Source organism: Arenicella xantha, from assembly GCF_003315245.1.
Lineage (GTDB): Bacteria > Pseudomonadota > Gammaproteobacteria > Arenicellales > Arenicellaceae > Arenicella > Arenicella xantha.
The window spans coordinates 1-57,671 of the sequence record NZ_QNRT01000010.1; the positions used below are offsets into that span (position 1 = coordinate 1).

At 47.1% G+C, this 57,671-nt stretch carries 57 protein-coding genes (1 of these 57 running past the window's edge); 24 read left to right on the forward strand and 33 right to left on the reverse strand.

The genetic code is table 11. From position 1 onward, the window contains the following. Nucleotides 1-461: 461 nt before the first annotated feature. Together DFR28_RS18675 and DFR28_RS18685 are read right to left on the reverse strand one after the other, a co-directional pair. On the reverse strand, nucleotides 462-1,454 hold the full coding sequence (locus DFR28_RS18675) for an SEL1-like repeat protein (protein WP_113955924.1): 993 nt from the start codon (nucleotides 1,452-1,454) through the stop codon (nucleotides 462-464). Between the two features lie 788 nt (nucleotides 1,455-2,242). Further along, the gene (locus tag DFR28_RS18685; RefSeq protein ID WP_147251065.1) at nucleotides 2,243-2,632 is read right to left on the reverse strand and encodes a hypothetical protein; all 390 of its coding nucleotides are present in this window, start codon (nucleotides 2,630-2,632) and stop codon (nucleotides 2,243-2,245) included. A gap of 952 nt (nucleotides 2,633-3,584) precedes the next feature. On the opposite strand from DFR28_RS18685, the gene DFR28_RS18690 reads away from it, so the two are divergent. The 4 genes from DFR28_RS18690 to DFR28_RS19600 all read left to right on the forward strand — a co-directional run bounded on the left by DFR28_RS18690 (nucleotide 3,585) and on the right by DFR28_RS19600 (nucleotide 6,965). Next, nucleotides 3,585-4,061, forward strand: coding sequence for an FxsA family protein (locus DFR28_RS18690; protein WP_113955927.1), 477 nt, complete (start codon nucleotides 3,585-3,587; stop codon nucleotides 4,059-4,061). A 125-nt stretch (nucleotides 4,062-4,186) separates the two neighbouring features. Next, nucleotides 4,187-4,474: a co-chaperone GroES gene (gene groES / locus DFR28_RS18695; protein ID WP_113955928.1), complete on the forward strand. Its 288-nt coding sequence runs from the start codon at nucleotides 4,187-4,189 to the stop codon at nucleotides 4,472-4,474. Between the two features lie 167 nt (nucleotides 4,475-4,641). Next, the gene (gene groL, locus DFR28_RS18700) at nucleotides 4,642-6,285 is read left to right on the forward strand and encodes a chaperonin GroEL (RefSeq protein WP_113955929.1); all 1,644 of its coding nucleotides are present in this window, start codon (nucleotides 4,642-4,644) and stop codon (nucleotides 6,283-6,285) included. A 380-nt stretch (nucleotides 6,286-6,665) separates the two neighbouring features. Then, the gene (locus DFR28_RS19600; protein WP_147251066.1) at nucleotides 6,666-6,965 is read left to right on the forward strand and encodes a hypothetical protein; all 300 of its coding nucleotides are present in this window, start codon (nucleotides 6,666-6,668) and stop codon (nucleotides 6,963-6,965) included. Nucleotides 6,966-6,978: 13 nt separating this feature from the next. Here the strand turns inward: DFR28_RS19600 and DFR28_RS18705 are convergent, their stop codons facing one another. The 6 genes from DFR28_RS18705 to DFR28_RS18730 all read right to left on the reverse strand — a co-directional run bounded on the left by DFR28_RS18705 (nucleotide 6,979) and on the right by DFR28_RS18730 (nucleotide 12,228). Continuing rightward, a complete protein-coding gene (locus DFR28_RS18705; protein WP_113955930.1) occupies nucleotides 6,979-7,692 on the reverse strand; it encodes a hypothetical protein in 714 nt (237 codons plus the stop codon). A 48-nt stretch (nucleotides 7,693-7,740) separates the two neighbouring features. After that, nucleotides 7,741-7,995, reverse strand: coding sequence for a hypothetical protein (locus DFR28_RS18710; protein ID WP_113955931.1), 255 nt, complete (start codon nucleotides 7,993-7,995; stop codon nucleotides 7,741-7,743). Between the two features lie 104 nt (nucleotides 7,996-8,099). After that, on the reverse strand, nucleotides 8,100-8,540 hold the full coding sequence (locus DFR28_RS18715; RefSeq protein ID WP_113955932.1) for a hypothetical protein: 441 nt from the start codon (nucleotides 8,538-8,540) through the stop codon (nucleotides 8,100-8,102). Nucleotides 8,541-8,705: 165 nt separating this feature from the next. Beyond that, nucleotides 8,706-10,232, reverse strand: coding sequence for an amidohydrolase family protein (locus tag DFR28_RS18720; RefSeq protein WP_113955933.1), 1,527 nt, complete (start codon nucleotides 10,230-10,232; stop codon nucleotides 8,706-8,708). Between the two features lie 123 nt (nucleotides 10,233-10,355). Continuing rightward, entirely contained in the window at nucleotides 10,356-11,471 is a 1,116-nt protein-coding gene (locus DFR28_RS18725) for a helix-turn-helix domain-containing protein (RefSeq protein ID WP_113955934.1), read from the reverse strand. 25 nt (nucleotides 11,472-11,496) lie between these two features. After that, nucleotides 11,497-12,228: a helix-turn-helix domain-containing protein gene (locus DFR28_RS18730; protein ID WP_113955935.1), complete on the reverse strand. Its 732-nt coding sequence runs from the start codon at nucleotides 12,226-12,228 to the stop codon at nucleotides 11,497-11,499. A gap of 348 nt (nucleotides 12,229-12,576) precedes the next feature. Between DFR28_RS18730 and DFR28_RS18735 the strand changes: the two genes are divergently transcribed. After that, nucleotides 12,577-12,993, forward strand: a complete 417-nt coding sequence (locus tag DFR28_RS18735) for a hypothetical protein (protein ID WP_113955936.1) — start codon at nucleotides 12,577-12,579, stop codon at nucleotides 12,991-12,993. 67 nt (nucleotides 12,994-13,060) lie between these two features. On the opposite strand, the gene DFR28_RS18740 is transcribed toward DFR28_RS18735, so the two are convergent. The 10 genes from DFR28_RS18740 to DFR28_RS18785 all read right to left on the reverse strand — a co-directional run bounded on the left by DFR28_RS18740 (nucleotide 13,061) and on the right by DFR28_RS18785 (nucleotide 23,474). Beyond that, nucleotides 13,061-14,029, reverse strand: coding sequence for a DMT family transporter (locus tag DFR28_RS18740; RefSeq protein WP_113955937.1), 969 nt, complete (start codon nucleotides 14,027-14,029; stop codon nucleotides 13,061-13,063). A gap of 178 nt (nucleotides 14,030-14,207) precedes the next feature. Beyond that, complete coding sequence (gene bfr, locus DFR28_RS18745) at nucleotides 14,208-14,672, reverse strand: bacterioferritin (protein ID WP_113955938.1); 465 nt, start codon at nucleotides 14,670-14,672, stop codon at nucleotides 14,208-14,210. Between the two features lie 128 nt (nucleotides 14,673-14,800). Beyond that, nucleotides 14,801-15,019, reverse strand: a complete 219-nt coding sequence (locus tag DFR28_RS18750) for a (2Fe-2S)-binding protein (RefSeq protein ID WP_113955939.1) — start codon at nucleotides 15,017-15,019, stop codon at nucleotides 14,801-14,803. Nucleotides 15,020-15,115: 96 nt separating this feature from the next. After that, nucleotides 15,116-15,295 carry a hypothetical protein gene (locus DFR28_RS18755; RefSeq protein ID WP_113955940.1) on the reverse strand — a complete coding sequence of 60 codons (180 nt, stop codon included), beginning with the start codon at nucleotides 15,293-15,295 and terminating at the stop codon, nucleotides 15,116-15,118. 306 nt (nucleotides 15,296-15,601) lie between these two features. Beyond that, on the reverse strand, nucleotides 15,602-16,480 hold the full coding sequence (locus DFR28_RS18760; protein ID WP_113955941.1) for a DUF4097 family beta strand repeat-containing protein: 879 nt from the start codon (nucleotides 16,478-16,480) through the stop codon (nucleotides 15,602-15,604). Continuing rightward, entirely contained in the window at nucleotides 16,477-17,067 is a 591-nt protein-coding gene (locus DFR28_RS18765; protein WP_147251067.1) for a hypothetical protein, read from the reverse strand. The genes DFR28_RS18760 and DFR28_RS18765 overlap by 4 nt, the downstream gene beginning before the upstream one ends. Nucleotides 17,068-17,085: 18 nt before the next feature. Further along, nucleotides 17,086-17,616, reverse strand: a complete 531-nt coding sequence (locus tag DFR28_RS18770) for an RNA polymerase sigma factor (protein WP_113955943.1) — start codon at nucleotides 17,614-17,616, stop codon at nucleotides 17,086-17,088. A gap of 183 nt (nucleotides 17,617-17,799) precedes the next feature. Next, nucleotides 17,800-21,186, reverse strand: a complete 3,387-nt coding sequence (pulA, locus tag DFR28_RS18775; RefSeq protein WP_113955944.1) for a pullulanase-type alpha-1,6-glucosidase — start codon at nucleotides 21,184-21,186, stop codon at nucleotides 17,800-17,802. 301 nt (nucleotides 21,187-21,487) lie between these two features. Then, entirely contained in the window at nucleotides 21,488-22,816 is a 1,329-nt protein-coding gene (locus DFR28_RS18780) for a hypothetical protein (protein WP_113955945.1), read from the reverse strand. Next, nucleotides 22,809-23,474, reverse strand: a complete 666-nt coding sequence (locus DFR28_RS18785; RefSeq protein ID WP_113955946.1) for a PspA/IM30 family protein — start codon at nucleotides 23,472-23,474, stop codon at nucleotides 22,809-22,811. The genes DFR28_RS18780 and DFR28_RS18785 overlap by 8 nt, the downstream gene beginning before the upstream one ends. A 343-nt stretch (nucleotides 23,475-23,817) precedes the next feature. Between DFR28_RS18785 and DFR28_RS18790 the strand changes: the two genes are divergently transcribed. After that, entirely contained in the window at nucleotides 23,818-25,134 is a 1,317-nt protein-coding gene (locus tag DFR28_RS18790; RefSeq protein WP_170132185.1) for an acyltransferase family protein, read from the forward strand. Between the two features lie 138 nt (nucleotides 25,135-25,272). Here the strand turns inward: DFR28_RS18790 and DFR28_RS18795 are convergent, their stop codons facing one another. After that, nucleotides 25,273-25,752, reverse strand: a complete 480-nt coding sequence (locus DFR28_RS18795) for a P-loop NTPase family protein (protein WP_113955948.1) — start codon at nucleotides 25,750-25,752, stop codon at nucleotides 25,273-25,275. Nucleotides 25,753-25,862: 110 nt separating this feature from the next. Between DFR28_RS18795 and DFR28_RS18800 the strand changes: the two genes are divergently transcribed. Together DFR28_RS18800 and DFR28_RS18805 are read left to right on the forward strand one after the other, a co-directional pair. Further along, a complete protein-coding gene (locus DFR28_RS18800) occupies nucleotides 25,863-26,072 on the forward strand; it encodes a dodecin (protein WP_113955949.1) in 210 nt (69 codons plus the stop codon). 125 nt (nucleotides 26,073-26,197) lie between these two features. After that, nucleotides 26,198-26,623: a GFA family protein gene (locus DFR28_RS18805; protein WP_113955950.1), complete on the forward strand. Its 426-nt coding sequence runs from the start codon at nucleotides 26,198-26,200 to the stop codon at nucleotides 26,621-26,623. 471 nt (nucleotides 26,624-27,094) lie between these two features. On the opposite strand, the gene DFR28_RS18810 is transcribed toward DFR28_RS18805, so the two are convergent. The 5 genes from DFR28_RS18810 to plsY all read right to left on the reverse strand — a co-directional run bounded on the left by DFR28_RS18810 (nucleotide 27,095) and on the right by plsY (nucleotide 32,449). Continuing rightward, on the reverse strand, nucleotides 27,095-28,234 hold the full coding sequence (locus DFR28_RS18810; RefSeq protein WP_113955951.1) for a helix-turn-helix domain-containing protein: 1,140 nt from the start codon (nucleotides 28,232-28,234) through the stop codon (nucleotides 27,095-27,097). A 276-nt stretch (nucleotides 28,235-28,510) separates the two neighbouring features. Next, the gene (locus tag DFR28_RS18815; protein WP_147251069.1) at nucleotides 28,511-28,798 is read right to left on the reverse strand and encodes a DUF6916 family protein; all 288 of its coding nucleotides are present in this window, start codon (nucleotides 28,796-28,798) and stop codon (nucleotides 28,511-28,513) included. Between the two features lie 182 nt (nucleotides 28,799-28,980). Further along, nucleotides 28,981-29,433: an ester cyclase gene (locus DFR28_RS18820; RefSeq protein ID WP_113955953.1), complete on the reverse strand. Its 453-nt coding sequence runs from the start codon at nucleotides 29,431-29,433 to the stop codon at nucleotides 28,981-28,983. Between the two features lie 95 nt (nucleotides 29,434-29,528). Beyond that, nucleotides 29,529-31,235: a hypothetical protein gene (locus DFR28_RS18825; protein WP_113955954.1), complete on the reverse strand. Its 1,707-nt coding sequence runs from the start codon at nucleotides 31,233-31,235 to the stop codon at nucleotides 29,529-29,531. A 605-nt stretch (nucleotides 31,236-31,840) separates the two neighbouring features. Beyond that, the gene (gene plsY, locus DFR28_RS18830) at nucleotides 31,841-32,449 is read right to left on the reverse strand and encodes a glycerol-3-phosphate 1-O-acyltransferase PlsY (protein WP_113955955.1); all 609 of its coding nucleotides are present in this window, start codon (nucleotides 32,447-32,449) and stop codon (nucleotides 31,841-31,843) included. Nucleotides 32,450-32,533: 84 nt separating this feature from the next. Between plsY and folB the strand changes: the two genes are divergently transcribed. Further along, on the forward strand, nucleotides 32,534-32,887 hold the full coding sequence (folB, locus tag DFR28_RS18835; protein WP_113955956.1) for a dihydroneopterin aldolase: 354 nt from the start codon (nucleotides 32,534-32,536) through the stop codon (nucleotides 32,885-32,887). A gap of 83 nt (nucleotides 32,888-32,970) precedes the next feature. Here the strand turns inward: folB and DFR28_RS18840 are convergent, their stop codons facing one another. Beyond that, entirely contained in the window at nucleotides 32,971-33,639 is a 669-nt protein-coding gene (locus DFR28_RS18840) for a crotonase/enoyl-CoA hydratase family protein (RefSeq protein ID WP_113955957.1), read from the reverse strand. 318 nt (nucleotides 33,640-33,957) lie between these two features. On the opposite strand from DFR28_RS18840, the gene DFR28_RS18845 reads away from it, so the two are divergent. Next, complete coding sequence (locus tag DFR28_RS18845) at nucleotides 33,958-34,272, forward strand: hypothetical protein (protein ID WP_113955958.1); 315 nt, start codon at nucleotides 33,958-33,960, stop codon at nucleotides 34,270-34,272. Nucleotides 34,273-34,391: 119 nt separating this feature from the next. On the opposite strand, the gene DFR28_RS18850 is transcribed toward DFR28_RS18845, so the two are convergent. Further along, nucleotides 34,392-35,132 (reverse strand): pteridine reductase, encoded by a 741-nt coding sequence (locus DFR28_RS18850; protein ID WP_113955959.1) that lies wholly within the window; start codon nucleotides 35,130-35,132, stop codon nucleotides 34,392-34,394. A gap of 78 nt (nucleotides 35,133-35,210) precedes the next feature. On the opposite strand from DFR28_RS18850, the gene DFR28_RS18855 reads away from it, so the two are divergent. Genes DFR28_RS18855 through DFR28_RS18880 form a run of 6 tightly spaced genes read left to right on the forward strand, consistent with a single transcriptional unit; the run spans nucleotide 35,211 to nucleotide 41,601 of the window. After that, the gene (locus DFR28_RS18855; protein ID WP_113955960.1) at nucleotides 35,211-36,011 is read left to right on the forward strand and encodes an undecaprenyl-diphosphate phosphatase; all 801 of its coding nucleotides are present in this window, start codon (nucleotides 35,211-35,213) and stop codon (nucleotides 36,009-36,011) included. Further along, complete coding sequence (hslO, locus tag DFR28_RS18860; protein ID WP_113955961.1) at nucleotides 36,008-36,886, forward strand: Hsp33 family molecular chaperone HslO; 879 nt, start codon at nucleotides 36,008-36,010, stop codon at nucleotides 36,884-36,886. The genes DFR28_RS18855 and hslO overlap by 4 nt, the downstream gene beginning before the upstream one ends. Continuing rightward, complete coding sequence (locus DFR28_RS18865) at nucleotides 36,883-37,416, forward strand: DUF2058 domain-containing protein (protein WP_113955962.1); 534 nt, start codon at nucleotides 36,883-36,885, stop codon at nucleotides 37,414-37,416. The genes hslO and DFR28_RS18865 overlap by 4 nt, the downstream gene beginning before the upstream one ends. 5 nt (nucleotides 37,417-37,421) lie before the next feature. Beyond that, nucleotides 37,422-38,972: a DNA recombination protein RmuC gene (locus DFR28_RS18870; protein WP_113955963.1), complete on the forward strand. Its 1,551-nt coding sequence runs from the start codon at nucleotides 37,422-37,424 to the stop codon at nucleotides 38,970-38,972. 28 nt (nucleotides 38,973-39,000) lie between these two features. Further along, complete coding sequence (locus DFR28_RS18875) at nucleotides 39,001-40,176, forward strand: dipeptidase (protein WP_113955964.1); 1,176 nt, start codon at nucleotides 39,001-39,003, stop codon at nucleotides 40,174-40,176. Between the two features lie 30 nt (nucleotides 40,177-40,206). Continuing rightward, a complete protein-coding gene (locus DFR28_RS18880; protein WP_113955965.1) occupies nucleotides 40,207-41,601 on the forward strand; it encodes a right-handed parallel beta-helix repeat-containing protein in 1,395 nt (464 codons plus the stop codon). 7 nt (nucleotides 41,602-41,608) lie between these two features. Here DFR28_RS18880 and DFR28_RS18885 read toward each other — a convergent pair whose 3' ends face one another. Both DFR28_RS18885 and pyrE read right to left on the reverse strand, forming a co-directional pair. Further along, nucleotides 41,609-42,838, reverse strand: coding sequence for a multifunctional CCA addition/repair protein (locus DFR28_RS18885; protein ID WP_113955966.1), 1,230 nt, complete (start codon nucleotides 42,836-42,838; stop codon nucleotides 41,609-41,611). 10 nt (nucleotides 42,839-42,848) lie between these two features. Continuing rightward, nucleotides 42,849-43,508: an orotate phosphoribosyltransferase gene (pyrE, locus tag DFR28_RS18890; protein ID WP_113955967.1), complete on the reverse strand. Its 660-nt coding sequence runs from the start codon at nucleotides 43,506-43,508 to the stop codon at nucleotides 42,849-42,851. Nucleotides 43,509-43,573: 65 nt separating this feature from the next. On the opposite strand from pyrE, the gene DFR28_RS18895 reads away from it, so the two are divergent. Further along, nucleotides 43,574-44,389 (forward strand): exodeoxyribonuclease III, encoded by an 816-nt coding sequence (locus tag DFR28_RS18895; RefSeq protein WP_113955968.1) that lies wholly within the window; start codon nucleotides 43,574-43,576, stop codon nucleotides 44,387-44,389. 9 nt (nucleotides 44,390-44,398) lie between these two features. Then, entirely contained in the window at nucleotides 44,399-46,015 is a 1,617-nt protein-coding gene (locus DFR28_RS18900) for an AmpG family muropeptide MFS transporter (RefSeq protein ID WP_211317062.1), read from the forward strand. A 2-nt stretch (nucleotides 46,016-46,017) separates the two neighbouring features. Here the strand turns inward: DFR28_RS18900 and DFR28_RS18905 are convergent, their stop codons facing one another. After that, nucleotides 46,018-47,712, reverse strand: a complete 1,695-nt coding sequence (locus tag DFR28_RS18905) for a DUF3592 domain-containing protein (protein ID WP_113955970.1) — start codon at nucleotides 47,710-47,712, stop codon at nucleotides 46,018-46,020. A 162-nt stretch (nucleotides 47,713-47,874) separates the two neighbouring features. Between DFR28_RS18905 and DFR28_RS18910 the strand changes: the two genes are divergently transcribed. After that, nucleotides 47,875-49,437, forward strand: coding sequence for a protein adenylyltransferase SelO (locus DFR28_RS18910; protein ID WP_113955971.1), 1,563 nt, complete (start codon nucleotides 47,875-47,877; stop codon nucleotides 49,435-49,437). A gap of 25 nt (nucleotides 49,438-49,462) precedes the next feature. Beyond that, on the forward strand, nucleotides 49,463-49,984 hold the full coding sequence (locus tag DFR28_RS18915; RefSeq protein WP_113955972.1) for a glycine cleavage system transcriptional repressor: 522 nt from the start codon (nucleotides 49,463-49,465) through the stop codon (nucleotides 49,982-49,984). A gap of 44 nt (nucleotides 49,985-50,028) precedes the next feature. Here DFR28_RS18915 and DFR28_RS18920 read toward each other — a convergent pair whose 3' ends face one another. Continuing rightward, nucleotides 50,029-52,263: a primosomal protein N' gene (locus DFR28_RS18920; protein ID WP_113955973.1), complete on the reverse strand. Its 2,235-nt coding sequence runs from the start codon at nucleotides 52,261-52,263 to the stop codon at nucleotides 50,029-50,031. A 574-nt stretch (nucleotides 52,264-52,837) separates the two neighbouring features. Here DFR28_RS18920 and DFR28_RS18925 point away from each other — a divergent pair. From DFR28_RS18925 to mscL, 3 genes are all read left to right on the forward strand, one after another. Next, complete coding sequence (locus DFR28_RS18925; protein WP_113955974.1) at nucleotides 52,838-53,644, forward strand: class I SAM-dependent methyltransferase; 807 nt, start codon at nucleotides 52,838-52,840, stop codon at nucleotides 53,642-53,644. Nucleotides 53,645-53,684: 40 nt separating this feature from the next. Beyond that, complete coding sequence (locus tag DFR28_RS18930) at nucleotides 53,685-54,494, forward strand: endonuclease/exonuclease/phosphatase family protein (RefSeq protein WP_170132186.1); 810 nt, start codon at nucleotides 53,685-53,687, stop codon at nucleotides 54,492-54,494. Nucleotides 54,495-54,656: 162 nt separating this feature from the next. Next, complete coding sequence (gene mscL, locus DFR28_RS18935; protein WP_113955976.1) at nucleotides 54,657-55,085, forward strand: large conductance mechanosensitive channel protein MscL; 429 nt, start codon at nucleotides 54,657-54,659, stop codon at nucleotides 55,083-55,085. A gap of 106 nt (nucleotides 55,086-55,191) precedes the next feature. On the opposite strand, the gene DFR28_RS18940 is transcribed toward mscL, so the two are convergent. Then, the gene (locus tag DFR28_RS18940) at nucleotides 55,192-55,974 is read right to left on the reverse strand and encodes a glycerophosphodiester phosphodiesterase family protein (protein ID WP_113955977.1); all 783 of its coding nucleotides are present in this window, start codon (nucleotides 55,972-55,974) and stop codon (nucleotides 55,192-55,194) included. A 96-nt stretch (nucleotides 55,975-56,070) separates the two neighbouring features. On the opposite strand from DFR28_RS18940, the gene DFR28_RS18945 reads away from it, so the two are divergent. After that, a complete protein-coding gene (locus DFR28_RS18945) occupies nucleotides 56,071-57,063 on the forward strand; it encodes a serine/threonine protein kinase (RefSeq protein WP_113955978.1) in 993 nt (330 codons plus the stop codon). 47 nt (nucleotides 57,064-57,110) lie between these two features. Here DFR28_RS18945 and DFR28_RS18950 read toward each other — a convergent pair whose 3' ends face one another. After that, complete coding sequence (locus DFR28_RS18950) at nucleotides 57,111-57,608, reverse strand: hypothetical protein (protein WP_113955979.1); 498 nt, start codon at nucleotides 57,606-57,608, stop codon at nucleotides 57,111-57,113. Beyond that, on the reverse strand, nucleotides 57,608-57,671 hold the end of the coding sequence (locus DFR28_RS18955) for a hypothetical protein (RefSeq protein WP_113955980.1). The gene runs 419 nt beyond the window's last position; only the last 64 of its 483 coding nucleotides appear in the window; its start codon lies beyond the right edge, outside the window; it ends in the stop codon at nucleotides 57,608-57,610. The genes DFR28_RS18950 and DFR28_RS18955 overlap by 1 nt, the downstream gene beginning before the upstream one ends.

Sequence of the window (57,671 nt, forward strand, 5' to 3'; positions counted from 1 at the left end):
CTCTCAACCGATTTATGATCGAGTTTGAGGATCGACTAACTGACTATATTTAAATCCCAACCAATGGCATTTACACAGTTAGATTTACACTCTCTTAAGAGGGGCAGAAGCTTGCACCTCTTAGCTGCTTGGTTAGCTCAAAAACAGGCGGGCGTCGATTATGGTGTTTTCTTATGTTTCCATTTTGGAAGAAGTCTAGTCGCTCCCCCTGATGTCCAGTTTCCATTCGCTCGATATATATAAGTGCTTTTGAGATTACCTTGTGTAAGATAAACTCGGTCTCCATCCCTCCATCTATCTACGCTTTGATTTACCTCCGTCTTTATGATTATGCTCGCTTCAAAAAGAGAGCTAGCATCGTACGGTGAGCCATTTGCATCATGTGATACCTCTCTGGCAAAAACTATTAAAGGGATTGCAATTGCTAGTGCTGCCAGTGTTTTCTTATTCATCATGATCAATTATTTCCTTTTGTTGGGTTTATCTACGTACGTGAACTGCTTTCCACTGAATGAATTTTCAAACCTTTTTTGAGTCTTGCGTTGAACACTTTCAAAAATGTGTATTGGTGTTTTTTCGGCAAGATACTTGATGTAAGCCCCGATGTTCGTCCCACCAGGGTCCATTAAATCAGCAAGCATCAAATTTTCTAAAGCTTTCTCTATGTCGTAGCCTGTCGCTGTTGGTGCTGTTTCGTCACTGTAAGAAATCCCCAATGCTATTGCCGCGTCTATGTTCCCTTGATCCACTGCAGAGTTTAAATACGTCACCTTTCTTTCAAATAGTGATTCCAAATACTTTTTCTCTGAAATACTGCCTGGTTTATAACTATCGTTATAGTTTTCAATTTCCAGTGGAGTCGCTCGAAAAAAACTGAGCATCGCTTCAATATCGCCTCCTTCAGCTGCTTGTTCCAAGTATTTTGTGGATAACGCCAACTGTTCCTGAGTTATTCCTTTGCAAAGTTTGTAACCTTCATCCGCTCTTTCTATTGGTGATTCAAAGTGCTTGCTTATTGCCTCAGTATATTCGGTCTCTGTTTTAGGTTCGAGAGCACATATTTGCAGTAGCTCTCCCAGCTGATATGCGGCATTGAGATCACCTGCATCTGCAGAAGATTTGAGTTCATCGAATGCATCTGACAAGACCGCAGGAGAATCTCGATAAACCCCAATCTCTTGTATCTGATTTGATTTTTCCGAGTTTGAGTTACCATCTCCTATCGAATCGTTTTCTTGAAGTTTATTCTCATATTCTTCATCCGCCACAGCGGGGGGGGGGGAAGAATTCAAAATCACCTCGTCCGGAGTACTGGGCTTTGTAATTGATGAATTTTTTTCGAGTGTAGGTGACCCAGAAAAATTCTTTTGGTCAGTATTTGAGAAGAGGAAGCTTGCAGTTACACCAGCAACCAAAACAATAAAAGCAATTACAATAAGTCCTTTTTTCTTCAATTTAATCTCCTGATTTTATGCTGCTTGCAGCGGCATTATAATAATATAGAGTCGGGCTTCAATCAATTACTGTCCAATCGCCGTGTTTTTGATCAATTATCCACTTATCATTTTCTAATGCTAAAAGATGAATGTCGTCAGAGCACCCCTCTCTCTGACGGTCATTCACTGTCGCCTTATAACAATAAAATACTTGGTATTTGAAGCTAGTTACCTGATGGACACCTACAAGAGTAACCTGCATCGGCCACCGTTTAGTATTCCCTGATATTTTGATATTTTTCTTATTTAAGGCTTGGATTATTTTCGTCTGACAATGGTTGCTTGCCATGCGAATCAGGTGTACAAACGAACATCATCAAAGAACCTATCAATAAAACAATAACTTTCATTTCTCCCCCTAGATATTTTATTTAGAAGAAAACAATATACAAAAAAGCCCCGCGAGTAGCGAGGCTTTGAAATTGAATTCAGACCTTAGTCTTAATAGGAGTCAGGCGTCAGCCTTTTGCTCTTAGCAACTGTTTTACTCCATGGATCCGCTTGAAATTTTCGGAGCAATAATTTCAATAACAAAGGATAGTTACTCTCCGGCTAGTAACCCAATTATCTTCCAGCAAACAGTATCTGGAAAGTAAAGTCCCCCTAGAAAAGCCCCACTCCCTCGCTTGGGTCATAAACGCCGGCTTTAAATGGCCGAGAGCTCAACTCCTTTTTTACTAGTGTATGGCCATGCTAAAGCAGTTGTAGAGCTCCGGTGCTGCCATCTCACCAACGAACCTATCGCTTTACGGGTAACACTCCTCAGCAACAATGTGGTGTGAAAGAATACCAATCGAGAGCTCAACTTGATATGGCACCAGTTCATCACACAGTCGCGCAGTTCCGTTTTCGAATACTGAAAGATAAATTTTATACTTAGGGAGCGCTTCTATCAAAATATCGTTCGGAATAGGTTCAAAACAAACGTAAAAACGCCTGCTTGCTGACTTGATAGTACCGGCTTCAAACCCCTTAGAGCATTCAACAGCACCATAAGTACCGGGCATTGGTATAGAAGATGTAAATGCCAGCTTTGAATTCTCTGCAACTAATTCATTATAAGTACACGCCATAGACCATACCAAGGGAACCATCACTAACATCGACTTAAAAAACATAAGAATTTTTCTACGCATATTTCTGGCTGGGCTGAACTCTCTGTATTTCAACATGATCTGGGCTGACTTAGAACTGCTGCACAGCTAATAGTAGATGCATTCTGCGATGTTGACTCAAAACCATTTGATCTTACAAAATCTACTACACGCTGTTGCCCATATACTGCATTCGCTGCAAAACGATTGCCATAACTACGCACTAAACTATCAACTTGAAACACTCGTTGATGGCCTGTACCTTCCAAATGGCTCCCCTCACGTATAATTATAGCTGTCAGTCTACCAACGTCCGTTATGTTTGGGTTGACGTAAATTGTGTTTGGCCTTATGTCACGAACGATACCCCCCGCCCGAGGCGTTACTACTTAAAGAAAACCACCTAGTTAGGAAATAACTAGAACTAATAGCCCCAAAATTAACAGAATGAAGTCTTGTCGCAAGTCTCCCAATATATGCGCCGAGGGGAATTAAGTGACTCCCGGCGTCTGGCCCTAAAAAATACTTTTTGAAGAAGCGTAGAGCGGCTTTATTTCCCTTTTTTTAAGGCCTTGGACAATTTTCGTTGAAGATTATCCAGTGCCTTAAGGCTTCAAACTCTTATTTAGAATCTTTAAAAAATCTGTATCAAGAGAACCATCATCTAGGGGTCACTTGCGACTGAGTGCTAAAAACCACGTTAAGCTGCTAGACGTACTTCACGTTTTTAACGATAGCGCAACGACCCAAAAGCTCCTCGCAAATACAAAACCATGGCTATTCAGTTCAACAAATATGAGAGTTTGATCGCCTTAATGAGGCTGTTGCTGCCTCTGGCATGGGTAAGAATGAGTTTATACGTGCGACCATTGAAGCGGCCTGCAGGAAATAAGAGTAATACCGGTATTGGTACTACCCAACCAAAGCTTGTGTAGACGTAAATAAAATCACACAAATGACTTGAAACTCTCGAGTTCGCCCGCATACCGTTTCTATGCCTCTTCTTCTTATCCTATTCCTCTTTATCGGCATGCCGATACTCGAGATAAGTGCCCTTATCCGCGTCGCCGGCGTTATCGGTATTTTAAACACGGTTGGGTTTTCACTACTCACCGCCATGTTAGGCGCCTACTTGGTAAAACAGCAAGGCATTGCCACGCTGGCTAAATTGCAAGAAGAAGCTCAAGCCGGGCGAGTGCCAGCACAACAAATGGTTGAAGGCGTTGCTCTACTGGTAGCCGGCGCAGTGTTACTAACACCCGGTTTCATCACTGACATACTCGGATTTGCACTGTTAGTTCCGCCCATTCGAATCGCGATAGTCAACTGGGTTGCAAGAAGAGCCCTGGCTAACCAAACCGTGCGCTATGAGTTCCGGGGCAGTCAAACTCGCGCTTACGACAGCCGTTCCAACGATCATGGCAATGTCATAGATGGCGAGTACACTTCCCCATCTGACGACACAAAATAAATACCCGTATCGGGGTTGACTTTACAAGGTTCGTCCATATTATTAGCACTCCCTAGGGGCGAGTGCTAATTAAGCAGACCCCGCTTGTTTAACACTTAATTAACTATTTACTGGAGGCAAAACGAATGTCTATTCGTCCACTTCACGACCGCGTTCTTGTACGACGCAATGAAGAAGAAAAAACATCTGCTGGCGGCATCATTCTGACCGACTCAGCCAAAGAAAAACCAGTCCAAGGCGAGATCATCGCCGCTGGTAACGGAAAAATTTTAGAAAACGGTGATGTTCGACCATTGGACGTCAAAGTTGGCGACCAAGTTTTGTTCGGCAAATACGCTGGCACTGAAGTAAAAGTTGATGGCGAAGAACTACTTGTAATGCGCGAAGACGATATCGTCGGCGTTGTAGAGTAAATCACGCTTTATCCCTCACGCTGCGTTGTGAAAATTGCTGCTAGGGGCGCGTACATCAGTACGCTCCCGACTTATGCAATTTCCCGCCTTGCTTGAGAAAAATACTGGATCCTTTGCGGTCTAGAAAGTATAGAAATTTTTAAACGAATTAATTAGAGGAATTTGATATGTCAGCAAAAGACGTAAAATTCGGTGATGACGCACGGACCAAGATTTTGGCCGGTGTTAACATTTTAGCAGACGCCGTTAAAGTAACCCTTGGCCCTAAAGGCCGCAATGTGGTTCTTGATAAGTCATTCGGCGCGCCTACCATTACTAAAGATGGTGTGTCGGTTGCTAAAGAAATCGAACTTGAAGACAAGTTCGAAAACATGGGCGCACAATTGGTGAAAGAAGTTGCTTCAAAAACCAATGACGTAGCCGGTGACGGAACAACTACTGCCACTGTTTTAGCGCAAGCAATGGTTAAGGAAGGCTTGAAAGCCGTAGCAGCGGGCATGAACCCAATGGACCTTAAGCGCGGCATCGATAAAGCGGTTGTTTGTGCGGTTGAAGAGCTTAGAAAACTTTCTAAGCCATGTGAAAACGCTAAAGAAATCGCTCAAGTAGGCACCATTTCGGCTAACTCCGATGAGTCAGTCGGTAACATCATCGCTGAAGCCATGGACAAAGTGGGTAAAGAAGGTGTTATTACTGTTGAAGAAGGCCAAAGCTTAGAGAACGAGCTTGAAGTGGTTGAAGGCATGCAGTTCGACCGTGGCTACTTGTCACCGTACTTTGCTAACAAGCAAGACACCATGATCGCTGATCTGGAAAGCCCTCTTGTGTTGTTACATGACAAGAAAATTTCTAACATCCGTGACCTATTACCAACGCTAGAAGCCGTAGCTAAAGCCGGTCGTCCATTGTTGATCGTTGCTGAAGATGTTGAAGGCGAAGCACTAGCAACCTTGGTTGTTAACAACATTCGTGGCATCGTAAAAGTGTGTGCTGTTAAAGCACCAGGTTTTGGCGATCGTCGTAAAGCCATGCTAGAAGACATTGCTATCTTGACTGGTGGCCGTGTGATTTCAGAAGAAGTCGGCATGAGCCTTGAAACCATCACAATGGAAGACCTAGGTTCTGCTAAGCGTGTGCAAATCTCTAAAGAGAACACGACTATCATTGATGGTATGGGCGAAGCCAAGCAAATCGAAGATCGCGTTAATCAAATTCGCGCGCAAATCGAAGAATCAAGCTCTGATTACGACAAAGAGAAGATGCAAGAACGTGTTGCTAAACTCGCTGGCGGCGTTGCATTGATCAAAGTTGGTGCTGCGACTGAAGTCGAAATGAAAGAGAAGAAAGCTCGCGTTGAAGATGCATTGCATGCTACTCGTGCTGCTGTTGAAGAAGGCGTGGTACCTGGCGGCGGCGTCGCCTTGATCCGCACCTTGGCTGCAGTTGCTAAAGTAAAAGGCGACAACGCAGATCAAGACGCTGGTGTAAAAGCGATTGTTAAAGCGCTCGAAGCTCCTCTACGTCAAATCGTTTCTAACGGTGGTGACGATGCTTCAGTAGTACTTAATGAAGTTCGCAACCACAAAGGAACTTACGGTTACAACGCAGGTACTGGTGATTACGGCGACATGATTGAGATGGGTATTCTTGATCCAACTAAAGTTGCTCGCACAGCCTTACAGCACGCGGCGTCAATTGCCAGCATGATTATCACTACTGAAGTAATGATCACAGATGTACCGCAAGAAGCAGGCGCCGGAGGCGGCATGCCTGATATGGGCGGAATGGGCGGAATGGGCGGCATGATGTAAGCCGATCATTTACCGATCAAAAAAGAGCCTCGCTGAGCAATCAGCGGGGCTTTTTTTATTGTCAAACACCCTATTCAAAAATTCGAATTAGCGCTAACAGAACATTCTTAAAGTTTAAACAATATTTTTTGCGGCCTGACTGGTTATTTATAAATTGGGCAACGCGTCTTCCGCATGCACTGAGTAAATCGAAACGAAGCAAATTCTTCGAGCCTGTTATCTTACTAACCTTTTAAATGCCTTAAATTGTAGCAATATAATAAATTGCATTCTCAGTATTAGCAGCCGTGAGTAGGTAATGCTCTCTCCCCTTTGGCCCTTGACCGACCAAACATACTTGGAATTCTGCATCCTCAGAGAATGCTTCGGAGAATTTCTCCGTGAGCAGTGATGATATGTATAGATATTCATACTCCTCTTTTCCAAATGAATATGAACACGCTTGGCCTATCCAAGCTGAATCTTTATTAGCATCAATCAGCCATGCATATTCTTTCTTAAAGAAGTTGTCCGCGACAAGCGAATGCGATGCTAAAACAATTATATTCTTTGACGGCTTGAATAAAGCAGAACTGTGGAATGAGCCGAACTCTCCTGCTCATGAGAATAATAGGACTAAGGATATAGCCGTTAAAGATTTAGCCATATATATCGAGCGCCCACGCTGCAAAAAACGCTGAACCGGTTCCAATTTTAGGCCTGTTGTTCAATTTCAATTGATATTGGGACGCGGTACTTTTTATTATAAGAACCTGCAGGAAATGACGACCGAGGCTTTAAGTTAATTTTTCCTTGTTGTACGGAAACACCGGCAACCAAAGAGAATACGTCTTCGTATAGTTCTAGATCGATATGCGAGGTGAACTCTTTTCCTGATTTTTTGTCGCGGTAATATATATTAGCCCTTGAATCATTAGATCCGTTAGGTCTTATTTGATATGAGATTTTAACTTCGTATGATTTCGTTTCTTTATGTTTATGCAGAATTTCTAATTCTGTTTTTTTCTCAACAATCAGCGCCTTTACATCGTCAAGAATGTGACGCTGATTTTCGGAGCATATTAAGCTTAGTACTTTGAATGTATATTCTTCTACAAAATCCAGCAGCTCCACCTTGGTAAATTCATTTACTGTCTGCTTATCTATACCAACATCAAAATACTTGAACCAGCTTTCGGCTGATGCCTTTCTAGAAATACCAACATCATGCTCTTTCATCTCGGTCGTGAAATTCACATAGACATGGTCAAAACCGTCCAGAGCGAATTTTAATTCACGCAATTTTCGGGCAACCCTGGCCCCTATTGCGTGAGCGCTCTTTGGAATTTCAAAACTATTCTTAAAATCGCCTGCAGCAATTTCTTCCACATTTGAAAAGAATCTAATATCGAGTATTAATTTCTCCATAGCTAACTACTCCTCATGCCCAATGACCATACAACGGAGTGTAATCTTCTAACCCCAGACAATGAACGCTACCGCTATTAGACCAATAGGAATTAACAAGCGCAAAACCCATATTGCTTTATTTTGTATAGCACTGGCTTTTTCTTGTATCTGCTCGCTTCTGTCTTGTATTTTGTCTATACGTTCAAAGTTGGCTTTATTTAAATCAAAGAGCTGTTTCTGAATATCCAAAGACTCTCTTTGCATCAAAATTTGCGCTTCCTGATTTTCCAGAATTTTGTTAAGTACTTCTGACTGTTCCATTAACTATTAACCTCGTGGATATGCCGCCCTTAAACGCAAGCACGTATTGTCTGAACATTCGAACACACGCAGTACGCACTAGTTTAGAAATTGTAGAGACTTTCTCAATCCCAGTACACTGTGTAAAGATAGTAATCTAGTGCTGGTTCCGGTGCCAGTTTATGCTTCCCATAAGGCCAACCATCTGCACCAACACTATCCGCCTCCATTCCTTCGACCCACCCTTCAACCGCAAACTGAGAAGCAGATGAAATTACATGAATATTCTCCGCTGAAGGCCAACTTTCTTCATCATCTTGAGATTCCATCCAATCACCATGCAGCCCAACGTATACACCTTGCACATCGGGGCGAGATTCGATTTTTTTAAATCGAGCGTAAATATCTTTTATCGATGGTCGCCCATCTCCCCAGTTATTTGGTGCTATTGACCACTCGTCATCATTCTTATAAAAGTACTCATCCAAACTCACAACAGGGTCATGCTCAGCATCTTCGTTTTGCAAAGCGATTAATCTATCTAACAGTATTTGTTTTGCACTCATATTCTGTCTCTAACGTATGAAGTTGGAGCAAAGCTCCAACCCTAAGCACATGCGGGTAAAGTGGCTTCACTGTTGAACTCCCATTATTGCTCCAAAGACTCCAAGCACATGCATAGCCAGAAATGGCGCTGAGGAGAATAGATAGAGTATAGCCCTACGCGCCAACTACCGATATTCGTCTATATTGATTTTTCGACTATTGTCATTGGCTTTCTTGACTGCTGCGAGCATTGCGTCGAGCTGTCCACGACCGTACACACGCCCGTTCAGAATCACCGTTTCGATAGTACGCGTGTTGTTAATATCGACGAGTGGGTTCTTATTTAGAATTAGCATATCCGCACGTCTGCCGACTTCGATACTTCCGGCATTGCTGTTCATTAATTTGGCTGGGTTTAGCGTGGCAGAGGCTAAGGTTTGCGCGGGGCTCATACCACCATTGTGCAACGACTCTAATTCATCGTGTAGTGAGAAGCCAGGCACCACTAAGTTAGCGCCTGAGTCAGTGCCGGCGACAATCTTAACACCACGCCTTACCATTGCTTTTAACAGAATGTGATGTGCTTGCTCGCGAGCTTGCCAAAAAATATCATTCTTTTGGTAGTTTTTCGATGTGGCGTCACTCACCGCTTCAAATTGATTGTAAGTGGGCAACCAGCCAACTTTGTAGTCTTCAGAGTCTTTAGTTCCCTCAACAAGGCCGGGGTTGGCGTATTCGATTTGTACCGTTTTTAGCGCGGCCTCAAGGTCGCTGAATTGGTCGTGAATACTCTCCATAAACCACAATACCGAATTCACCGTAATGTCGTTAGCCAATATGGCATCGATAATTTCATCACTACGCGCTTCAACATGCGCATAGAAAGCGGCGCTGCCTTTGTCATTGATTGACCCGAACTCTCGAATCAGTACACGCACTATTTCCTCAATATGAGCAACTTCTGTTTGTTGCGTTACCGCAAGTTCAGACAACTCAAAACTTAAAGGGAAATGGCCGGTGGTTGGTATTCCTAATTTGGCGGCTACCTTATTCACAGCACGATAACTGGGCATATCAAGATGGTAGATTTTGATTGCGTCGTAACCTTGCTTAGCAAAGTCTCTTACCCTGCTTTTTGCATGCTCTACGTTGTGAGTATTTTTATGGAAGGTGATGACTTCATAAAAGGCACCTTCGAGCAGACCCATCGAATCTATTGGCGGTGATGACACAAACATACGCGGGCCAACACGCCCTTGCTCGATCTCTTCACGCAACTGTAAGCGCTCAGGCGGCCCACCCAAATCACGAATATGCGTAACGCCGTTGGCAACGTAAAGCAATAGGTCGTTGTGACTCTTCAAGACATGCGCATGTGAATCAACTAAGCCTGGGATGATATATTTACCACGCCCATCAATCTCCAATGCATTAACGGGTATAGAGCCGCCTACAGTAACCGAGGTGATCTCTCCGTTGTCTACTACCACGGTACGGTTAGGAAGCATCGTTTGGCCGTCTGGCGAGAGCACGTTGACGTCGGTAATAGCAGTAAGCTTCATCGGCAAAGCAAATTCCCTATGATCGACCACTTCAGTGTGGGCGCCATAGATAAAGCTGACACCATTTTTAAACCAAAGTAAATAAGCCGATGCCAGAAGTATGGTGCAAATTAATAGGCCAACCAGCCATTTCGAAAGTGTTTTTAACATGAGTAGAATCCATCGGTTATTGATGGCTCTATTTCAACACTCAAGCTCACCATGCGCGTCCAGCCTTATAAAACTAGACGTCCAAGATTATAGTTCTAGCGCGTTGCCCAGCAAAAATACCGTTCATGATTTTGACGGCAACTGTCGACGGTACGCGCTGGGGGTTAGCCCGGTGATCTTTTTGAAGATCGCATTGAAACTGCTTTTAGATGCAAACCCCGCGTCCAATGCTAGGTCAATCAATTTGCTTTCGCTGTTTTGGTCGAGTTGCTGACACACTTCAGCAACTCGGTATTCGTTGATAAAACGATTAAAATTTTTGCCGCCGTACTGATTTAGTGTTTCAGACAGATGGTGCACACTAACACCTACTTGTTCCGCAAGCGCTGCCAAGGTGAGTTCACTATTACGGTAAAGCGCCTGCTGTTGAACTCGATCTTGCACCAACCTCAACACGCTTGAACGAGTCTCCTGGTCTAATAAACCATCCGTTGGCGGTTTACTACTACTTTCCGCCGGTTGCTCGCTTTGCGTGGTGAGTTGCTGAATCTGAAACAGAGTCGGGTTTCGCCATTGCACAATGGCAATAAAGTAAACCATGATTACCAACAGGCAATCGGCCAAAACATTGACGATCGGCGCTCGACTAATAAAATAGAACAGTATCTTTAAGCCCCATATCGAAACCATGAAGGCGATCAAACTCCATAGCCACTTAAAAATATCTGGGTTGTACGATGATAGGGTTTGTTTCGCTTTAGTTTGGTAGCGGCTGACCATTCTTATCAAAAGCGTCGAGTAAACGACGGTTTGACCGTAAAAAACAACTTTTGTAAGGGTATGCTTTAACAATGTGGTGTCAGCCATTCGGACAAAGCTCAACGCCTTGCTAGGCGAGAACAGAATGTCATAATTGAGCAAATAGCATACGGCTAAGGGCAATAAATGCAGCGCATCGATGGGTTTCAACGATGAACTAGTAATGGCTGTTCGGCAATACAAATAGGTAAGGGCGCCATAACTGGCGGGCAAAAAAACAAAGAAGCCAATCAACCCTGTAAAACTACTTTCCCCTGCGGCAACGATTAGCGGCAAAACAAAGGTCGTCGCCATTAACAAACATTGTAACCCGAGCAATTTACTAGCGTAGTTAACCCGCTTATCGCTCACCAAAAGCGCGAATAGCAAAAAGCCCTGAAGCCCTCCAATGGCCAGTATTAAAGTCTGAGTTTGCGACATGGTGGGTTATGCAGACGTTGTAGTGCTAACGTTGAAACGCCTTAAATGCGTGGAATTCCCATTTTCTAATTGCCAAAACCATGCTGGTTCCGTGACGTGTACCAAACGGTTGCTTGCCGTCCTCTTTGCTTAGCTCGTCATAGTAATCACCAACGGCGTCGATGCGTTCGATGAGCTGCAAAATGGATTTTTCTGATAGGTCGCCAAGCTTAACGACACGCGTTGCATGATCACCAGTAAACGAACCGCTTAAGAAACGGTCTTGCGCTTCACGCCGAAAAAACTGTTCGATCGGCCCGTTGCGGTGCCAGGTGAAGTTACTGGAAATCAAAAGCTTAATTTTATTCTCCGGCAACAGTTCAATCATCTTCATGCGGTCAAGCTGCACTAAGCAACGAATGCATTCAGGCTCAGACAAGTTGTAGCGATGCAAAACATCGTGGATAGACCATTGATTGATCACACAGTACGCGACTAACAATAGTGGCGCGTCGGACACTAATTGCTTCTCATTTTCTAACGAGAGCTGCTCGATTTTTGGCGTTCGCGCTTCATGCTTTCTGACCAAGTCAGAGACTTCCAATCCTAATATTTCACAAATCCGATCCAACCGCTTCAACGAGAAATTTTTGGTTGAAAACATATGCTTAATAGTCGACTCCGATAACTCTAAACGATCCGCTAAATCCTTATAGTGAATCCCCTTGGAGCGAAGTTCAGATTTCAAAATATCGATGATGTGAGTTGAACGCGCCATGCTATGAGATCGTTAGTCAAATTAGTGCCAGAGAAGAGATTATAGTGTACTGACAAGTTTGCATAATCGAAAGTCGATGCTGGTAACAAAGCATGTTGACCTATAGCATGAGAAATGATGCGCATAGGAAATATCTAATCCGATTGACAACATCTAAGGCAAGTGTCTAATTAATAAGGGTATTTTCTGAAATACCCAACTTGACACTAATGTAGAAGGGTTGCAAAGTATAGAACGTAGTACAAAGCTTGCATCGATAACACAGGGTCAAATTAGATGCGAGAAGGGTCAAATAATAAAATGTAACTAGGTGACTGGGGATATTCGAACAACAAAGAGGTTGGTGATATGGCTGGTAGAGGAGTCAGCAGGGGCGGCATATGGCCGTTAGTTATAGTGGTTGTATTAGTCTTTTTAACTTCACCAGCTGTCGCACAAGATTCGACAGACGCACTAATCGGTTACTGGCGGCAAAATGGTGAGGCCGTATTTATGGAGATTTCCCAAACTGAATCAGGTTTCGAGGGAGTCATTGTTCGAGCTGATTGGACGCCCGGCCTAGTCGGATCAAAAGTCTATCCAATGCTGGCCTATAATGATGATCGTAAACGTTGGATTGGTCGCATGCTAGTGCCAGAGTCACAGCAAGTTGAGGACGTAGAACTGACACTTAAACGCAACAACAAAGAGTTGTGGTCAAAGACCTTGTCGGGACCACGTACTCGCGTTAAATGGAAACGCGCCACACCAGAAGAGGTTAATTAAGCGCGCGCCGATTGCCGTAACAAACTGCCTAGACTCACAGCCGAACTGTAATCAAGCTGCCGTCATGCTATAGCCAATCTTCCTCGGACTGTTCAGTGTTCTTCATCATTGGCGCGCCAACCATACGTCCGTTGCGGGTCTTCAAGTTAGCTTGTACTTTAGACACCGTACGTTCGCGCCAAATAATCGCGATACCCGATAATATAGTAATCATTGAGCCGATCAGAACCCATTGGTCGACTGATTCACCAAAGAACATATAACCAAAGATTATTGCCCAGACTATTTGACTGTATTGCATGGGCGCCACAAACGCCGCCGGAGCATTACGATACCCAGTTAGAACTGAATATTGTCCAAGTAAACCCAACGCACCAACCAAGAACATTAAACCTAAATCCGTTACCGGCATGGGCTGATAGACAAACGGTAGAGCGATACCCGAAACCATAATCGTGGCCAACAATGGGAACATAATCATTGTTGCCATGTTCTCGGTTCCGCCTATTTTGCGTGAGATGACCGAGGTTCCAGCGCCACAAAAGGCCCCTGCAAGTGCTGCCATGTGGCCAACTTGAATCGAATCCACGGATGGGCGCAACACAACAATCACGCCCACTAAACCCATGATAATCGCGATCCAACGAAACAAAGCAATTTTCTCGCCTAGGAAAAATATCGCTAGCACCGAAATAATCAGCGGCGTACAAAACAATAATACGTAGGCTTCAACCATAGGCAGCGTTGAAAATGCCCAAAACGACAGGCATAAGGATGCCACATGTAGAAATGCTCGAGTAGCGAGCAGCACTGGGTTAGTCGGCGATAATGATAGGCGTTTAGAGCTGATAATGCGCGCAATTGAAAATGGCACGTAGCTGAACAACATCGCAAAAAACACAATCTGAAAGACGTGATAGTCCTTAAGATGTTTGACCACCGCATCATGGCTCGAATATACGGCATAACCGAATAATGCGAAAAGAAGCCCGAATCCGATGGTCGGATTTTCGTGCGAAGAAGGTTTGTCTGTCATAACTTATACACCAATGCTCACAACGCCAGAGTGTTCATAGCGGCGGCTCGGTTCAGGGTTGTTGGGCCCAACGAAACTTAAATAGAAAAGCTTAAATTGAAAAACTGCATCAAAACTGAGATTGCAAAAATGCCGTCGCAACAACGGCTTTGAGACTACATTCTAAACCCGTTGCGATTTACATCATCGATTGTAGATAATTTTGTTCGCCCACTTTATGGAACAACTCGATTTGAGTCTCCAGCCAATCGTAATGCTCTTCTTCGCTTTCTAGAATAGATGAAAAAATTCCTCGAGACACAAAGTCTGACACGGTTTCACAATACGCAATCGCTTCTTTAAGCAGTGGAATCGCTTCTTCTTCTAAGCGTAAGTCGCATTGCAGCATTTCCAATACGTTTTGCCCAATATAGAGCTTACCAATGTCTTGTAAATTTGGCAGGCCCTCGATCATCAAGATGCGCTCGATCAACATGTCGGCGTGTTTCATCTCATCGATCGATTCTTCGTATTCTTTGGCGTTAAGTTTCTCTAAACCCCAATTCTTGTACATCCGCGCATGCAAGAAATACTGGTTGATGGCTGACAATTCATTTTTGAGAGCCTTATTTAAGAATTCGATTACAGTAGCGTCGCCTTTCATTTGAACGGTCCGAGAGATGTGAGTGAGAATGTAATAGTTCAAAAAATCTTAGCATAAATTACACTAAGATGTGCTGGAACGTACCAGGATGTAATAGCTCGATCAGCGCTGGGCTTTGAGCTTGTCAATTAGCGGTATGCGGGCGCACCAAGGAAGATTTCGTTACGGTGTTTATGCACTTCAGTTTGAAGTTTCTTTTCCATCACCTGTTTCACTTCACAAGTACACGCACCACACACGGTGCTCACTTCAAGGTGTGCTTGCATCGCATCAAAGGATGTTACACCTTGATCGACGGCGTTACGTATTTGGTGGTCTGTGACCGATTTACATAAGCAAACAAACATAGCGGTACTGTTTAGTTGGAGACTTTAACGAATATACAGCCAATGTATCAGGCCTGAATGCCAATGTAAATGAGAATCAGTCTTATTTACATTAAGTTAATCGGGCTTTAGTTCTCGCAATTCGGCTATCTGCTCTGCTAACCGATGCATCTCAGCTTGGTAGCGTGCAACCGCGTCCAGATCATCTTGCTGTTGAGCTAAGGCAATAGCTTCAAGCACTTTGGTGTACTCACTCATTAACGCCAGAATTGGTGATTGCTCTAACGGTGTATCCATATATCGTAGTCCGGTGGTCAGTCAGATCCTCGCTCGGTGCACCTCATCACAAAAAATAGTTGGCAGACAGAGCACTACGTCGATAGTACCCCGATTCACGTAACTTGTCATATGTTAAACAAAAGACCGAAACCTAATTCCGTAGCGCGAGCTCTACCAAGTAAGCAAATGCTAGCGGGGAATACTAAAAAACAGGGAAGGGAATGTCGCGGCTTCAGGAATATTGGCGTCCACAATCCTTGGACAAAATTTGGACTCGCGTCAAACACTGAGTGGGTACCGGCACTCAGTGTTTGCGCTTGCGCTTTAGTGATCTATTTCGATGGTGCCACTCATTGTCTCAAGATCAACTGAACCTTTGCCCTTACCAATTTTGAATTCAAGGGATCCGGAGAACGACATAAAACTGGTGCTTTTATCCTCGGTAATTCGATTTCGTACATCGCCGCCGGGGCCAGTCTCGATTTCGAACGTCGCATTTAAGTCTTTATTAAGAAACTGAACATCAATATTACCGCTCACGGTATCAGCATCTAACTCACCACCTTCTTTCATTTCAAACACCAAGTCGATGTCGCCTGACACAGAGGAAAGTTGGACGCGATCAGATTGCCCGATCGAAGCATCAATACTGCCTGAGACTGATTGCGCCTCGAAGTATTCTGCCTCAACCTTGGCGGCAATATCACCACTCACTGACGACAGATTGATTCGGCCCTGTGCATCAATAACTTCAATATCACCACTGACCGATTCGAGTTCGATTTTTCCGCGCCCGCCTTTTAAGGTAATGTCGCCACTCATCGAGCTCGCATCGACCTTACCATTCATGCCGGTTATTACGAATGAGCTGGATGCACCTTCAATATTAATCGCGCTGTCGCGTGGCGCATAGACTACCAATTTGGCATATCCACCACCTCTACGCCCGCCCCAAAAGCCGTGCTTCGATTCAACTTCTATTTTGGTTTGGCTGCCAGAAGTTTTAAACACAAATTCTTCCGCATTAGGTATGTCGCCTTTAACGCGAATTTCAGACTTATCCCAACCTTCGACCAAGACTTTACCTTCAATCACTTCGATCCGGATGTCACCATCCGCGTCGGCGGTTAATGTTTTGTCGATCTGTTCAGCCTGGGCGTCGAACGCCGCGGCGAATAGAATCAGCGCTAATAATGTTTTCATAGTGATACCTCTCTAGATGGCGAGCCACCTTGTTTTTTAAATTTGTTTAGCATGTTGAGCTCTTGCTGATAAGTACGTGCCAACATGGTTGAATAGTTCTTATTGGTTGGCTCCGCCAAAATAGCCTGCTTGAGCTCCAGCGATGCCTGATCAATGGTCAACAACACCGAACGAACTTCAGCCGCGACGCCAGGGTCGATAGGGCCATGTTCTCCCGCCAACATGTCAACAAACTGCGCTCGAACATGTGCGTGCTGCTGATCAATCAAACTTATTTGGCTTTTCTGAAATTCGACATAACTGGCTTGCAGTTCGTAGGTCGCTTGTGATCGTTGAAACGACATGGCAGACATCACAAATGCGCCAAAGGCCATTAACATGCAAGCCGCCAACGACATCGGCCCCCATGGCACAGAGCGCGCTTTAGACGTACTCGATGCAACTGCGTGATCCTCATTGGTTTCTGGCATTACTTCAGGTTTGCCAGAAAAGCGAATGTTTGAATGAATGTCTGGCCAGAGATCACGCTCAGGCTGAACATCCCAGTCAAGGGCTTCAAGCGCTTGCTTAGCTGAATTGTCGTTCATTGATTTGATCATAATTACTTAACTCGCTTGGGCCTGAGCGCGCTTGTTTAAGTACGCTTTGGCTCGGTGTAAATGGGTTTTTGATGTTCCAATCGCCATGCCGGTTAACTCGGATATTTCATTATGTTGATAGCCAAGATACTCATACAAAATCAACACAACGCGAGCTTGCTCGGATAAGCCCTTCAAGGCTTTCTCAATATCACCAACATAGTTCTCAGTATGCTGAGTTCCCAATAACTCTTCGTGTGCATGATCTTCAAAATTCTCTTCTTGCCACTTTGCATGTTTACGCATGTGACCAATAACTACATTACTGGTGAGACGATACAGCCAACTACCAAAGGCACTATCGCCACGAAAACTACCGAGCTTTTGCCAGGCTCGAATAAACGCCTCTTGCGTCAAATCTTCAGCCAACTCTTTCTGTCCACACATCCGCCTACACAGGGCGTAAACCTTCCCCACATTATCGCGGTATAGCTTCTCGTAGGCTGTCTGGTCGCCGTTTTTACTACGTAAGACCAGTTGCTGCTCGGCTGATTGCAAAACTAAACTCTCATATGTTTAGAAGTAAGACGTGATCTGTTAGCGAAAGGTTTACACAGGCTATCAAAAAACCACAAAAAAAGGCGGTGTTCCTGAGAACACCGCCAAATCCAAGGCCAAAGAAAATATGACAGTGTCACATTAACTGAGGGCCACCTAGATAAACACTATTAGTTATCGTGCTTAGTGATACCAGCCGCGATGACCGACAAAGACCGCGGTAGTCATAGCGGGTACCGAAAACACTCCCTGCTGATACCGCGATTGTCGAGTCGGAGCATCAATTGACCAGCGCTGCGTAGGATGCAAAAAGTAATATCGTGCATCCAACTCCGCGTTGCCGAACTCTATGCTTTGATTACTGCCGTTGAACAATACAACGACTTCGCGACGCCACCATGAGGAGTCATCTTTCAATCGCATCACAATCAAGCCTGGTGTTTGTGACGGCCCGGTATTCATAAAGCTCACCTGCTCGACAATGCTGTCTCTGTCACGCAAACGAAACAATGAAGAACTGTAACGAATATTCAACAGCTCACGAAAATAACGACTCGACTGATACTGTAACCACGGTGTTGGTTTAAGGTCTGGGTTTGCCAGCAAGGGCGCCATAATGCTCCACTTGTCTTCATTCTTCTCAGCAATTGGTAGCCCCTTACCCCAACCCGATTCGTTGAAGGTCCAGTCAATCGCATTGAACCAGTCGCCCGAATTGTAACTATCTCGGTCCATCGATTTAGAACGTAGAAATTCCTGACCCGCATGAATAAACGGGATTCCTTGCCCTAACATCACTAACGAAGTGCTAAAGTTTTGCATCCGCGCGCGATCAGCTATCGTGGCTGACGCCGGTGCTTTGAGCTGAATCCCATCGAGCAAGGTTTCATTATCATGCGCCGCGATGTAGGCAATCTGTTCTTGTGGATCTTCGGTATAGCCAGTCGGCAGCCCTGAGTAATCTATTTCAGACGCGGACAAAACCTCGCCGGTATGCGTTTCAAACGCATAATCTTTTAAGCCTCCAGTCAGACTGCTGCGAGTACGATCAGCCAGCACCATCAGCTCGCTGAATCGATCATCTCCGAAACCGTTCGGGTTTGTGTGCAAGCCGGTTCCGAAACCTTGATCGCGATAACCACCAAACGGATTGCCACCGCGTATCGCATCACGACCGCGATCATCGAAAGAACCGATACCGGTTCCAGCCATGTTCAGTTGAGTCGCTTGTTCAAAACGTGCGTTGTTAGCCACCTCGCCGAAGTTCCAGCCTTCGCCATAGAGGTAAATACTCTTACCATCGACTCCGTCATCGGCCATCGTTAACGCATCGAGCGCGGCACGCACCGCGAGAATATTCTGTTTGCTGTGATGCCCCATGATGTCAAAACGAAAGCCGTCAACTTTGTAGGCTTTAGCCCAGACCAGCAAAGAATCGATCATCAGCTTTTCCATCATCCGATGCTCGGTAGCGGTGTTGGCGCAACAAGTACTCATCTCCAAGTCGCCATCAGCGTTGTAGCGATGGTAGTACTGCGGCACAATTTTATCTAACACCGACTGGTCAAACTGACCAAATGAAGAAGTGTGGTTATACACCACATCCATCACCACTCTCAGGCCTCGACGATTTAGGTTCTTGACCATCTCGCGAAACTCAACGATCCGCTGCACACCATCAGGATCAGTACTGTAGCTACCTTCCGGCACGTTGAAATGCAGCGGGTCATAGCCCCAATTGAAACCATCCTGATTTTGTACATCAGCGACCGCTTGTTGCTGAACCGCCGAATCAGGCGCATACGCGCTTAAATCGTCAGCAATGGCGACCTGTTGATCTCGATTTTCATCCACTGACGCAATATCAAATGCTGGTAACAAGTGAATGTGTGACAAACCAGCATTCGCCAATTGGCGTAAGTGACGCATGCCGCGACTGCGATTACGAGTAAATGCTTTAAACGTTCCGCGCTCGGCAGCAGCAACAGATTCATCACTAATACTGAAGTCACGCACGTGCAGTTCATAGATCGTTATGTCTTCAGGCGCACGCAATCGCGGCTTAGCTAAATGATTCCAACCGCGTGGTTTTAGATCTGAATCAGCCAAGTCAACAAACTGACTCAAACGACTATTCTCAGCAAGACTTAAAGAATAAGGATCGGTCACGTCGTTAACTTCTATCGCTCTGGTGATTTTGGTGTAAACGGTTACGCGATACTGATAAAACTTTCGATTCCAGTCGCCGATATCGGTGGCTGACCAAACTCCGGTTTCGCTGTTTTCGGTCATTGGTAGAATCTGACTCGGTTCAGTCTGCTCACTGGAATCAAATAGCAACAGCTCGACATTCTGCGCGGTAGGCGCCCACACATGTGCTGCCACACTATGCTCATTAACCACCGGACCTAGCTGGCCGTCATACTGAAATAATGCATCTAACGCGCCTGGGGTTTGGATACTGGTGGCATCTTTAAGATTCCCTTGCGCATCCATCACCGAGATTGCTAACTGCGATTTCAATAGTTGACGACGTGTAGTGTCATCAAGGGTCGCGATACTAAACGCCGAGTAAGCTGAGAGGTGACGAAACTTTTCTTGTACCGCGGGGCTTAATGAGCCCGCAACCAGAACCGGATAATCACTGCCGCCGGTCACACCGTCGGGGGTCAGAGCCAGACTCGCGTCCGCACTGGCGTGCAACACCAGCACGTCGCCATCGGCTATCGGTGTATCCCAAGCGATAGTATTCGCATCGAGCCAATGCGCTCGCGCAGTTGCAAGATCCCCAGCCGGCGCGCCGCCTACTGTAATGCTGAGCTTATTGCTGGCCGAATCAAAACTGAAATACATTGCGGCGTTATCGTGAGGCACGGTAAACGCAATATTGGCTCCATTTGGATAGCCACCGTCGCCATAGTTTTCATCCCAACTCTGATTGATCGTTACCTTTGCTTGATAATCACCGGCGGTTATTGCGGTCGAAATCAGCGTATAGACACCATCACCATCAGGGTCCTTTAGCCAAGAATTTAGGCAATCAGGCTGCCAGTTACCACTGCAACCTAGTGCCTGCTGGAAGTCTCCAGCCGCAATCGCGATACGCGCACTGAGGCTATCTGTGACCCAATGGCTTGCATGATCATAATAGAAACTAACGTCGCTAGGCACGTCCAAAGATAGCTGCAAATTCGGGCCGTTGCGAGCCGCATTTTGTCCATAGTTTTCATCCCAACTATTATTCAGAGCCGCCTTATATTCATACGCCCCAGCGCTCAAGCTAAAGGTCGCTTGCCACACATCTGCCGTTGCATTGAGTGTAAGGTATGTGGCTGAACAATCTGGCTGCCAGTCGCCAGAGCAGCCTAGGCTGGCTTGAAAACTTCCGGGTATGGCGACCACAGTTGGGTCTGGTGTGTCGGCGCTAAAACCAAGCGGCGCGGTTACCATAGCGCCGACAAAGAAAGTACTCGCAAGCACTGTTTTGCAGGCGCTCAATGTGCGTAGTGTAAAAGAACGCTCGATCGGAGCGGTAGCCGTCGAAGCGGTGTCCATCAAAGTGGTATCCATGGGGGTATCCTCAATCAGTAGGGTAAAGTTCTGCCTCGTTAAAGTCGGCGGACTTCTTGTTATGGTGACTCCCTTTGCTCAACAGCGCTGCCGTAACCCAGCAGTCTCATTTGTACAAGCTAGGCCATTGTCAGCTAACTGATCACAAATTTAAATTGAATACGTATGCAGGAACAATCAGTGCCTCGGTGCACCTCCTAGACTATGCATTGAAATCGAGTTTGAACATATAAAGCGGAAAAAAGGGGAGCAACACCTTTTACGTGTTACTCCCCTCAGCGAGCTTAAACAGCCCGCGCGGCTAGTCGCTTTTAGATCCACTTAAACGCAGGCCAAAACGCTCGTACAACGAAGCACCTAAAATAAGCGTTACACCGACGATTCCGATTAACATCCAGTTACTCAAATCGGCAACTTGCACTACCTCAATTAGCAATAAAGCCAAAGCACCGAACGTAGCAATCTTTCCTGACAGCACCGCCACTTGGTTATTCGGCACCTGGCCACGTGTCAACCAGCTAGCTACTAATGAACCGACTGCGGCGACTAAGGCGCACAACTGCCAACCCATTCCACCATCGAGAATAGCAATCCATAAAGCCCCAAAAGCCAAAATGAAGCCAGTCACATTGAGGTTCCAAGTGTTCCAGACAGCGTCATTCGAACCCTTTAGCTGATCGATTAGCAAGCCATAGGAAAGTGCCAAAAATCCCGCAAAAGCTAGCGCTTCATGACCAATAGATAGCAGGTCAACGGCCCAAAAAGCAAACACCAGCCCAGTCAGAGCATGGAATATACGCACTGTTCGGCTTACCACATTCGGCGTATTGAATAGCTGACTCAGTGCACGCAGCGCAACATAGGCCAAACCACTCAAACAAGCCATCATGACCGCATCCACATGGTACAAACTCAACGCGCGGATCAATATAATCGCTGCCGGTAGAAAGAGAATAGCGAGCGAAGCCTTGCCTTCTAACGTCAATACTAGGTTCTCGGTAGCGCGCAAGCGCTTAACCAATAACACTGCCGCTAATATCGATACACCGACAATTAAACAGACGCCCAATGAACTACGCACAGGAATCAATAATGCCGACGACAATACCAGAAAGCCAAGCGTCAACGGCCCCGCAATACGACGCGCGAAGATACTGAAACTAAAATAAGCCACCAGCGACAATGCGACGAGCGCCCCGCAGAACACCGGCAAAAACATCATTGGATCAACCACTACCCACTGCATGACGCTTGGATAATTAGCCAGATGCCCGTCCCACTGCACCATGGAGTAGGTAAGCGCGCCCAAAATGGTAAAATTGGCGACCACTGAAAACAAGCTGAGTCCAAAAAATACCCGTGCGCCTTTTACCTCCTTCACCACAAAAGTTAACAGCAGGCCGACGCCTGTCAATAAGCCAGTTTGCGCTAACAGCTTCAAATAACGCGAGATATCATTCCCCTCGCTCCAACCCTTGAACATAAAGAGCGACATGGATGCGATAACGGCGCAAGCACCGATAAACCGTAGCACTTGCGACAATGACGTTACCCTTAACAAGGCCTCAAAAACCGATGGTTTGCTAGTTACCATTGAACGATCAATAGCTTGAGAGTCGATGCTATTCATGAGTTTTCTCCGGTTGATTGGTTGCTGATTCAGCTTGAATCAGCTTTAACTGCATCAATAAATCAGCTTCATCCTCTACCCGTGTAAGCTCAACATCGAGTGCATCGCGCGAACACGCATCACTCACCGCAAATTCATGCTCAAGGACCACCGACTCCCAACGCTCAAATGTTTCGCTAATGCTTTCATCATTGCGTACATGCGCCACCGCTCGATTAACGTCTGCAACGGTCTGACGTGAGCGCATTAGATTGTGTTTATGCGTCATTTCATCGAGCTTGCTTTGTAACTTAGATAGGTTATGAGACACGTCTCGAATTAACTCTCGTTGTTGTCCCGCCGCATAATTAAGGCGCCCGACCTCGGCTTCATATTGATTACGCCGCGCGACGCACTGCAGTGCCTTTGCCTGATCCGTTTCTGCCAACTTGGCCGCGCGCTCTGTCCACAATGAGTACTGCTCACGTGCTTCGGTCAACTGACGCTCATAGGCATTTAACTGTTGTTGTAGTGTGTTAATACGGGCTTTAGTCTTGGCTACCGATTGACGTGTTTGTTTAATTGTCGCCTCAACAATAGCGTCATGATTTTCGAGCTGCCCGACGGCTGAATCGAGCGTAGCGGAGATCGTTGTGGATAGTCTTTTAATCAATTTCATTGGTGCCTCCTGTATCGGCAATACGTTGATTTACTTTTTAGACTGAGGACATCGTGTGTCGAGGGGCAGATTAAGGCAACCTAAATGAAGAAAGTCATATATCGAGCACTAAAAGTTTAATATATTGGCACTTAACCCAATAGCACCAGCCAAAGCATCAATCACAAGTAAAGTAGCCACTCAACAGCCAGAACCATCAGTCAGCAGCGCTGCTGCGTAGACAAGTTATAAACTGCTGAACATCGATATTGCTTTGGAATTAATTACCCGCGCTGTAGTATCGATTTTTAAAATGATGTCGGTATTGGTTCACCACGCACATCGAAAGACAAAGAGGCAATACATGCAACAAACACGAATGTGGACGCGCGCAGCCGAAATGGCCGCGCAAACACCAGCCGAACGTAATCGCTACGTCGATCTACTCCGAGCACTGTCAATTGGGGCCGTGGTTTTCGGCCACTGGATAATGGCCGCACCGTATTTTCAAGCTGGCGTACCAAGCATGGACCACTTACTTCAGGTTCAGCCTTGGTCACGCTGGTTAACTTGGATCTTCCAAGTTATGCCGGTGTTCTTTTTCGTCGGAGGGTTTTCGAATGGTGTGTCATGGGACGGTGCACAAAAACGCAATCAGTCTTATTCCGTTTGGTTGGAATCTCGAATGCGCCGCCTGCTCGGACCGGTGATCCCGCTAGTCGTGTTGTGGGGAATCTTGGGCGTAGTTGGCTACGTCACTCAGGTCCACCCAAAGTTCATTGAAATCGGCTCGCAAGTATCGCTGGTACCAGTGTGGTTTCTAGCCATCTACTTTGTCATCGTAATGTTAGTACCGTTGACGCGATCAGCCTGGCGAAAATTCGGTATTCTCAGCATCATTGTGCCCCTGTTGCTAGCAGTCGGTGGTGATTGGCTATTCTTTAATACCGATTATCAGTCACTTGCGTGGTTCAATTATCTATTTGTTTGGGGCGCTGTTCATCAAATGGGCTATGCATGGCAAGAAGGTAAGTTGGGCGGCCTAGCTCAATCCACTTGTATTGCCATCGTCGGCATTACTGCACTCATTTTACTCACACAGTTCGGCCCGTACCCGACCAGTTTGGTAGGCGTTCCAGGCCAAGCACTGAGCAATACCACTCCGCCTAAATTACCACTGATTGCACTTGGCCTGACCCAAATAGGTCTGCTATTGATGCTCGAGGGACCGATGCGCCGCTGGTTATCACACGCTAAGGTTTGGACCAGCACGGTATTGGTAAACGGTCTGATTATGCCGATATTTTTATGGCACAGCACGGTAATGATGCTGCTTATTGGATTTTGCTTTTGGGTAATTCCCCAGGTGTTTTTCGCTGCGCCTGGCACGGGTCAATGGTGGGCATTGCGACCTGTTTGGGTAAGCGTGTTCTTTGCATTTATGATGCTTGGCTTACCACTATTCTTATGGCTCGAGCGAGTAGTCGGTTCCAGCAATCCTAGAACTAATTATCTAGCTGTTGTAATGCTCAGTGCCATTTTGACTTGCGCTGGCCTTGCACTCTTAGCTGGCGGCGGCGTGGTCGGCGATGGCCCAATGGGCATGAATTGGATCGCCGTATGTTTACCCGTATTAGGAGCCGTGCTGATCTCGGTTATGGGAAAACGGATAAGTAAATAGCATTGCACAAACGCTTGGTCTACTGTCTTTATGCTCTACCGTTATACGCTCACTCACGTAGTTAACAGACCGGTTGACTGAGCAATTTTGGCGACACCTTTAGTGTGCTCTACACACAAAAGGTGTCCGTCAGGTTCGCTATTCATTTTGAGTAATGATGCGTTTTTTCCCCATATATCGCTCGTAAAGCTCGGTATGCGCACGCTCTGAGAACGTATCATTCCGATCAGAATATTGTGATATCCAATCAACTAGCATCGCCAGATTATTATCTTGCGCTGCCTTTGATGGGTATTTATGCGGCTCCCATGGTCGCTGCCGTGCATTATCGATACAAGCATCTATCGGGAGCTTAAGAAAAATAATCTGGTTCGAGAAGGGCATCGCTATTTCCAGTAAGTCAGCGTAACAGCCTTCAATAACCCAAGCAGTATTCGACTCAATAAACTCTAAGATCAGTGCGGCAGATTCGTTTAGTGGCTTTCTCTCAGGCGGCATACATGGCTTCCATGCCAGTGTATCGAGATCCAAATGCGACAACCCATCGGCATCGCTTAATTTACCAGCGAGCGTTGATTTACCGGCACCTGAATTTCCAAAGATCAAAATTTTCTTCAACTACCACCTCCCCTCAGTAGCTCAATCACAGGCCATTTATTAATTCACAAGACGTGGCCACGGTAGACACTATTATAGTCATGTGACTAATTCAAATTAAGGAGTTTACTATGAGTGATCATGTCTATAAAAAAGCAGAGATCGTAGGATCATCTAAAACAAGTTTAGAAGACGCAATTGAGAATGCAATTGCGCGTGCATCTAAGACCATCAAGCATCTAGACTGGTTCGAGGTAACAGAAACTCGGGGTCACATAAAAGATGGCAAGGTTGGTCACTATCAAGTGACGTTGAAAGTTGGTTTTCGTCTCGAGGATTGATCACACTTACGGTTAGCCTCGGTAAATATAGCAAGCGCTCTTAGCTAGCAACTATCTAGGGGCGCAAAACACGTAAACTACTAACTTGTTAATCTCAACCTAAAAACAGTTCGGGAGTTCAAGTTATGTACAGCAGTCAAACCAACCTCACTGGAAGTTGCTTGTGCGGGGCCATTCGATACCAAGCAGAGACTCTGCGCCATACTATAGGAAATTGTCATTGTGGCATGTGCCGCAAATTTAGCGGAGCCGCCTTTTCCACCTTCGGCGAAGTACCTGCCGACAAGTTTAGATGGACCAGTGGCGAACATAAACTAAAAACTTATGTTGCACAAAATGGCAGTAAACGTCAGTTTTGTAGCGACTGCGGTTCGAGCTTGACCTTCGCGCAAGCACGCGGCGGGGAGGACATCGTGGAATTCTCTTTAGGAACACTCGATAGTGAGCTCGACTGTAAGCCCGATGCCCACATCTATCTAAACTACAAGGCCGATTGGTTTGAAGTTAATGACGATCTACTGCAATTCGCTGAAGGTCGAGAGCCATCTTAAATATGATCGATTGGACTTTTCATACCGGCTCTTCTTAGCAACTTTCCATAACGACCTTGTCTAGACATAAAAAAAGAGTGGCAACCAGTAGATACGCATACTATCGGTTACCACTCTCTTAACTTCTGCCCAACTCCACCAGGATAAAATAGAGCGAACAAAGCGAGCCATAAAAATGTTTCGCCTACGGATCTCGAAACGCAATTTTAGCCAGATGCAAAAACCAACCCGAGTCCCTCTCCTACAAAGCGACACGAAGATTATTACACCTGTGTTCTTGAACGAAACATGCTCAAATTACAACCACATAATTTTTGCAACTGCGACCCAAACTCAAACGCGAAGGAGCTACCGAGCACGTTGAGTAATGCGAGCAACAATCACCCTACATAAGTGTGATGTCGAAAATCCGCACTGTTATTAGAGCAAAGTTCGCTGTACGAATCGTCTGATCGTGACGGGAAGGACACCTTAATTGGCATTGGATGCCAATCTATACGCAGTTGGAGTCTGGCCGGTGACTTTTTTGAAAGCACTATAAAATGATGAGCGAGAGTTAAAACCAACCTCGTTCGCTATCATTAACACAGTGTCCTCAGTCGACTTAAGCCGCTCCATGGCCTCAAGCACACGCAAGCGATTTACGTAGTCAAAGAAAGTTTCATTGATATCAGTATTAAGAGCCTGAGATACGTAATTGGGTAACTCACCGATTTGCTCAGACAAAGCACGTAACGACAGATTTTCGTCACGATATTGTTTGTCTAACTCCAAAGCGCGGCGGATTTTGTCAGAAACAGCACGCAACTGCTCAGGACTCAAAGCCGATTTTTCATACTTTTTGGCGACTGAGTGATCGTCCCGTGTTTTGGCAATCTCAATTCTCAAACCAGGACGCTGGCGCAACCCCCACGCGGCAAAGAACCAAATTGCGGCGACACGCGCTAAACCGTTCCAAGGGTAATATGGGTTCGACATGCCATACAGGGCATACAAAATTTCGGCACCTAATTCTAGGCCTACATTAATCACTATTAGCCAAAGAGCCGAGCGAAACCAGTTTAGCTCCAGGTCTTCGGTACTCGCAAAGAGATCCATTAATTTTCGCCGATACCCAGACAGGCGAACCATGAGAAACACCACATAGACACAAAATTGCATCAGCGCCAAGATATTCAGAATCGCGTTAACACAACCTAAAAATCGCTGACCTGTTGTCAGGTCAGTAGGCGAATTTGCGCCAGCTCCCCATACCGTCACCACTAACGCCAATATTACAGCTGGCAACAATGGCACAACAAAATGGCCAATATCTGTTTTGCGCCAACCGCGCGAATGCTCTGAGGTGAGTTCGCGCACATAGATCCAAAAGAGCGGCGGTAACGTAAGCTCCACAACTAATTTAAACAGCGTTATTTCAGGCAAGTACGGAACCATGCCAGGCACGACAAGCGGTTCACGAACAATCAAACAAAACTGTACCACCGCGTTGGCTGCAAAAAAGAGTGCTAATGGCAGATACACATTTGAATGCGCAATGCGGCGCGCTAGCAAGTGTGCCGAAAACGCAGAAATTCCTAGCGCTAACGCTGAAATTATTGCAGCAAACATTCTACGACCTTTTGAAGCACAAGACTTATCCTGGGGAGTTTAAAACTGAGAACATAGCGATACCGACCCTTGCTCACCGCTGCCAACCAATCCGGTGAAGGTCGCTCTTCTCTAGCAACCTTCCGAGTAACCTTCGAATCCGTTATAAGCTACCTAGGTTGTGGCAAAAAAGAAAGATGTGGATTGGCATTAATCGCACAATTTAGCGGGGCAAAACCGAACCACAGACTCAGCGCCCAAGGCTAAATCTAACCAACCAGAAACTGACCCGACGATCTAGGTAAACACGGCTTCGTAACACATACCAGCCTGATCCGGACCAATTGGCACTAAAAATAGCAACAAATCACCAACCTCTGAATGCGTTAATGTATAAGTCCCTTGCTCGAGAATATCTTGGTTGTCAGAGCGAAAGACGGCCGAAAACGGTTCTTTCTGTCCACTTTCAACCGTATCAGCTGAAACGCTACTCACTTCAATCAAGGCGAGGTCTAGACGCGCTTGCTCTAATTCAATGCTAAACGACTCGTTTAATCGCTGCTCGTAGTCTTGTTTTGTCTTCATGAAACTCTCTTTTAACAACATACTTATAACAACATAGCAAAAATTCCAGCCTGCTTCGCTCCCCATCAATACACGGCAAACCGGACATCTGAAACGTAAGTATATTCATTCATCGCCTCGACCGCACGGCTATTCCATTAGCACTTTATGATTTAAGTCGGTCACGCGTTACGCTAGGTGCGCTAAGTTCCTGCGGAAGCCGGATGTAAGTCGGCCGAGGTTCCGCCATTCTGCCAATTTGAAACCGCCTTACCGTCCTTAAAGGTAATGATGTTGGTACCAGAGGTCGTCATTTTCACGCCATCTGACCCGGTACCCGTCATAGTCCAGCGGATTGCGACTTTATGACCTTCGCCAATCAAATCATTGATCGTGAAGTGCAAGTCTGGATAGGCTGCGCGCAACGACTTGGCCCAGTTGATCGTGCCGTCCACCTTTGATGGATGTCCGTTGTACGTATAGTTATCAGCAAGACTTAATTTAACGATGTCGGTAATACCATCATTAAATACGCCATTAAAAAATATCCGTGTCGCCTCCTTATTAATAACGGCGTCGACTTCTTTTCGTACACACGAACTGGTCAGCACGATGATGGCAATCAAACAGACTCCTCGGGAAACAGCTTGCGACATAATGGACTCCTATAAGGGTATTCTTGATTTAAATTAAACAGGCAATAACGAACTTGAGTGACCGTCTGCTAACACGGCCACTCAGTTCTCAAGTGCTAGCGTCGCGGTAACTTCGCTTGATGCACATCCAAATGAGCCGGCTTGGGATCAACGGCATGTTGCTGCCATTGTTTCCACTGAACAATTGAAATAGACGTTTGCAATGAATAGTCCAAAGATATCCACTCAGTGCGCTCCGAATTGGCATAACTAGGCTGCCCTGGCAGTACGTTAACCGGGCCAGATTCAGTAGCAACCGTAGTGTTGTATGGCTCAGCAGCCGGCGTGCTCGCAAAGAAAATCGAGTCTATTTCTGGGAAACTAATCGTCACATCGCCTACCTCTCTCTGCGACGCAGGGGCGCCACTGGCATCAATCCAACTGCCATCGGCAGCTTGCAACGCACATTCAGAAGTAAGCCCACCGAACTGAGCTGCTATCGGCGGTACATTAATATTTTGATCGGCTACCGACGCCGACCCATGGCAGGACATGCACGAGCTATAAGCTTTGTCGGCCGGCCCATCAAGCCGAGCGTTACAGCCTAAATGACCAGGATGAGCAAATTGATCGGCGCCGCCGTCCTCGTTCAACATGTCAACGGTATCCCAAAAAATCACCATGTCATCAAAGCCATTTTGGCGGGGCGCTTCAGGATAAGAAGAAGCCAGCACGCCAGCAGGCGGTGTGGAGTTGCCCCACATTAGCCCAAGTGGTGAGATTCGCTTCCACGGGCTCGGCTCGGTGGCCTTGCGCTGCCCATCGGCCACAAAGGTACCAAATACCCATTCTGTTCCTTCAGCACGTGAGTCTTTTACCGCAAGATCAAATTGGAGCAATGTAACTGGGCCGTACTTATCTAAGCTACGAGGACATTGCTGACTTTCTTCGGTCATGGTGCACTGCGCCGCACCAGACCGCGACTTGCAGCCACAAAAATCCGGCGATGAAATATTCGCCTTCCAGACCGGTAGATTGTTTAGCATTGGCATCTGTGCCGACGACAAAGTTGTGAACAATGGCTTGCCGACCACTGCACCTTCGGCGAATGACACGTTTTCGGTGGGGATTTGTGGTTGGCCATCCGCTTTCCAAATAGTGCCGAGCGTGTAAGCTGCCGTTGGGTTGAAGAAACCCACCGCCCACATCGTACCGTTCAACGGTTCCGGCGACGTGTTCATACTAAATGATACTGGCGCTTCACGCGTAAGCCCATGAGTGAATTCGCGACCGGCTAACACGTTATAAGTCTGAAACGGAATATTGAACCACGCGCGAACCGGATTGTTGCATACATCCCAATCAGTTTCGACGTTACCACTATTGATGTTGCCGGCGAAAATATACTCCAATACTAACCAGCTGTATTCCAACGCGAGTTTTTGCTTCATATCCGGTTCAGTACTTGCGTCAAACAACGGATCAAACCGAGCATCACGCCACGGCTGATCGGCTATTTCATTAGGCAACTCCGTTGGGTAGCCATCACTCAACCTAAATATCGGCCCTTGATAGCCCGGCATGGGTTGGTCTGATACCGTTTGCCCTTCATACATCTCAGGAAATTTGGGGTCTTGCCAATAGCTTGGATAGGTTCCAGTACAAGTTCCCTTATTTTGCACGGGCGCTGTAGGCGGCGCAGGCACCGGGGCGACCTCCACTGAGGCTTGCTTAAGCGACGTATCGGTCGGCGTGCTGGATTGATCGGAGCAGGCAAACAAGAGCCCGCTAAATAAGGTGATGAGTAGGGTTTTATGCTTCATTAGAAAATCTCCTTAGTCTGTGAGCGATGGTGTGATGTGAGATTAATCGTGTCCCGACATTCGTGCGGTATCTCCTCTATGGGAACTAGGCTCGTTTGTTGGCTAGTTCCGTATTCTTGACGACGGAAAATGCTCCTCCGCAACTATCTTGTCTGCGTGAACATTTGTACGTGCTATATGCGCAACCTGGAAAGGTTTTAGCGTTAAATCTGAAACCGAACCAGCAATCCGCTGTGGTATTTGCCACCCATGGTAATAACGCTGCGCTACTCGTTTGGATCGCCAAGCTGATCTCGTGATCAGCGGCAAGGGTCCCATCCCCCCCAAACGAGTAGCGGCGCAACCAACCCCAACACAACCCGTGTGAAACTTTGCGTACCCGCCTTCAACAGTCTTTTAAAACTCATGGCGTATTCCCGATTCCCAACCAACTGCGGGTTGGCATTTGACATCCTGTGCGTACACTTTCTCACATTTATTTGACAAGTGTCTATAGTCCAAAAGGACTAGCAATGAGTTATGGCGGGGTATACAGAGTACTGCGAGGCATCCATGCCGCAATTATTCTTTCAACATCAGGCCTCGTTGCGAGGCCCAATCGGTACTTACTTTTTCTGACCTATTTTTCCTTCAGTGCCCGCTTTTAATCGTTCAATATTTTCTTTATGCCGTTGAAAAGTAAACGCCACTATCCAGAATACACCACCGATTAGTTGCAGCTGATCTGGCTGATTGAATACCGCGAAACTGGCTAATCCAGTAACCGCACTCGCGACTAGCGCGGCTAACGATGAATACCGACTCAACGCCGCGGTCGCGACCCAAACTAATACAAAGATGGCCAATAATTGCCAGCTCAGCGCAGCATAAACCCCTATCGCAGTCGCCACACCTTTACCGCCTTTGAAGCCAAAAAAGATAGGAAACAAATGCCCCATAAACGCTGCTATCGCGACCAACGCGAGCATGCCGTTAGAGACACCAGCGTATTGCGCCAGCAGAACCGGGATCACACCTTTTAGAACATCGCCCAGCAAGGTAACAATTGCCGCGGCTTTACTTCCCGAGCGCAATACATTGGTTGCCCCGGGGTTGCCACTGCCAACCTCACGAGGGTCATCTAAGCGAAATAGCTTGGAGACGATAACTGCACTGGATATTGAACCCATCAGATAGGCGAACACTGGCCATAAGAACGGAGGAATTGCCGACATAGTATTAATAACTGCGTTTAGTGATGCCCTGATTGTACTGTGTTAAAGTGACAAAGGCTCACAAAAACAAGACGAGTAAGCAATTTGGACACTATCTACTTAAAAGGTTTGACGCTGAAATGCACAATTGGCGTTTGGCAATGGGAGCAAGCCATTAAACAAACACTCAAACTCGATATCGAGTTGAGCACCGATGCCAGCAAAGCCGCTCAAGATGATGATCTTGAGCAAGCCTTAGATTACCAGAAAGTTGCTGAACGAATGCAAATGGTCGCCAATGAAGCACCCGTCAAGCTACTGGAGACACTCGCGACACGACTAGCCAATGTACTGCTAGATGAATTCGAAACTACTCGAGTCAAACTAACTTTAGACAAAGGCCAAGCCGTCAAAGGCGTTAAAAACGTTGGTATCATAATCGAGCGATCACGCGACTAGATCCGGCGTCTTAAGGCGGACAATCACTGCATATCTGATGCAACGACTATTCCCAGAACTTGCTTAAAAACTTGCCTGCCGAGCTACGTTACAATTCCCATCGAGACCCGAATGTCACTCAACTCGTCGGCTCGAATGTCGAGTTTGTTCTCGGCAAATTGGTCGGCAGGTAACTTCGCTAACTCTTCGGCTTTAGCCATCGCTACGTCGACGACCTGGGCAGGTTCAACCACTTCATCAAGCATACCAATTTGAGCGGCTAGTACCGGGTCATAGGCACGCGACTGCACAATCGCTTGGCCGTGATGACGAGGGTCGATGTGAGCCTTAGCAATAATTTTCAAGAGTGGTGTAAAGGGCATACCAATTGCCGTTTCTGGGAGTCGAATAGCAAACTCTCCACTAGCGCCAACACGATAATCAGCAGCTAATAGCATGAAAACACCCATTCCAACTGCGTGACCTTCGCAGGCAATCACCACCGGTTGCGGATGAGAGTATAATTTCTCCATAAAAATCATACCCTGATTAAGCATACCTTTAGCCACGTCCATACCTTGGGCCAATACTTTTAGGTCGAACCCAGCCGAAAACATGCCTGGATTACCGCAAATCAACACGGCTTTGGCTTCTTTATTAGCACGCTCTAGACTATCCATTAAGCCTTCCGACAACTCCTTTGAGAGGGGGTTCGCTTTACCATTGTCGAGCGAAATTTTCGCCACGCCGCTATCTAATAACTCGTATTTCATCTTGCTACCTTAAAGTCTGCCAAAATCAAAGGTAAGAATATAACGCACCGCGACGCTTTCGCAGTAGCACTTTTATTATTGAGAATGCCTCGCCAACAGTCTTGATCAACCAAAACTTGGCTAATGTTCTAAAAGCTTTGGCAATTTTGCCACCATCAAATAACTTTGATTCATTAATAATATAAAAACATGTCACTTCCGATATATCACGTTTAGGCGTAATTTAGCACCAGCTGACTAATTGCATGTGCAACGAAGTAGATCAATGAGGTTAGCAATTCTTAATTTTGTGTTTGTTCCCACATCGGAGAAATTGCTATGACTAAACTTACATCTTTCATCCTTGGCGCTGCTATCGCAGGTGCTTCTTTGTCAACCCATGCCAGCACTGACTTGGACCTTGAACTCAGTCGATGCGCTGAAGCTGCACTTGCCTCACAACAAGTAAGCGTGAAAAAAATTCGCGTTGAAACACCAACCAACGACGCAGCACTGATGGATCATGACCTGTCTCAACGTGTTACCGAATATCGTATGCGAATTGCTAGCGACATCTCTGGCCAAGAGCTAGGTAATGTTACTTGTCGAATCAGCAAGTCCGGCGAAGTGACCTCAGCAAAATTTGACGCTTAAACGAGTCCATTTTGCAAAGCTTGCAGGGCCAGCTTGACCTAACGTTCAGCTGGCTCTAAGCGTTATTCAATACGCTCGTGCGGGCCGACTACACAAACAAGCCAGCACACCAAACATTATTAAAACATTACTGATCGCCCGCCATCTACGGCAATAATCTGACCGGTAATGTAATCCGCATCATCTACCAAAAAACGCACTAATTTCGCGACATCTTCGGGTTTACCCATACGTTGCAAAGGGATTTTCTCGAGCACTTCGGTTTGAGTGGCTGCCACCGCGGTGTGCTCTGGCCATAGAATTGCACCGGGCGCTACGGCATTGACTCGAATGTTCGGCGCTAAATCTCGCGCCAGCGATTTAGTCAGCATTTCGAGACCAGCCTTGGCCGAACAATAGATTGGATGATGCGCCATTGGATGACGTGCGTGAATGTCCACCAGATTAATAATCGATCCATTCGTTTCGCGTAAATGCTTTACCGCGGCTTTAGCGATAAATGCCGGCGCCTTTAGGTTGCTGCCAATTAGATCTTTCCAAAAATCATCCTCAATAAGCTCGATCGGCGTTGGGTAGAAAGTTGACGCATTATTCACGACCACATCTAAGCGACCAAACTGATCTAAGCATTGCTTTATCATGCCAGGTATACAAGATAGATCCAGTAGGTCACCTTGCACAGCAATTGCGCTATCCGGTCGTTGATCATTCAATTGTGTGGCGAGACTGTGAGCTTCAGACGATGAAGAACGATAATGAATCGCTATATTGTGCCCGACTTCGTGCATGGTGAGAGCAATCTGTCGACCAATGCGACGTGCTCCACCGGTAATTAATATGGTTTTAGGAGAAGAGTTCATTTAAAGATGCAAATAACACAACAAAAACTTACTATATCGCATTCTTGTCAATACACCTTTAACTTCCGCGACTAACCCATGGATTTGTATCAAGCTGTGGTCTTGGCCATTATCCAAGGCCTTACCGAATTCCTGCCTATCTCGAGTTCTGCCCACCTAATTCTGGTGCCAGAGCTACTCGGCTGGCAGGATCAAGGCCTCGCTTTCGACGTGGCCGTCCATGTCGGAACCTTAATCGCGGTAGTCGCGTTCTTATTGCCAGAGATTACTCGAATCGTGCCTGCATGGTTTGCTGGCTGGGTAAATCGACAATGGAGCAACGACGGACAACTCGGATGGCTAGTCATATTAGCGACTATTCCGGTCGGCATTGTTGGGTTATTGGCCGGTGATTGGATTGAAATTAATTTGCGCTCAGCAATGGTGATTGCCGCTAGCACACTGCTGTTTGGTCTACTACTCGGCTGGGCTGACCGCGGCGGCGACAAAAATCATAAACCGATGACCAAACTCGGCTGGAAAGACACGCTCATCGTCGGCAGTGCTCAAGCGCTCGCGCTGATTCCAGGAACATCTCGGTCAGGTATCACCATGACCGCACTGCTTGCGCTCGGCTACACCCGAACCGCCGCTGCACGCTTTTCATTTTTAATGGCGGTGCCAGCGATTGCATTGCCCGGACTGCTAAAATCGGCCGAGCTAGCGCAAAGCCAAGCCACTACCAACTGGACAATGTTAGCCGTCGGCGTGCTTGTTTCAGCAATCGTGGCATTTCTGTGTATGCAGTTGTTTATGCGCTTTGTCGAGCGCGTTGGCATGTTACCGTTTGTCCTTTACCGAATATTTTTAAGCTTGGTTATAGTAGGCTTTATGTTATGAGCGATTCCGATTTTCGACAGCGATTCGTATTTGATAACCTCGATGTTCGAGGCTGTATTGTACGCTTAGACGAAACCTGCGCTGCCATTCAAAATACCCATCACTACCCGCCGCAATTGGCCAGTGTACTAAACGAGTTTGCATTAGCCGCTACCCTGCTGCGTGATTCAATCAAAGTCGAAGGGAGCCTTACCATTCAGCTTAGAACGCCGGGCGCTATTTCGTTGTTGATGGCCGACTGTATGTCCGACCGTCGCGTGCGAGCTATAGCCGAATACAGCAATGACTTATTGGCGCCAGACGACCCCATTCACCTCAACAACCTAGGTGCGGGATCAACTCTAGCAATCACCATTACACCAGATGAGGGGGAGCGCTATCAAAGTATAGTGGCGATCGAACAACCAACTCTCGCGGCATGTTTAGAAGATTACTTTGCACGCTCAGAACAATTACCGAGCCTGTTCAGATTCCATGCCGACCAACACGTCGCCACCGGCATCGCTCTACACGCATTACCGGCCCACAAAGAGAAAGATGCCGCAACCAGCTTAGATAACTTTGACCGATTACGAGTATTGCTCAACACGCTAACGCCCGAAGAAGCACTCACATTGCCGGCCACTGAAATATTGCTAAGACTGTTCCATGAGGAAGACTGTCGCCTATTTGATGCACATCGTGTTGAATTTGGCTGTGTCTGTTCCTCCGAAAAATCCCTCGATGCGGTGAAAGCGCTTGGACAAGACGATGTCAAAGCCCTAATTGCAGAAAAACAGGCCGCCGGGGAATCCACACTCGTCATCGACTGCCACTTTTGCTTTCAGCGTTACGAATTTGAATTCAACCAACTAACTAACTTATTTACGTCATGAGCACCTCCCTAAAAGACCAACTTCTTAAAGCTGGTTTAGTCAAAAAGAAAGACGTTCAAAAAACCGCCAAAAAAAAGGCTCCAAGCGTACCTAAAAAGGCTCGCAACAAAGCCAGTGAGGCCACATTGCGCGCGCAACGCGCCATGCTAGACAAGGCAAAGAAGGACAAGGCTCTCAATGAAAAACGCAAAGCCGAGGCCGAACGCAAAGCGCGCTATGCACAAATTAAACAGTTAGTAGATGGCGGTAAACTTGATCGCAAAAAAGGTGAAACAGCGTTTAATTTTCCATTTAAGAAGAAAATCAAAACTATCTACGTTACCGATGAGCAACATAAATTACTTAGCAAACAGCAAGTTACCATTATTTCAATGGACAATGAATTGTTTGAAATTGTGCCTAAGAAAGTCGCTGAGCAGGTCGCAAAGCGCGAACCACAACGTATTATCAACATTAGTTCTAGTAGTGATACGCCGAGTGCCAATGATCCGTATGCGGATTATGAAATTCCCGACGACCTTATTTGGTAGCCTGAATGAATCAAACTGACGACCTTCTGACCCAAATCTTAGCGTGGTTGGCTCAACCGATTGCCTTGTATTGGCTAGTAGCGAGCAGCGCAATTTTGCTATTCGCATTGTTAGTCAACATTATTCGCACCAGTAAGCGCATCACCAAGCTTGACCAAGAACGGCAGCAACTGGCAATCATTCAAGCAACGCAAAGTCAGAAGATAGACAGCCTCAGCTCCGATAACAGCCAATTACTCAACAAGGCCGAGGAAAGCAGCCTTCAGCTAACGCGTTTAACCAGCGAGACCGCGCAATTGAAGAGCAGCCGCGATGAAAAAGCGGAGCAACTTGCAAACAATGAGAATGAGCGCCTGGGCCTGCGTGAGATGGTTGAGAACTATCAACGCAAAGTGAGTCGACTCGAAGCCGATATGCGGGAGCAAAATGCTCGGCTGCAGTCAGAGCAAGATAAACTAAGCGAACTCAAAGCGCAGTTTGAAATTCAGAAATCCCAGCTGAAAACTGAGTTCAAGGTGGTTTCCGAGGAAATCATCAAAGAGCGACAAAGCATGCTGACTGAACAGAACAAGGTCGGAGTGAGTGCCTTGTTACGGCCCTTGCAAGACCAAATTGAAGGGTTTCAGAAACGTATCAATCAAGTTCATGACGAAGCGGTCAAAGGCAATACCAGCCTTAAAACCGAAATCGAGAATGTCATGAAAATGGGCATTAAGATGCGCGACGAAGCAAACAGCCTCACTACTGCGTTAAAAGGTAGCTCGCAACAACGTGGCGCATGGGGCGAAGCCCAGCTCGAACGCACACTGGAAATGAGTGGCTTGGTTGAGCATGACCATTTTGAAAAACAAACATCGTTCGTGGACGATTCTGGTCGACGCAAACAAACCGACTATCTGATTAAATTACCTGGCGACAAATGCATCGTAATTGATAGCAAAGTGTCACTCAATGCCTATGAACGGGCCTCATCGGCGGATCCTGAGCAACAAGCCGACGCTATGAAAGGGCACTTATCCTCAGTGCGTCAACATATTAACGATCTAGCGTCTAAGGACTACACCAACCTATATGGTGTGCATAGCCCAGACTTTATCTTGATGTTTATGCCCGTCGAACCCGCTTACATCGAAGCATTAAAACAAGACCCTGAATTGTTTGGCTATGGTTACAGTAAGAATGTTGTGCTGGTATCGCATACCACGTTGATTCCAATACTACGTACCGTCGCCAATCTTTGGATGTTAGACCGCAGCAATAAAGAAGCACGCCTACTCGGCGAGCGTGCAGGTGATATCTATAACTCAGTGGTGCTTGTGTCAGAACGCTTACAAAAGCTCGGTAAGACGTTGAACACAGCGAGCAATCATTTCAATGACACCGTGACATCATTAGCTGGCACGCAAGGGCTCCAAGGCAAGGTTCAACGATTTAATGAACTGTCTGCAAAGGCCAATAAAACCATGCCCGAGCTTGAACACTCACACATCGAATTTGACACCAGCAAACTTAATGCGCAGCCGATTGGCCGTGTAGAAGGCGATACAGACGAATAATAGATACTGAACAACCTAGGGGAAGGGCATGACTATAAAAAAAATTCTAATCACGGTCGTTGTTATTTTGCTGCTAGTAGCCGGCGTTGGCTTGGTTGTTGGACCGACGCTGATCGACAAAAGCATGAATGTAGTCAATGCCCACACATCGTACCCCGTATCAGATCGTGCTAAACAGCTACACCAATCCTTGGTTGTTGGCGACTGGCATGCCGATAGCCTATTGTGGAATCGTTCGCTTGAGGAGCGCCATGACTTCGGCCACGTTGACTTGCCTAGACTCCAAGCTGGCAATGTTAGCCTGCAAATGTTTACCACCGTAACCAAATCACCGAGCGGCCTTAACTATGAAGAAAACAGCGCTGAGGCAAACGACAGTATTACCAGCCTCGCGATGTTACAACGGTGGCCTAGCAAAACTTGGAACAGCTTGACTGAACGCGCACTGTACCAAGCAAGTAAACTCCACGCAGCGGCGGCAGCCAACCCAGACGACCTGGTGGTAGTGCGCTCGCAAGCCGAGCTTACTGAGTTTAGCCAGCGTCGACAATCGAACCCGAGCCTAGTTGCCGGCTTACTCGGCACAGAAGGCTCACACGCTCTAGATGGTGAACTCAGCAATGTCCAACGTCTCTATGATGCGGGTTTCCGAATGATGAGCTTACAACATTTTTTCGACAACAAATTAGGCGGCTCGTTACACGGAACCAGCAATGCTGGGCTCACAGATTTTGGTCAACAGGTAGTGAGGAAAATCGAAAGCCTAAACATCGTGCTGGATGTATCACACTCTTCAGAAGCGGTGGTAAGCGACGTGCTAAAACTTGCATCTCGCCCATTGGTGGTAAGCCATACTGGCTTTAAGGGGCACTGCGACACACCGCGCAACATATCAGACTCGTTAATGCAGTCTATCGCGCAACAAGGCGGCTTGATAGCCGTTGGTTATTGGGATGCCGCGGCCTGTGGTGAAACGCCGACTGAAATCGTCTCAGCACTGCAATATGGTCTGTCGCTGGTCGGCGAAGACCATCTTTCTCTAGGCTCCGACTTCGACGGCACTGTCACCACGAGTCTAGACACCAGTGAATTACCAGCCTTAACCCACGCCATGCTTGAAGCTGGGTTTAGCGAAAGCCAGATTAGTAAAATCATGGGCGGAAACATGCTTCGATTCCTACAAACATATTTGCCTGAAAATTAGTCCTAGCGGCACGCAACGAGCTAACAACCCATGACAGCCAATCGAATAATATCAACTATTCTCTGCGCCAGTAGCTTGCTACTTACCTCGCTCAACGCCACTGCACAAAGTGTTGATGACGAAGATCTACTTAACTTCTTGCCGGGCATTTTAGCGGGAGTCAAACGTCTGCCGATTCCGATCGACTTCAACGTAAAAAAGCCGGTTCTAGAGTCACCGAATGAATACCTGATCGACCTAAGCAATTGGGGGGTTCCAAGCAATGGAACAAATGCTTTAGCCACCACTAACGGCTTGCAGGCCGCATTAGACTGGGCTGATTCAAACGGCTATAACAAGGTGATTATTCCCAACGGGACATTTTTGATCGGAAAGTACGGTAATTCAATTTACCAGCGCGGACTCGAGTTGCATAGCAACATGAGCTTAGAGTTGAGCCCAAATACCGTACTGAAGATGGCTCCCAATGACAAATGGAATTATTGCATTCTCGCACTCACTGGCGACACCAATGTAACGATCCGCGGCGGCACCTTGATCGGCGACCGCAATGAGCATACCTATACACCACGCAGCAACGACGGCAAAACCGCACACGATGAAGGCCACGGAATTTGCATTCAAAGCGGATCAACACGAATATTGGTTGAAGATATGACGATCCGAAATCTCACCGGTGATGGCCTGTTGTTGGTCAACGATATTGAGGACGTGACGATTCGCAACAACAATATTTACAATAACCGTCGCCAAGGAGTATCGCTAGTTGGCACCTTACGCGTGGCGATTGAAGCAAACGAAATTCATCACATTAAAGGCACTTCGCCGCAGTTTGGCATCGACATTGAAGGCGCAGGACGTTCAGATAAAGACATTCTGATTCGCAAGAATTATTTTCACCACAACCGTGGCGGCGACATAGTTAGCAGCACCGGACGCAACACCTTCATTGTGGATAACGTATTAGAACAGGGCGATGGCAGCAGCTATATCGACGGACCGCTCGTCACCTGGCACCGTTCAAGCCACGTAATCGCACATAATAAAATCACCATGTTAAGCCGTTCGGTCAATGGCTTACTAGGCTACATTCAATACTCAAGTGGCGGCCCTAAAGCGCATAATGAAATCACCTACGTGCACGACAATGTGTGCAATGGCTGCGGTATGTATATGTATAAAAGCGCCGACGCCGACATTCGCCGTAATAAATGGCTTGGCTACTTTTTAGCCTTGAACGAGTTTGACAATGCCACAGTGATCGATAATGTCACGACCACTCACACCGAACCTGGCAGCCCAAGCTACTGCTGGTCTTATCGAATTCGCGACACAACTGGCCAAGCAGCCGGCAACACGCACAACGGTGTGGCCGTCAATTTACCGCTTAGCAACGTACCGTGGACCACCGCCTGCCTGCGCTAAGAATCCGTTAATCGGCCTCCCTCACAATAGCCTTTTGCACGACTTTTATGGCGCTGATGCGAGCTTGATGAATACGCTGCTGAATCAAACCACCATCACTTAAGCCTTGCGCAATTGATCCGGCGTCGACCTGTTTGGCGGCTTGTTGAAATTTTAAAAACAACTCAGCTTGTGGGTACTCTCGGTCTTCAAACCCGGTACGCCCACGGGCATCGGCAAGACAACACAAAGCCACTCGGTTAGCGCGCTCGTCATCCATCAAACTGCGTGTTTTCTCTAGCATTTCAAGCACCGTTTTCGCACGCAGCTCAAACATTTTGTGCATATGTAAATGGTACTCGGACACCGCCAACGCTAATGCTTGGTACTTTTTAGGCACTCTTAGTCGTGTGCACAAGTCCCGAATCAGTGGAAGTCCACGCTGCTCGTGGCCACGATGCGACGGCAGCTCATCAGACGGAGTTCGCGCCTTGCCGAGGTCATGTACCAATGCCGCAAACCGCACCAAAGGATCAGGTGTCAGCCTTGCAGCTTGTTCAACGACCATTAGCGTATGTATACCGGAGTCTACTTCTGGATGATATTTGGCCGTTTGAGGTATCCCGAATAGGGCTTCGATCTCCGGTAATATGCGAGCCAATGCGCCACACTCTCGGAGCACTGAGAAAAATAGCTGCGGTGCATCAGTGTCTAAGGCTTTACGCATTTCAGCCCAAACCCGCTCAGGCACCAACGCGTCAACTTCGCCGTTTTGCACCATCTCGCGCATTAACGACATGGTCTCAGGCGCTACGGTAAACTTAAACCGCGCGGCAAAACGAGCGGTTCGTAAGATACGCACCGGGTCTTCGACAAACGCGTCAGACACATGACGTAGCACGCCAGCCTCTAGGTCTCGCCGACCGTGATAAGGGTCAATTATATTGCCATCGACATCTTCAGCCATGGCGTTAACCGTTAAGTCACGACGCGCTAAATCCTGCTCGAGTGTTATTTCAGCCGACGCATTGAACTGGAAACCTTGATACCCTTTAGCCGTTTTGCGCTCAGTACGAGCCAACGCATACTCTTCACCTGAGCGTTTATCAATAAATACCGGAAAGTCCTTGCCGACCGGCTGATACCCTTTCTCGACCATTATTTCAGGTGTCGCACCAACAACAACCCAATCTCGATCTAATACCTGCCGCCCGAGTAAACGATCACGAATGGCGCCTCCAACTAAATATACATCCATGCAAGGCCCATTAGTGAATTCCGTATTGATCGCGGTAAGCTTGCATACGATCGAGATTCTCTTGTTGGTCTGGCTGTTTCTTCAAGTACTCAATTAAGTCTGCCAAGGTCGCAATTGCAACAACCGGCATACCATACTCTGCTTCAACCTGCTGAATCGCAGAGGTATCAGTTGGCACGCCATCTTTTTGGCCTTTTTCTTGCCGATCAAGTGCCAGAAATACCGCTGAAGGCGTGGCGCCAGCGGCGGTGATCATAGCGTATGATTCACGAATCGCCGTACCAGCCGTAATAACGTCATCTATAATTGCAACATTACCGGTGAGTTCTGCCCCGACCATGCTACCGCCTTCGCCATGATTTTTCTTTTCCTTACGATTAAACGCAAATGGAATCTCTTTGCCAGATGCTTCTGACAACGCCATAGCAACCGCACATGACAGCGTAATACCCTTGTAGGCGGGACCGAATAAAACGTCGAACTCGATGTCAGAATGTTCAATACTGGTCGCGAAATAGCGACTGAACTGCAACATCGTAGCGCCACTATTGAACAGCCCAGTATTAAAAAAGTAAGGGCTGAGGCGGCCAGACTTAAGAGTGAACTCACCAAACCGGAGTACACCGGTTTTGAGTGCGAATTCGATAAATTGTTCTTGGTATGGAAGCATAGTAATTAATCTGTATGGCAATTCAAGTATGATACCTAGAGAAACAGAATTCGCCATACTAAAAAATGAAAGTAATCTCCATAAACGTAAACGGTATCCGCGCAGCAGCGCGCAAAGGCATGTTCGAATGGCTCAATCAAGTTGATGCCGACGTTATATGCTTGCAAGAACTCAAAGCACAACCCGACCAAATCGAAGGTGAGCCATACCATCCAGAGGGCTACCACACGTTTTTTCATTCAGCCGAAAAGAAGGGCTACAGCGGGGTAGGCATCTATTGTAAGCAACAGCCCGATGCTGTGCAGCATGGTTTCGGTGATGGCTTTGCCGATGCTGACTCCGAGGGCCGATACCTACAAGCAGATTTCGGCGATTTAAGCGTGGTGTCGCTGTATATGCCATCCGGCTCCAGTAAAGACGAACGGCAAGAGTTCAAGATTGATTTGATGCAGCGTTTTGAAGCCAAACTCGCGGAGATCGCTGATTCTGGTCGACATTGGATTCTCTGTGGTGACTGGAATATCGCGCACAAGAAAGCCGATATTAAAAATTGGCGCGGCAATCAGAAAAATTCCGGATTCCTACCTGAAGAACGTCAATGGATGGACTGGCTGTTCGGTGAGTCGTCGAGTGAAACTAGCGACGAGGTGCGTGGCAACGCGGGATTCCATGACGCATTCCGCTTAATCAATCAACAAGAGCATCAATATACTTGGTGGTCTAACCGTGGGCAGGCCTGGGCTAACAATACTGGTTGGCGCATTGATTATCATGTCATTACCGACAGCTTAAAGGACAAAGTGATCCCCGGTTCAGATCTTATTTATAAAGAAGAACGTTTTTCCGATCACGCGCCACTTGTCATTGAGTATGATTTGTAACGGTTAGCTGTGAGTACAACAATCGATACAAGCGCGTCGGAGTCAATACGTTGGTGGCGCGAGAAACCCGTTTGGATCATGCTAATGCTCGGGTTTTCAGCCGGCATTCCGATATTGCTAATCTTCTCGAGTCTGTCATTATGGCTGCGCGAAGCTGGCGTTTCTAAGTCATCGGTTACGTTTTTTAGTTGGGCTGCACTCGGCTACTCCTTCAAGTTCATCTGGGCCCCATTAATCGATAAATTACCGGTTCCAGTATTGAGCAAGCTTATGGGTCGCCGACGCGGTTGGTTATTAGTTGCACAATGCGCAGTAATTTCCGCTATTTGTCTAATGGCCGTGACCGATCCGCAACAAGGGTTGGTCGCCATGGCGCTCGCCGCCGTGCTACTTGGGTTCTCGTCAGCCACACAAGACGTAGTGATTGATGCGTTTCGCATTGAGTCTGCCAACGCTCGCATGCAAGCGATTTTAGGCTCAACCTACCTAGCTGGCTACCGCATTGCGATGATAGTAGCCGGGGCTGGGGCCTTGTATCTTGCTGAATATTTCGGCAGCACCAGCACCAACTACTCCTACATAGCGTGGCGCAATACCTATTTTTGCATGGCGCTATTTATGCTGGTCGGTGTGGCCACCACACTGTGCATCAAAGAGCCGACTCGCGCTGAAAGCAATGATTACCCTTACGCAACGCGCGATTATGCTCGCTTTTTAGCGGTCTTTATTTTGTCGTTAGCGATTTTGATTGCTATCTTTCTAGTGACCCCAAGCGCTCCGGATGTTTTCTCCGGCGGCACACAAACAATCTTTACGTTTCTTTTTAACGCCGGAATTTTTTGCCTGGCATTAGCCAGCGCAATCATGTCAGCCATGCTCTGCACTAAATTGCAGTTAGTAAACCGCCAAATGGTTGAGCAGGGTTATGTCGAGCCCATCAAAGACTTCTTCAAGCGCTACGGAAAACTGGCTATCTGGGTATTGTTGCTGGTGGGGTTTTATCGCATCTCAGATATCGTACTGGGTATTATCGCCAATGTCTTTTATCAAGATATGGGTTATTCAAAAATTGATATCGCCAATGTGACTAAAGTATTTGGCGTACTGATGACAATCGTCGGAAGTTTTCTTGGTGGCGTGCTAGCTCTCAGAGTCGGCGTTATGCGCGCATTAATGCTGGGCGCCATCTTGGTGGTTGTAACTAACTTATTGTTTGTCTGGCTGACGGCCATCGGTAATCAATTCACTTATTTCGACATTCCACTTCCATCGTTTAGTTTCTCAGCTGGAGTCGAGTTTACTGGTTGGACATTTTTGTCTTTGCCGAAAGAACTCACGCTGGTAATTATTATGGATAACTTAACCCAAGGTATCGCTCTCATTGCTTTTATTGCATGGTTATCTAGCTTGACCAATGTGTCATTTACCGCAACTCAATACGCTATTTTCAGCTCGGTAATGACCTTATTTCCGAAGCTGTTTGGTGGTTACTCCGGCACCATTGTTGAGGCTTACGGTTACTCAAACTTTTTCATCTTTGCGAGCGCATTGGGCATTCCGATAATCGGGTTAATCTATTTTCTGTCGAGTCGACTCGAGTTTGAACAAGCGGCACGCACTCGCTAAGCTTAAAATTTCATAAATTCCAGCAGCCGTTTTCTAGCTGCCTCAACCTCTTCAATACTCTTTAAATCTCGTGCAACGTCAGCGCGCTCGCCCTGGCGACCATGCGCCACAAGGGTATAATATTGTGTGGTCTTGTTACCGCTAGTCGAGCTATGACTTTTCCTCTCAACCAACTCCTCAAACGAGTAGGACGGCACAAATTTTGGCTTCAATGAGATTCCAAACAGCGTCCGATTTGAGGTGATTCCTTCTGGCCCAATTCGAACTATTAAACCGCTACCAAACCAAGCCAAACCCGCCAACCCGACAATGCCACCTATTAGCGGGAACACGATATTAAATACCAATTCAGGTATCAGCAAGCCAATCACCACAAATACCAATCCGATAGCCCCCATAACTAGACCGGCCCAATGCGTATAAGCTGGATAGCTCAGCTGGTGCCCACCATTAACAGGAACTAAATCGAGCACGGTCTTAATCCGCTGATCGAGCGCCACCAATGACGCTGTTGAAGTTGCTTGGTGTGCTTCTGGATCGCGAATCGAAGACTTCTCACCAGTGCGAAACACCGGTAAATCAACGTATTCGCGACTTATCTCCTGACCGTCTGCCAGCGTTGCCTCAAATTGTAGCCGCCATGCGATACCTGGAATTTTGCCCGGCGCTTCTGAAATCGGTAGATCCGCCTCATCGTCTAAGTCGAAACAAAAACTGGCTTGCAGTCCAGAGCCCGTACTCTGCCACGCCGGAATCATTCTCCGTTGCCAGATCATAGTTTGCTGCGTGTGCTTACCGCTACGATATCTACGTACACATTGTAGAATCACCGCCGATTGCTGTGGACGCCCCATTGATGAATTACTTAGCACGATATGGCCACCCGTTTGACCTCCTATGGACCCAGGAAAGGGGTCCATAGTGAGTGGCATAGGTCCAGTTCGCTGATAACTGCGGTGCATGCGGTACCACAAATATACCAACAACACGCCGACCGCCGGGAAAGCTAGGAAAATCAGCGCTAAATAGTCACCGTCACTGATTGCCTTAATCGACATGACCAATGCGAACGAGGATATGGCGTTCCACATCACAGCAAAAGCCAACATCGCTCGGGCACCCAGCTTGCTATTAGAGATTCGGCTCGGCTGATTCCACTCTTTATACTGCTGCCAAGGCTGCTCAATAGATGCACCCTGAATCGGCTCCCGGCTACGCCAGTTCATAAGTGTATACACTAAGCCACCAACGCCGACCCCACCAAACATCACCAGAAACGCACTCGCAAACATCAACATAGACCATCGCAAAGCACGGTCAATTACTGCTTCAGAAGGCTGATCGGGGTTTACCCAGACAGTAAAACTACCGCCCTGATTACTAATTTGCGCCAGTCGTTCCGCCATATCCTGTTGATAAGACCCAATATTATCGTAGCCAGTGCTCCAATGAACTCGGTCCGAATGATAGGTTTGACCATTAAACAGGTAGGAATACTCTGCCCGCGCTTGATAAGTGGTACTGTCCTCACCCCGTTGCTGCGCAAGCGAATGCGAAGACAACACCGCCGGTGTTTCAACCCAAGATTTCGCCGCCATTGACTGCGAAATCATCGACACACCCTGAATTAAGAAGATGCCGATTCCAGCTGCTGCGAAAATGCCGAAAAACAATACTCCCAACCAGTTTCCCTTCATATCTAATTAACTCCGTCGCGCTTGTTGGATGATACTTATTTAAGGGCCAATGAGTATCCTGCATGTTTAGCTAAACCAAACAATCTCCGGACTAAGCGCTGCACCCTCAACTTTGCTATTCTAGTAGCATAATATCACCGACCCTAACCTTGCGGCCATGCTGTGTTAAACCTGACTTTTGACAATCGTTTCGTTACCGAATTACCCGCCGACCCACGCGACGACAATCAACGTCGGCAAGTGCATAAGGCGTGCTATTCATTGGTGAAGCCAACACCAGTTGCCGCACCAACATTGCTGTCGCACGCGAGTGAAGTCGCCGATCTATTAGGGCTCAGCGAAGCTGATTGCAACCGTGACGATTTCTTGCAAATGGTCGCAGGCAATCGCTTGTTATCAGGAATGCAGCCTTATGCGATGTGTTACGGCGGCCACCAGTTTGGTAATTGGGCAGGGCAGCTAGGAGACGGTCGAGCTATCAATTTGGGCGAAGTACTCGGCAAGCAAGGTCAACGTTGGACACTACAACTCAAAGGCGCTGGCGCAACCCCTTATTCGCGCACCGCCGACGGCTTAGCGGTACTGCGATCATCAATTCGTGAGTACCTATGTAGCGAGGCAATGCATCACTTAGGCGTACCGACCACACGCGCGCTGAGCTTAGTCACAACCGGCGAGCAAGTCATGCGCGACATGTTATACGACGGCAACGCAGCGTATGAGCCCGGCGCAATTGTGTGTCGTGTCAGCCCAAGCTTTGTGCGCTTCGGTAATTTCCAGTTATTAGCAGCTCGCAACGAACATGCTGAACTACGCCAGCTAACCGACTTCGTAATTCATCACCATTTTAACCATCTTGAATCGCAATATGCAGTCGGCTCAGGCCAAATCGTCGCCGCATTCTTTGATGAGGTCTGCCAACTAACAGCTCATATGATCGTTGAGTGGATGCGTGTGGGATTTGTACACGGCGTGATGAATACCGACAACATGTCAATTCTAGGACTCACTATCGACTACGGCCCCTATGGTTGGTTGGAAGACTATGACCCTGAATGGACTCCCAATACTACCGACGCCCAACATCGTCGCTACCGCTTTGGACAGCAAGCGAATGTGGCCTTATGGAATTGTTATCAGTTGGCCAACGCGCTGTTCCCCTTAGTAAATGACACGGCGCCACTCGAGGCCTCACTCGAGTCGTTCCAACAATCCTACCAAACCCAATGGCTGGCAATGATGGCCGCCAAACTCGGTTTACTCGAATTTAAAAGCGGCGACGAGATATTATTTGATGAACTAGAGCAAGTCTTGACGATGGTCGAAACTGACATGACCTTGTTCTACCGATGCCTCGCGCAAGAACAACTCAATGTTGAATCATTCCGCCCGGCATTCTATACAAACGAACTCAGTGACGAATACCGTGAAACGCTAACGACGTGGCTAGCTAAATACCAAGTGCGTTTAGCGCAAGATGAGCGAAGCCATACTGATCGGGCAACCGCGATGAATGCGGTTAACCCTAAATTTGTGTTTCGTAACTATCTGGCGCAACAAGCCATTGATTTAGCCGAAGCTGGCGACCCCAGTCGGATAAATGAATTGCTTGATGTGCTTCGTAAGCCGTATGATCAACAAGCTGAACGCTCTGCCTTTGCCGCGCAACGCCCCGATTGGGCTAAGACCAAAGTGGGCTGTTCAATGTTATCCTGTAGTAGTTAGTTAACCCCTTCAAACAGACCCAGCCATGACCACCGAAAAATTAGTCATTACCGTTTTTGCCAAAGACCGCCCAGGCATAATCCGTTCCATCTCGAGCACGGTTCTCAACAATGAAGGTAATTGGCTCGAGAGTAGCTTGTCGCGTCTATGCGGTCAATTTACTGGCATTGTCCATATTCAGGTTAACGCGCAAGATAAAGAGCAGTTACTTACGGCACTGTCGAGCCTTGCAAATGAAGGTATTTCCGTCACGGTACAAAACAGTGACGGTGTAGAGCCTGATGAAGGCTTAGTCGACAGCATACAAATTCTGGTAGAAGCCAATGACCGACCAGGCATCGTTAAAGAGATTTCAGACGCACTAGCCGACGCTGATGTGAATGTCGACAATATCGACACTGAGTGTGAAAGTGCATCGATGGCGGGCTATCCATTATTTCGCGCACATATGTTTCTGGCCCTCCCCGAAGGCTTTACAGAACAACAACTCGAAGAAATTTTAGAAGACGTGTCAGACGATTTAATGGTCTCTATTCTGGACGAATAACAATTACTTACATCTGCGACTAACCGGTTTCGGATTCTTGCTGTTTAAAAGAAATCTTGCGGATCAATATCTAAACTCCACCGCACGGCATTGGCTCGCTTTTTTGCTTCAGTGTCGTGTGCCAAGAAATCTAGCCAAGTCGCCAAGGTGGCATTTAACCCAGAACGTTGCTCAGCAGTAATCAGCAACTGCGCCCGATACCGTCCGGCTCTACGTTCCATTGGCGCCGGAATCGCATCAAACACCATCACGCCAGCACAGGGCTGCAGATCCTGTTTGGCTTTTCGTAAGAATTGCAACGCTTGCGCCTGATGTGGTGATTCGGCACGCAACAATGCAAAGTAACCAAACGGCGGAAACCCAGCGGCTTCTCTCTCCGCCAACAGCTGACCCGCAAAAGCGCTAAAGTCGTGCTGACGAATAGTCTCAAAAATAGGGTGCTCAGTGAACCTTGTTTGAATCAGCACTTGTCCAACTTGCTCACGTCGACCCGCTCTGCCTGCCACTTGCAGCAACTGTTGAAATAGGTTTTCAGTGGCGCGAAAATCAGTGCTATAAAGACTTTGATCCACTTCCAACACGCCAACCAGAGCAATATCAGGAAAGTCATGCCCTTTAGTAATGAGCTGAGTTCCGACAATGATATCCACCTCACCAGCTCGTGCTAGCTCAAGCATCTCAGCTAACTCACCTTTACGCCGTGTACTATCGCGATCAATTCGTAGCAAGCGGGCTTCCGGAAAGCGTAACGCCAGCGCATCTTCGACCCGCTGCGTTCCATCGCCAACATCAACCAGCTCCTTTGCTCCACAATGACCGCAAAGCTCTGGTATTCGACCTTCGTAGCCGCAGTGGTGACAACGCATTTTGTAAGCACGGCGATGTAGGGTTAAATAGGAATCGCAGCGATGGCATTTACATGCCTGTTTACAGCTACTACAAAACAACACCGGTGCATAACCGCGACGATTCAAAAATAACATCACCTGCTTTTTGGCTGCCAAGGTTATTTTAATAGCCTCAAGCATGGCTGGACTCAAGCCATCATTGCTCGGCTGATGCGCGAGGTCCACTAGCTGAATCTTAGGCAGCTCAGCGGAAGTAGCTCGGTGCCCCAAGGTATGCAGCTGATAACGGCCAGATAGCGCATTGGCATAACTCTCCAAAGACGGCGTAGCCGAACCCAACACAATTGGAATACCATGTGTCTTTGCGCGGTAGATTGCCATGTCCCGCGCGTGATACCTAACCCCATCTTGCTGCTTGAACGAATTATCGTGCTCTTCATCCACCACGATTAAACCAAGGTTAGCGAATGGGCTAAACATAGCGGATCGCGTACCGATGATGATTTTGGCTTCGCCAGTTCGAGCATGCCACCAAGCAAGATGACGCTCACGATCATTTAGATTGGAATGCATCGTCACCACCGGCACTTGGAATCGGCGCTCAACTCGCTCAATCAACTGCGGTGTTAAACCAATTTCAGGCACCATCAACAGCGTTTGTTGCTGTTGATCCAACGCCGCTTGAATGGCTGCAAAGTAGACTTCGGTTTTACCGCTGCCGGTAACACCGTGCAATAAGTGACAAGCAAACTCTCGTGCTGCAACTGCAGTAACAAACGATTTCGCTGCCGCGGCTTGCTCCGGGTTGAGCTGCAACTCTGCCGCCGGCTCTACACGACTGACCACCAATCGAGGTTGCGCCGCGTATTCCTCAACCCAGCCTTTAGAAACAAGGGCGCTGATTGCTTGACGCCAACTTGCCGACTCATCTTTGAAGTCACTGGGGCTCAAACTAGTGTGTCGCATAAAACGTTTAACAATAGCAAGCTGGAGTGGCGCGCGATTTAACTCCTCTATCGCTGAGCTACGACCATGATCAGTGAGCGACCAGGTTTTTATGCTGGTTGGCGACAAGGCTTCTCCCTGACGCAGTAACACCGGTTGTGCAAGCGCCAAAACCTCGCCGATGGGGGCTAAATAATAACGAGCTAGCCACTCTAAAGTAGACCACAGCGGCTCATCGAATACCGCTTCAGTATCGAGCACTTCGAGGGCGGTTTTTAAACGCGCGATTGGGTACTCAGAATCCTGTTTAACCGCCACAATAATACCGATCAACGTGCGTGAGCCAAACGGCACTTTTATCCGAGCTCCGCGTTGTGGCTGAATACCCGTTTGCGGTGCCAAAAAGTCGAAGGTTTGGCGCAGAGGTACAGGCACAGCGACGCAAATAATGGCGCTAGATTTATCGGTATTTTGTAGCAAAGTCATATTTTATGCGGGTCCTCACCTCGGTTCTGAACACAGCCCTCAGTGTCAACTAAATTATGCCAAAAACTTACCCACAGAGCCTGTGGATAACTCTGTTAGTAAAAGCGGACTCTGCACCGTAACAGTCCGTAAACAATAGCTTTCAGAAAACTGCTTAAATATTATGCAATTTATTTTATCCTTATAAATCAATGACATAGAAACCTAGAATTATTACGTTGAAATGACAGAATAAATTTTGACACAAATCTCTTGACTTAAAAATATTGTGTATAAGTACTTTTAGGGCGACCAAACCGCGACTCGGGAGTTCCTAATTTTTTCAATAAGTTAGCGCCTACTATTGTAACTTCTGGTGAACTATAACCAGTTAACTATGCAAGTCGCACAATCTGCACACCTGAAGTATACGACAAGCCATCCTAAGCACTTGAGGCATGTTCACACACAAGTGAACAACAATACGATATTGGCCGCGTTTATGGCGATTCAATCAAGCGAATACCCGGCTACTTGATACACAATTTTTGAGCTACACTGTAAGCGTCAACAACGAGAAATTTTTGTACGCCAAATGGGTAAAAAATTCACCGCAAAATCCGCCGATAAATACGTGTTATACCAGCTTGCCGTGCAATCGGCTGAGCAAGACGTAGATTTTCTAGTCGACACCTATAAAGAGCTGCGCGGCAAAAAACCAAAACACCTTCGTGAAGACTTCTGTGGCACCTGTCTTATGTCCGGTTACTGGGCGAGCCTAGGTAAACATTACACGACTGAGTCTTACGATATCGACCCTGAACCACTTGCATGGGGCTTAGAGCATAACTTAAAACCGTTAGGTGCGGCTGGCCAACGTGTCACCCAATACCTCGAAGACGCTCGCAATCCAAGCCGCCGCGCTCCCGATGTACGTTGCGCGCAAAATTTTTCATATTGGGTATTTAAAACCCGCAAAGAAATGCTCGACTACTTTACCGGTGTCTACCAAGATTTAGCCGATGACGGCATTTTCGTGTGTGACTTGCATGGTGGCCCAGAGAGCATTCAGGAACTCGAAGAAGAAACCGAGGTCGATGACGGCAGCTTCACCTACGTGTGGGACCAAGACAGCATAAACCCGATTACTGGCGAAGCACGTCTGCACATCCATTTTAGATTTCCAGACGGCACGGAGATGACCGACGCCTTCACCTACGATTGGCGCTTGTGGGGCCTTCCAGAGTTACGAGAAATTCTGATCGATGCAGGTTTCAAGACCGCAGACTGTTATTGGGAAGGCACCGATGAAGACGGCGAAAGTGGTGATGGGATTTTCACCAAAACTGAAGAAGGCGAAGCCTGCCTGTCTTACGTGGCGTACTTAGTGGCAACGAAATAATAGTGGCAAGCAAATTGTACTTATGCCAGAGGAGCAAGTGATGCTAATTCGACTTATCGTATTCGCCGTTATTATCGGCTTGATCTTAGCCGCTAGAAAATCTAAACCAGCTCACAATAAAGCCGGCACCAACTTTAATGGCGATATTCGTCAAGCCGCGCAAGAGCCAGCACAAATACAGGTAGCAACCTACAACATACAAACCGGTAAAAGCTTGCAGGGTAAACGTGACTTGTTAGCCAGTGCCAAAGTGCTTAGCCAAGCCGACTTAGTTGGTGTGCAAGAAGTGTATGCGCCGAGCTTGATGAATTTGATCGGCTCAGGATTCGCGCAAACACCTCGAATCGCCAACTATGGTGGATTCGCATGGCTGTTCAGCGCCACACGACGACGTTGGTTACGCGAGCATCGCGGCAACGCAATTCTGAGCAAACTACCAACATCTAATTGGCAGGTAGTCATGCTGCCCGATCAGTCCAACAAAAGCTTTCGTAATATGACCATTGTCGAGGTAGCTTGGCAGGGTCAAACATTTACCTTTATCAACACACATTTGCATACTCGGAATGGCCGCGAACAACAAATGAAGGTCGTACTACAAGAATTCGCTAAACATCCACGTGCAATATTGGTTGGCGATTTCAATAGCCCTGCCACACTTGAGACCTTGGCCAATGCGCTCAAAGACATCGATATCACCGATGCAATTGCCATGGCCAATTTAGACACCAGTAATCCGCAACGAATAGACTGGATACTCACCAAAGGCTTTAAAGTTGAAGGTGGCGAAATGCTCGAAAAAGGCGTGTCTGATCACCCGTATTATCAGGTGTCACTGACCTATAAGTGAAATAAAGCCCACATTTGAGGTAAACGTAACAGGCGTTTACATTTGCATATTGACGACGCTAATTGCATACCGCACCATAAGACTCCGTGTTACCCCACACACTAACTGCTAACCGAACGGCCCCAAATTAAGGCGACAGTCTCGGACATACGGAGAATAAAAATGTTTAAAGAGTTTAAAGAATTTGCCATGAAGGGCAACTTTGTTGATATGGCTGTCGGTATTGTTATTGGCGCGGCCTTCAGCACTATTGTTAAGTCGTTTGTAGACGACATCATTATGCCAGTAGTTGGCTACTTTACCGGCGGAGTCGATTTCAGCAATCTGTTTATGGTAATCGACAGCCCAACTGAAGGCGCGACTTACCTTACCTTAGAAGCGGCCGCAGAGGCTGGTGCAGTCACTATTAATTACGGCATTTTCATTAACGCTATGGTGACGTTTTTGATCGTAGCATTTGCGCTGTTCATGGTAATCAAAGGTATCAACAAAGCAAAAGCATCATTGGAAGAAGAAGAAAAGGCTGCACCTGCTGAGCCATCAGCTGAAGTGAAGTTATTAACCGAAATTCGCGACAGCCTAGCCAAATAAGCAGAACCCTTTGCTAAGCTAAGTAATTGTTACTTAGCTTAGCAAGTCTGAATTGTCGGCCGGCAATTCACTGCAGCATAATCGGCCGCCCACAATACCATCCGAACTAATTCTGGCGTCGATTCGACAAGGCATCGTGCCGCATCAATGCGCCAATTTGATTCGTTTCAATAAACGAAATACCACGGTTCGCCATCGCAATAGCTGAAGCCACGTCATCTAAGTTATACACCGCCCACTGCCAGCTACCAGGCCATATTTCAGCATCATTTTGCGGTAAAATATCTTTGTCACAAAATACAAAGTCGGGTTTAAGCTCACCAAGTAATTGCTTATTCCGATCATTCCATGCGGGCAATACCCAACCGGTTCTTAACGACGAAATGTTGCGCGTATAGTTCAACACCTCTGGATTAAACGAAATAATCACACACTGTGACTCAATGTTGGCGCGGATTATTTGTTTATCCACTTCATCCATGAAGAGCGGAACCCCGACACGATCGATCGATTCCTGTTTGATTTCGATAAAAGTTGTTACATCAGGATGCTTCGCCATCCACTTGCTGTACTTCTTGAAAGTGGTAAAGCAATTATCATCAAATTCGCTATCAAATCGTGCAGCATACGCCGCGTGCATCGCTTTGATTTGTTTTAACTTGGTTTCACGCACATCCAAATCGACACCAGCCATTCTAAGTAAGCTGGCATCATGGTGGAGTATCGGCACGTGATCCGAAGTCATCTGAAGATCAAGCTCCATGTAGCGCGCCCCATGTTCATAGGCCGCCTCATACGCAAGCAAAGTATTCTCCGGATACCGCCCAGAGTACCCTCGATGTGCCACCAGCACCGGTGCTGGCCCCGTTAATTCTACATCAGCATTCATACAAGCTAATCAGTCCTGCCCCAAGGTCCATCATGTTATGCTCACCTTATCATTAACCGTCCATGCGCTGCTAGCCTTTTGCGCCCCACCTATCACGTGACAAAGTCCCCTGACCAAGCATTTGCCAACCTGTCGCCAGACGAAGTGTTGAACAGTATTGAGCAATTCGGCTTACGGTGTGACGGCCGCATGCTCGCGCTAAATAGCTATGAAAATCGAGTCTACCGCGTAGGCCTCGACGACGGCAGCAGCAAGGTCGCTAAGTTTTATCGGCCAGCACGCTGGACTGACGAAGCAATCTTAGAAGAGCATGCATTTACGCAAACTTTGGCGGAGCTAGAAATACCGGTAGTCGCGCCAATTGTAGTAGACGGCCACACCTTACTTAAAACTGATAAATTTCGAATTGCCTTATTTGAGAACCGTGGAGGTCGCGCACCCGATTTAGAAGACTTTGACCAGCTCGAACAAATGGGCCGCTTCATGGGTCGCATTCATCGCGTCAGTCAAACCTCTAACTTTGAGCATCGACCAACCCTTGATATTGATTCATTCGGCCATCAACCTCGAGCGTTCATTCTAGACAATAATTTTGTGCCACCGGAATTAGTCGAGGCCTACGCGTCGCTGACTGAGCAATTACTCAAAGAAGCCGCACAGTGCTATACCCGCGCTGGCGATACCACACTTATCCGTTGCCACGGTGATTGTCATCCAAGCAATATATTATGGACCGATAACGGGCCGCATATTGTGGATTTTGATGATGCGCGTATGGCACCCGCAGTCCAGGACTTGTGGATGTTTCTAGCTGGTGACCGGCCTGATCGAACCGCTGGTTTAGACGCAGTATTAACCGGTTACACGGAGTTTTGCGACTTTGACGCGCGCGAATTACACTTGATCGAGGCATTACGCACACTGCGATTAATTCACTATTATGGCTGGTTGGCTAAGCGCTGGGACGACCCAGCATTCAAAATGGCCTTCCCGTGGTTCAATACTCAACGCAGTTGGGAAGATCATATTTTAAGCCTCCGTGAACAGGCCGCGTTATTGCACGAAGAACCGCTATCTTGGTTTGGATAATCGAGGCCTTCGGCCAATTTCTATTAGCGCTGAGATATCACTAACCGTCATAAATAGTTATCACTAACCGTCATAAACACCTGTAAAGGCGGAAACACCGGCTGAGTCGGCAACCGATATGCACGCCCTAAACGGTCATACACTGCTCCAGAGTTCGGATCCACAAAGCCACCGAACCAAGGCAGCTGATTTGGTAACTGCGGCGGCACCTTAGCACTGAACATAATCTCAATTCCGGCACGTTCAGTTTTGACCGATACCGCGCACACCACCACGGTGGCACCACAGCCGCTCATTGGGTCGTGAACAAATGCCGATAACTCGAGCGCCTGTGATCGTTGCGATGCACTCAGCCGAGTAGCCCAAACTCGCTCGTTCCCAAGCCTACGCAATGCGGTTTCCCCGATCTGCACATTATCAAACGCGGTTGCCGGATTAGTAACTCTCGGGGGGCCAGATAAGCTTCGAAACAAAATAAACAAAAACGCCAACGCGAGTAGCGCAAACATAATCTTCACGACTCGCAGCAAACCCTCTCGAGCCATTATTTCATCGCCTTCACGGAGATTATTTCAGCTTGCCAGCTAAGTCCTTCCAGACTTGAGTTA

Excerpts from the sequence above, each read along its gene's own strand:
- DFR28_RS18950 (WP_113955979.1), bottom strand. The coding sequence starts at position 57,608 with ATGGCTCGAGAGGGTTTGCTGCGAGTCGTGAAGATTATGTTTGCGCTA.
- DFR28_RS18810 (WP_113955951.1), bottom strand. The coding sequence starts at position 28,234 with ATGTTTGCTGCAATAATTTCAGCGTTAGCGCTAGGAATTTCTGCGTTT.
- DFR28_RS18740 (WP_113955937.1), bottom strand. The coding sequence starts at position 14,029 with ATGACAGACAAACCTTCTTCGCACGAAAATCCGACCATCGGATTCGGG.
- DFR28_RS18845 (WP_113955958.1), top strand. The coding sequence starts at position 33,958 with ATGACTAAACTTACATCTTTCATCCTTGGCGCTGCTATCGCAGGTGCT.
- DFR28_RS18725 (WP_113955934.1), bottom strand. The coding sequence starts at position 11,471 with ATGTCGCAAACTCAGACTTTAATACTGGCCATTGGAGGGCTTCAGGGC.
- plsY (WP_113955955.1), bottom strand. The coding sequence starts at position 32,449 with ATGTCGGCAATTCCTCCGTTCTTATGGCCAGTGTTCGCCTATCTGATG.
- pulA (WP_113955944.1), bottom strand. The coding sequence starts at position 21,186 with ATGGATACCACTTTGATGGACACCGCTTCGACGGCTACCGCTCCGATC.
- DFR28_RS18735 (WP_113955936.1), top strand. The coding sequence starts at position 12,577 with ATGGCTGGTAGAGGAGTCAGCAGGGGCGGCATATGGCCGTTAGTTATA.
- DFR28_RS18760 (WP_113955941.1), bottom strand. The coding sequence starts at position 16,480 with ATGAAAACATTATTAGCGCTGATTCTATTCGCCGCGGCGTTCGACGCC.
- DFR28_RS18755 (WP_113955940.1), bottom strand. The coding sequence starts at position 15,295 with ATGGATACACCGTTAGAGCAATCACCAATTCTGGCGTTAATGAGTGAG.
- DFR28_RS18720 (WP_113955933.1), bottom strand. The coding sequence starts at position 10,232 with ATGTTAAAAACACTTTCGAAATGGCTGGTTGGCCTATTAATTTGCACC.
- DFR28_RS18855 (WP_113955960.1), top strand. The coding sequence starts at position 35,211 with ATGGATTTGTATCAAGCTGTGGTCTTGGCCATTATCCAAGGCCTTACC.
- DFR28_RS18920 (WP_113955973.1), bottom strand. The coding sequence starts at position 52,263 with ATGACTTTGCTACAAAATACCGATAAATCTAGCGCCATTATTTGCGTC.
- groL (WP_113955929.1), top strand. The coding sequence starts at position 4,642 with ATGTCAGCAAAAGACGTAAAATTCGGTGATGACGCACGGACCAAGATT.
- DFR28_RS18780 (WP_113955945.1), bottom strand. The coding sequence starts at position 22,816 with ATGAATAGCATCGACTCTCAAGCTATTGATCGTTCAATGGTAACTAGC.
- DFR28_RS18875 (WP_113955964.1), top strand. The coding sequence starts at position 39,001 with ATGACTATAAAAAAAATTCTAATCACGGTCGTTGTTATTTTGCTGCTA.
- DFR28_RS18865 (WP_113955962.1), top strand. The coding sequence starts at position 36,883 with ATGAGCACCTCCCTAAAAGACCAACTTCTTAAAGCTGGTTTAGTCAAA.
- DFR28_RS18930 (WP_170132186.1), top strand. The coding sequence starts at position 53,685 with ATGCTAATTCGACTTATCGTATTCGCCGTTATTATCGGCTTGATCTTA.
- DFR28_RS18710 (WP_113955931.1), bottom strand. The coding sequence starts at position 7,995 with ATGGAACAGTCAGAAGTACTTAACAAAATTCTGGAAAATCAGGAAGCG.
- DFR28_RS18820 (WP_113955953.1), bottom strand. The coding sequence starts at position 29,433 with ATGTCGCAAGCTGTTTCCCGAGGAGTCTGTTTGATTGCCATCATCGTG.
- bfr (WP_113955938.1), bottom strand. The coding sequence starts at position 14,672 with ATGAAAGGCGACGCTACTGTAATCGAATTCTTAAATAAGGCTCTCAAA.
- DFR28_RS18800 (WP_113955949.1), top strand. The coding sequence starts at position 25,863 with ATGAGTGATCATGTCTATAAAAAAGCAGAGATCGTAGGATCATCTAAA.
- DFR28_RS18870 (WP_113955963.1), top strand. The coding sequence starts at position 37,422 with ATGAATCAAACTGACGACCTTCTGACCCAAATCTTAGCGTGGTTGGCT.
- DFR28_RS18925 (WP_113955974.1), top strand. The coding sequence starts at position 52,838 with ATGGGTAAAAAATTCACCGCAAAATCCGCCGATAAATACGTGTTATAC.
- DFR28_RS18690 (WP_113955927.1), top strand. The coding sequence starts at position 3,585 with ATGCCTCTTCTTCTTATCCTATTCCTCTTTATCGGCATGCCGATACTC.
- DFR28_RS18730 (WP_113955935.1), bottom strand. The coding sequence starts at position 12,228 with ATGGCGCGTTCAACTCACATCATCGATATTTTGAAATCTGAACTTCGC.
- DFR28_RS18685 (WP_147251065.1), bottom strand. The coding sequence starts at position 2,632 with ATGCGTAGAAAAATTCTTATGTTTTTTAAGTCGATGTTAGTGATGGTT.
- DFR28_RS18840 (WP_113955957.1), bottom strand. The coding sequence starts at position 33,639 with ATGAAATACGAGTTATTAGATAGCGGCGTGGCGAAAATTTCGCTCGAC.
- DFR28_RS18850 (WP_113955959.1), bottom strand. The coding sequence starts at position 35,132 with ATGAACTCTTCTCCTAAAACCATATTAATTACCGGTGGAGCACGTCGC.
- DFR28_RS18905 (WP_113955970.1), bottom strand. The coding sequence starts at position 47,712 with ATGAAGGGAAACTGGTTGGGAGTATTGTTTTTCGGCATTTTCGCAGCA.
- DFR28_RS18895 (WP_113955968.1), top strand. The coding sequence starts at position 43,574 with ATGAAAGTAATCTCCATAAACGTAAACGGTATCCGCGCAGCAGCGCGC.
- DFR28_RS18940 (WP_113955977.1), bottom strand. The coding sequence starts at position 55,974 with ATGAATGCTGATGTAGAATTAACGGGGCCAGCACCGGTGCTGGTGGCA.
- hslO (WP_113955961.1), top strand. The coding sequence starts at position 36,008 with ATGAGCGATTCCGATTTTCGACAGCGATTCGTATTTGATAACCTCGAT.
- pyrE (WP_113955967.1), bottom strand. The coding sequence starts at position 43,508 with ATGCTTCCATACCAAGAACAATTTATCGAATTCGCACTCAAAACCGGT.
- DFR28_RS18915 (WP_113955972.1), top strand. The coding sequence starts at position 49,463 with ATGACCACCGAAAAATTAGTCATTACCGTTTTTGCCAAAGACCGCCCA.
- DFR28_RS18705 (WP_113955930.1), bottom strand. The coding sequence starts at position 7,692 with ATGGAGAAATTAATACTCGATATTAGATTCTTTTCAAATGTGGAAGAA.
- DFR28_RS18880 (WP_113955965.1), top strand. The coding sequence starts at position 40,207 with ATGACAGCCAATCGAATAATATCAACTATTCTCTGCGCCAGTAGCTTG.
- DFR28_RS18825 (WP_113955954.1), bottom strand. The coding sequence starts at position 31,235 with ATGAAGCATAAAACCCTACTCATCACCTTATTTAGCGGGCTCTTGTTT.
- DFR28_RS18715 (WP_113955932.1), bottom strand. The coding sequence starts at position 8,540 with ATGAGTGCAAAACAAATACTGTTAGATAGATTAATCGCTTTGCAAAAC.
- DFR28_RS18790 (WP_170132185.1), top strand. The coding sequence starts at position 23,818 with ATGCAACAAACACGAATGTGGACGCGCGCAGCCGAAATGGCCGCGCAA.
- mscL (WP_113955976.1), top strand. The coding sequence starts at position 54,657 with ATGTTTAAAGAGTTTAAAGAATTTGCCATGAAGGGCAACTTTGTTGAT.
- DFR28_RS18785 (WP_113955946.1), bottom strand. The coding sequence starts at position 23,474 with ATGAAATTGATTAAAAGACTATCCACAACGATCTCCGCTACGCTCGAT.
- DFR28_RS18885 (WP_113955966.1), bottom strand. The coding sequence starts at position 42,838 with ATGGATGTATATTTAGTTGGAGGCGCCATTCGTGATCGTTTACTCGGG.
- DFR28_RS18805 (WP_113955950.1), top strand. The coding sequence starts at position 26,198 with ATGTACAGCAGTCAAACCAACCTCACTGGAAGTTGCTTGTGCGGGGCC.
- DFR28_RS18815 (WP_147251069.1), bottom strand. The coding sequence starts at position 28,798 with ATGAAGACAAAACAAGACTACGAGCAGCGATTAAACGAGTCGTTTAGC.
- groES (WP_113955928.1), top strand. The coding sequence starts at position 4,187 with ATGTCTATTCGTCCACTTCACGACCGCGTTCTTGTACGACGCAATGAA.
- DFR28_RS18765 (WP_147251067.1), bottom strand. The coding sequence starts at position 17,067 with ATGAACGACAATTCAGCTAAGCAAGCGCTTGAAGCCCTTGACTGGGAT.
- DFR28_RS18750 (WP_113955939.1), bottom strand. The coding sequence starts at position 15,019 with ATGTTTGTTTGCTTATGTAAATCGGTCACAGACCACCAAATACGTAAC.